This is a genomic window from Streptomyces sp. NPDC001070 (assembly GCF_053598835.1).
Genome location: NZ_JBSFLB010000045.1, coordinates 1 through 50,571 on the forward strand (window position 1 = coordinate 1; position 50,571 = coordinate 50,571).

At 73.0% G+C, this 50,571-nt stretch carries 49 protein-coding genes and 3 pseudogenes; 24 read left to right on the forward strand and 28 right to left on the reverse strand.

Going from position 1 to position 50,571, the window contains the following annotated elements; genetic code table 11:
- From ACWDAS_RS36810 to ACWDAS_RS36855, 10 genes and pseudogenes are all read right to left on the reverse strand, one after another.
- Positions 1 to 164, reverse strand: a pseudogene (locus ACWDAS_RS36810) (hypothetical protein); the annotation flags it as partial.
- Positions 165 to 352: 188 nt separating this feature from the next.
- Complete coding sequence (locus tag ACWDAS_RS36815) at positions 353 to 1,288, reverse strand: M56 family metallopeptidase (protein ID WP_450399643.1); 936 nt, start codon at positions 1,286 to 1,288, stop codon at positions 353 to 355.
- A complete protein-coding gene (locus ACWDAS_RS36820) occupies positions 1,285 to 1,659 on the reverse strand; it encodes a BlaI/MecI/CopY family transcriptional regulator (RefSeq protein ID WP_450399645.1) in 375 nt (124 codons plus the stop codon). The genes ACWDAS_RS36815 and ACWDAS_RS36820 overlap by 4 nt, the downstream gene beginning before the upstream one ends.
- A 212-nt stretch (positions 1,660 to 1,871) precedes the next feature.
- Positions 1,872 to 3,506, reverse strand: coding sequence for a glycoside hydrolase family 13 protein (locus ACWDAS_RS36825; RefSeq protein WP_450399648.1), 1,635 nt, complete (start codon positions 3,504 to 3,506; stop codon positions 1,872 to 1,874).
- Positions 3,503 to 4,708, reverse strand: coding sequence for a Gfo/Idh/MocA family protein (locus tag ACWDAS_RS36830; RefSeq protein ID WP_450399651.1), 1,206 nt, complete (start codon positions 4,706 to 4,708; stop codon positions 3,503 to 3,505). The genes ACWDAS_RS36825 and ACWDAS_RS36830 overlap by 4 nt, the downstream gene beginning before the upstream one ends.
- Positions 4,705 to 5,721 carry a glycoside hydrolase family 130 protein gene (locus ACWDAS_RS36835; protein ID WP_450399745.1) on the reverse strand — a complete coding sequence of 339 codons (1,017 nt, stop codon included), beginning with the start codon at positions 5,719 to 5,721 and terminating at the stop codon, positions 4,705 to 4,707. The genes ACWDAS_RS36830 and ACWDAS_RS36835 overlap by 4 nt, the downstream gene beginning before the upstream one ends.
- A gap of 91 nt (positions 5,722 to 5,812) precedes the next feature.
- Positions 5,813 to 6,706, reverse strand: a complete 894-nt coding sequence (locus ACWDAS_RS36840; protein ID WP_450399653.1) for a carbohydrate ABC transporter permease — start codon at positions 6,704 to 6,706, stop codon at positions 5,813 to 5,815.
- A gap of 1 nt (position 6,707) precedes the next feature.
- Entirely contained in the window at positions 6,708 to 7,670 is a 963-nt protein-coding gene (locus tag ACWDAS_RS36845) for a carbohydrate ABC transporter permease (protein WP_450399656.1), read from the reverse strand.
- Between the two features lie 9 nt (positions 7,671 to 7,679).
- Complete coding sequence (locus ACWDAS_RS36850; protein ID WP_450399658.1) at positions 7,680 to 8,954, reverse strand: extracellular solute-binding protein; 1,275 nt, start codon at positions 8,952 to 8,954, stop codon at positions 7,680 to 7,682.
- Between the two features lie 115 nt (positions 8,955 to 9,069).
- Positions 9,070 to 10,146 carry a LacI family DNA-binding transcriptional regulator gene (locus ACWDAS_RS36855; RefSeq protein ID WP_450399660.1) on the reverse strand — a complete coding sequence of 359 codons (1,077 nt, stop codon included), beginning with the start codon at positions 10,144 to 10,146 and terminating at the stop codon, positions 9,070 to 9,072.
- 628 nt (positions 10,147 to 10,774) lie between these two features.
- On the opposite strand from ACWDAS_RS36855, the gene ACWDAS_RS36860 reads away from it, so the two are divergent.
- Positions 10,775 to 11,302, forward strand: coding sequence for a GNAT family N-acetyltransferase (locus tag ACWDAS_RS36860; protein WP_450399662.1), 528 nt, complete (start codon positions 10,775 to 10,777; stop codon positions 11,300 to 11,302).
- 439 nt (positions 11,303 to 11,741) lie between these two features.
- Here ACWDAS_RS36860 and ACWDAS_RS36865 read toward each other — a convergent pair whose 3' ends face one another.
- The 3 genes from ACWDAS_RS36865 to ACWDAS_RS36875 are packed head-to-tail and all read right to left on the reverse strand — an operon-like array spanning position 11,742 to position 14,148.
- On the reverse strand, positions 11,742 to 12,503 hold the full coding sequence (locus ACWDAS_RS36865; protein WP_450399664.1) for an NUDIX domain-containing protein: 762 nt from the start codon (positions 12,501 to 12,503) through the stop codon (positions 11,742 to 11,744).
- 40 nt (positions 12,504 to 12,543) lie between these two features.
- Positions 12,544 to 13,335 (reverse strand): class I SAM-dependent methyltransferase, encoded by a 792-nt coding sequence (locus tag ACWDAS_RS36870; RefSeq protein WP_450399666.1) that lies wholly within the window; start codon positions 13,333 to 13,335, stop codon positions 12,544 to 12,546.
- Positions 13,336 to 13,392: 57 nt separating this feature from the next.
- Positions 13,393 to 14,148, reverse strand: coding sequence for an SDR family NAD(P)-dependent oxidoreductase (locus ACWDAS_RS36875; RefSeq protein ID WP_450399667.1), 756 nt, complete (start codon positions 14,146 to 14,148; stop codon positions 13,393 to 13,395).
- A 93-nt stretch (positions 14,149 to 14,241) separates the two neighbouring features.
- Between ACWDAS_RS36875 and ACWDAS_RS36880 the strand changes: the two genes are divergently transcribed.
- Entirely contained in the window at positions 14,242 to 14,895 is a 654-nt protein-coding gene (locus ACWDAS_RS36880) for a TetR/AcrR family transcriptional regulator (RefSeq protein ID WP_450399669.1), read from the forward strand.
- Positions 14,896 to 15,100: 205 nt separating this feature from the next.
- Positions 15,101 to 16,180 (forward strand): LLM class oxidoreductase, encoded by a 1,080-nt coding sequence (locus ACWDAS_RS36885; RefSeq protein WP_450399671.1) that lies wholly within the window; start codon positions 15,101 to 15,103, stop codon positions 16,178 to 16,180.
- Between the two features lie 411 nt (positions 16,181 to 16,591).
- On the opposite strand, the gene ACWDAS_RS36890 is transcribed toward ACWDAS_RS36885, so the two are convergent.
- Positions 16,592 to 17,434 carry an aldo/keto reductase gene (locus ACWDAS_RS36890; protein WP_450399674.1) on the reverse strand — a complete coding sequence of 281 codons (843 nt, stop codon included), beginning with the start codon at positions 17,432 to 17,434 and terminating at the stop codon, positions 16,592 to 16,594.
- 529 nt (positions 17,435 to 17,963) lie between these two features.
- Between ACWDAS_RS36890 and ACWDAS_RS36895 the strand changes: the two genes are divergently transcribed.
- Together ACWDAS_RS36895 and ACWDAS_RS36900 are read left to right on the forward strand one after the other, a co-directional pair.
- Positions 17,964 to 18,788: an LLM class F420-dependent oxidoreductase gene (locus tag ACWDAS_RS36895; RefSeq protein WP_450399676.1), complete on the forward strand. Its 825-nt coding sequence runs from the start codon at positions 17,964 to 17,966 to the stop codon at positions 18,786 to 18,788.
- A gap of 30 nt (positions 18,789 to 18,818) precedes the next feature.
- Positions 18,819 to 19,247 (forward strand): TIGR03668 family PPOX class F420-dependent oxidoreductase, encoded by a 429-nt coding sequence (locus ACWDAS_RS36900; RefSeq protein WP_450399677.1) that lies wholly within the window; start codon positions 18,819 to 18,821, stop codon positions 19,245 to 19,247.
- 18 nt (positions 19,248 to 19,265) lie between these two features.
- Here ACWDAS_RS36900 and ACWDAS_RS36905 read toward each other — a convergent pair whose 3' ends face one another.
- On the reverse strand, positions 19,266 to 21,761 hold the full coding sequence (locus ACWDAS_RS36905) for an ABC transporter (RefSeq protein WP_450399678.1): 2,496 nt from the start codon (positions 21,759 to 21,761) through the stop codon (positions 19,266 to 19,268).
- Between the two features lie 127 nt (positions 21,762 to 21,888).
- On the reverse strand, positions 21,889 to 22,764 hold the full coding sequence (locus ACWDAS_RS36910; protein WP_450399679.1) for a LysR family transcriptional regulator: 876 nt from the start codon (positions 22,762 to 22,764) through the stop codon (positions 21,889 to 21,891).
- A 170-nt stretch (positions 22,765 to 22,934) separates the two neighbouring features.
- Between ACWDAS_RS36910 and ACWDAS_RS36915 the strand changes: the two genes are divergently transcribed.
- Positions 22,935 to 23,792, forward strand: a complete 858-nt coding sequence (locus ACWDAS_RS36915) for an aldo/keto reductase (protein ID WP_450399682.1) — start codon at positions 22,935 to 22,937, stop codon at positions 23,790 to 23,792.
- An 85-nt stretch (positions 23,793 to 23,877) separates the two neighbouring features.
- On the opposite strand, the gene ACWDAS_RS36920 is transcribed toward ACWDAS_RS36915, so the two are convergent.
- Positions 23,878 to 24,645: an NPP1 family protein gene (locus ACWDAS_RS36920; RefSeq protein WP_450399684.1), complete on the reverse strand. Its 768-nt coding sequence runs from the start codon at positions 24,643 to 24,645 to the stop codon at positions 23,878 to 23,880.
- Between the two features lie 271 nt (positions 24,646 to 24,916).
- Between ACWDAS_RS36920 and ACWDAS_RS36925 the strand changes: the two genes are divergently transcribed.
- Positions 24,917 to 25,324, forward strand: a complete 408-nt coding sequence (locus ACWDAS_RS36925) for a hypothetical protein (RefSeq protein ID WP_450399686.1) — start codon at positions 24,917 to 24,919, stop codon at positions 25,322 to 25,324.
- A gap of 127 nt (positions 25,325 to 25,451) precedes the next feature.
- The gene (locus ACWDAS_RS36930) at positions 25,452 to 26,369 is read left to right on the forward strand and encodes a VIT1/CCC1 transporter family protein (protein WP_450399689.1); all 918 of its coding nucleotides are present in this window, start codon (positions 25,452 to 25,454) and stop codon (positions 26,367 to 26,369) included.
- Here the strand turns inward: ACWDAS_RS36930 and ACWDAS_RS36935 are convergent.
- Positions 26,299 to 27,231 (reverse strand): COG4705 family protein, encoded by a 933-nt coding sequence (locus ACWDAS_RS36935; protein WP_450399690.1) that lies wholly within the window; start codon positions 27,229 to 27,231, stop codon positions 26,299 to 26,301. The genes ACWDAS_RS36930 and ACWDAS_RS36935 overlap by 71 nt on opposite strands.
- A 419-nt stretch (positions 27,232 to 27,650) precedes the next feature.
- On the opposite strand from ACWDAS_RS36935, the gene ACWDAS_RS36940 reads away from it, so the two are divergent.
- Complete coding sequence (locus ACWDAS_RS36940; RefSeq protein ID WP_450399746.1) at positions 27,651 to 28,514, forward strand: aldo/keto reductase; 864 nt, start codon at positions 27,651 to 27,653, stop codon at positions 28,512 to 28,514.
- 249 nt (positions 28,515 to 28,763) lie between these two features.
- On the opposite strand, the gene ACWDAS_RS36945 is transcribed toward ACWDAS_RS36940, so the two are convergent.
- Positions 28,764 to 29,177: a DUF6087 family protein gene (locus tag ACWDAS_RS36945; RefSeq protein ID WP_450399693.1), complete on the reverse strand. Its 414-nt coding sequence runs from the start codon at positions 29,175 to 29,177 to the stop codon at positions 28,764 to 28,766.
- 150 nt (positions 29,178 to 29,327) lie between these two features.
- On the opposite strand from ACWDAS_RS36945, the gene ACWDAS_RS36950 reads away from it, so the two are divergent.
- Positions 29,328 to 30,059 (forward strand): HAD-IA family hydrolase, encoded by a 732-nt coding sequence (locus ACWDAS_RS36950; RefSeq protein WP_450399695.1) that lies wholly within the window; start codon positions 29,328 to 29,330, stop codon positions 30,057 to 30,059.
- A gap of 180 nt (positions 30,060 to 30,239) precedes the next feature.
- Here ACWDAS_RS36950 and ACWDAS_RS36955 read toward each other — a convergent pair whose 3' ends face one another.
- Positions 30,240 to 31,085: a patatin-like phospholipase family protein gene (locus ACWDAS_RS36955; protein ID WP_450399697.1), complete on the reverse strand. Its 846-nt coding sequence runs from the start codon at positions 31,083 to 31,085 to the stop codon at positions 30,240 to 30,242.
- Positions 31,086 to 31,563: 478 nt separating this feature from the next.
- Here ACWDAS_RS36955 and ACWDAS_RS36960 point away from each other — a divergent pair, with 478 nt between their 5' ends.
- Entirely contained in the window at positions 31,564 to 31,815 is a 252-nt protein-coding gene (locus ACWDAS_RS36960) for a DUF6480 family protein (protein WP_450399699.1), read from the forward strand.
- A 25-nt stretch (positions 31,816 to 31,840) separates the two neighbouring features.
- Here the strand turns inward: ACWDAS_RS36960 and ACWDAS_RS36965 are convergent, their stop codons facing one another.
- Positions 31,841 to 32,293 (reverse strand): hypothetical protein, encoded by a 453-nt coding sequence (locus tag ACWDAS_RS36965; RefSeq protein WP_450399701.1) that lies wholly within the window; start codon positions 32,291 to 32,293, stop codon positions 31,841 to 31,843.
- A gap of 340 nt (positions 32,294 to 32,633) precedes the next feature.
- On the opposite strand from ACWDAS_RS36965, the pseudogene ACWDAS_RS36970 reads away from it, so the two are divergent.
- The 4 genes and pseudogenes from ACWDAS_RS36970 to ACWDAS_RS36985 form a co-directional block, all read left to right on the forward strand.
- A pseudogene (locus ACWDAS_RS36970) lies at positions 32,634 to 32,849 on the forward strand (acyl carrier protein); the annotation flags it as partial.
- A gap of 111 nt (positions 32,850 to 32,960) precedes the next feature.
- A pseudogene (locus tag ACWDAS_RS36975) lies at positions 32,961 to 33,512 on the forward strand (DapH/DapD/GlmU-related protein); the annotation flags it as partial.
- Between the two features lie 88 nt (positions 33,513 to 33,600).
- Complete coding sequence (locus ACWDAS_RS36980) at positions 33,601 to 36,207, forward strand: non-ribosomal peptide synthetase (protein WP_450399705.1); 2,607 nt, start codon at positions 33,601 to 33,603, stop codon at positions 36,205 to 36,207.
- 479 nt (positions 36,208 to 36,686) lie between these two features.
- Positions 36,687 to 36,953: a hypothetical protein gene (locus ACWDAS_RS36985; RefSeq protein WP_450399708.1), complete on the forward strand. Its 267-nt coding sequence runs from the start codon at positions 36,687 to 36,689 to the stop codon at positions 36,951 to 36,953.
- A 282-nt stretch (positions 36,954 to 37,235) separates the two neighbouring features.
- Here ACWDAS_RS36985 and ACWDAS_RS36990 read toward each other — a convergent pair whose 3' ends face one another.
- Together ACWDAS_RS36990 and ACWDAS_RS36995 are read right to left on the reverse strand one after the other, a co-directional pair.
- Positions 37,236 to 38,066 (reverse strand): SAM-dependent methyltransferase, encoded by an 831-nt coding sequence (locus ACWDAS_RS36990; RefSeq protein ID WP_450399709.1) that lies wholly within the window; start codon positions 38,064 to 38,066, stop codon positions 37,236 to 37,238.
- Between the two features lie 73 nt (positions 38,067 to 38,139).
- Complete coding sequence (locus ACWDAS_RS36995) at positions 38,140 to 39,048, reverse strand: helix-turn-helix domain-containing protein (protein ID WP_450399712.1); 909 nt, start codon at positions 39,046 to 39,048, stop codon at positions 38,140 to 38,142.
- A gap of 215 nt (positions 39,049 to 39,263) precedes the next feature.
- Here ACWDAS_RS36995 and ACWDAS_RS37000 point away from each other — a divergent pair, with 215 nt between their 5' ends.
- Positions 39,264 to 40,328: a lipoate--protein ligase family protein gene (locus ACWDAS_RS37000; protein WP_450399715.1), complete on the forward strand. Its 1,065-nt coding sequence runs from the start codon at positions 39,264 to 39,266 to the stop codon at positions 40,326 to 40,328.
- 28 nt (positions 40,329 to 40,356) lie between these two features.
- On the opposite strand, the gene ACWDAS_RS37005 is transcribed toward ACWDAS_RS37000, so the two are convergent.
- Complete coding sequence (locus ACWDAS_RS37005; RefSeq protein WP_450399717.1) at positions 40,357 to 40,743, reverse strand: hypothetical protein; 387 nt, start codon at positions 40,741 to 40,743, stop codon at positions 40,357 to 40,359.
- Positions 40,744 to 40,804: 61 nt separating this feature from the next.
- On the reverse strand, positions 40,805 to 40,930 hold the full coding sequence (locus ACWDAS_RS37010) for a hypothetical protein (RefSeq protein ID WP_450399719.1): 126 nt from the start codon (positions 40,928 to 40,930) through the stop codon (positions 40,805 to 40,807).
- Positions 40,931 to 41,203: 273 nt separating this feature from the next.
- Between ACWDAS_RS37010 and ACWDAS_RS37015 the strand changes: the two genes are divergently transcribed.
- On the forward strand, positions 41,204 to 42,391 hold the full coding sequence (locus ACWDAS_RS37015) for a CE1758 family FMN-dependent luciferase-like monooxygenase (RefSeq protein WP_450399721.1): 1,188 nt from the start codon (positions 41,204 to 41,206) through the stop codon (positions 42,389 to 42,391).
- Positions 42,392 to 42,394: 3 nt separating this feature from the next.
- Complete coding sequence (locus ACWDAS_RS37020; protein WP_450399723.1) at positions 42,395 to 43,120, forward strand: CE1759 family FMN reductase; 726 nt, start codon at positions 42,395 to 42,397, stop codon at positions 43,118 to 43,120.
- 183 nt (positions 43,121 to 43,303) lie between these two features.
- Here the strand turns inward: ACWDAS_RS37020 and ACWDAS_RS37025 are convergent, their stop codons facing one another.
- Together ACWDAS_RS37025 and ACWDAS_RS37030 are read right to left on the reverse strand one after the other, a co-directional pair.
- Positions 43,304 to 44,071: a DedA family protein gene (locus ACWDAS_RS37025; RefSeq protein WP_450399725.1), complete on the reverse strand. Its 768-nt coding sequence runs from the start codon at positions 44,069 to 44,071 to the stop codon at positions 43,304 to 43,306.
- 5 nt (positions 44,072 to 44,076) lie between these two features.
- Positions 44,077 to 44,934, reverse strand: a complete 858-nt coding sequence (locus tag ACWDAS_RS37030; protein ID WP_450399729.1) for a phosphatase PAP2 family protein — start codon at positions 44,932 to 44,934, stop codon at positions 44,077 to 44,079.
- Between the two features lie 786 nt (positions 44,935 to 45,720).
- On the opposite strand from ACWDAS_RS37030, the gene ACWDAS_RS37035 reads away from it, so the two are divergent.
- The 5 genes from ACWDAS_RS37035 to ACWDAS_RS37055 all read left to right on the forward strand — a co-directional run bounded on the left by ACWDAS_RS37035 (position 45,721) and on the right by ACWDAS_RS37055 (position 49,054).
- A complete protein-coding gene (locus tag ACWDAS_RS37035) occupies positions 45,721 to 46,152 on the forward strand; it encodes a hypothetical protein (protein WP_450399731.1) in 432 nt (143 codons plus the stop codon).
- Positions 46,153 to 46,211: 59 nt separating this feature from the next.
- Positions 46,212 to 46,913, forward strand: a complete 702-nt coding sequence (locus ACWDAS_RS37040; RefSeq protein ID WP_450399733.1) for a TetR/AcrR family transcriptional regulator — start codon at positions 46,212 to 46,214, stop codon at positions 46,911 to 46,913.
- Positions 46,914 to 47,117: 204 nt separating this feature from the next.
- Positions 47,118 to 47,747, forward strand: coding sequence for a hypothetical protein (locus ACWDAS_RS37045; protein ID WP_450399735.1), 630 nt, complete (start codon positions 47,118 to 47,120; stop codon positions 47,745 to 47,747).
- 5 nt (positions 47,748 to 47,752) lie between these two features.
- Positions 47,753 to 48,448: a DedA family protein gene (locus ACWDAS_RS37050; RefSeq protein WP_450399737.1), complete on the forward strand. Its 696-nt coding sequence runs from the start codon at positions 47,753 to 47,755 to the stop codon at positions 48,446 to 48,448.
- A 102-nt stretch (positions 48,449 to 48,550) separates the two neighbouring features.
- Positions 48,551 to 49,054: a DUF6461 domain-containing protein gene (locus tag ACWDAS_RS37055; protein WP_450399738.1), complete on the forward strand. Its 504-nt coding sequence runs from the start codon at positions 48,551 to 48,553 to the stop codon at positions 49,052 to 49,054.
- Between the two features lie 199 nt (positions 49,055 to 49,253).
- On the opposite strand, the gene ACWDAS_RS37060 is transcribed toward ACWDAS_RS37055, so the two are convergent.
- Positions 49,254 to 49,649 carry a DUF2267 domain-containing protein gene (locus tag ACWDAS_RS37060; protein ID WP_450399741.1) on the reverse strand — a complete coding sequence of 132 codons (396 nt, stop codon included), beginning with the start codon at positions 49,647 to 49,649 and terminating at the stop codon, positions 49,254 to 49,256.
- A 279-nt stretch (positions 49,650 to 49,928) separates the two neighbouring features.
- Here ACWDAS_RS37060 and ACWDAS_RS37065 point away from each other — a divergent pair, with 279 nt between their 5' ends.
- Positions 49,929 to 50,285 carry a DUF805 domain-containing protein gene (locus ACWDAS_RS37065; RefSeq protein WP_450399742.1) on the forward strand — a complete coding sequence of 119 codons (357 nt, stop codon included), beginning with the start codon at positions 49,929 to 49,931 and terminating at the stop codon, positions 50,283 to 50,285.
- Positions 50,286 to 50,571 lie beyond the last annotated feature (286 nt).

The window sequence follows — 50,571 nt, forward strand, 5'->3', positions numbered from 1 at the left end:
TCGTTCAGCAGGTCCGCCGCCGTCTCGCCGACGGTCGTGCACAGCACCTTGATCACCCAGAAGTACACGGTGACCTCGGGCACCTTGTTCCAGCGAGGGCGCCGCCCCGGAGCCGCGCCGGCGGGACCGAAGGGGTCCGAGGTCTTGGACGTCTCAGTAGTCATGGGACCCGACGCTGTCATCCGCAACCTGAACGCATCCTGAGCGCGTCACGAGCGCCGGCCGGTCGTACGGCCCCGGACGCGTCCAGTGACGGAGCATGCCAGGCATGCCCTCCGTACCCTGCCGCAGCCGCGCGGCCGACCGGGTCGTGCGGCTGCCTCCCGCACGCGGGGTGTGAGGCCCGTCCCGCTCAGGGGCCGGGGAGTTCGCCCTGTGCCACCTCGACGCCCCGGTGGAGGTCCACCGCGCCGGTCATGGCCGCCGTCGCCGTGCCCGCGCAGAGCAGGAGCACGGCGAGGAGGACGGGGGCGACGCGGCGCCGGGGCGCCTGCGTCAGCAGCGCCCTGACCCGGACGGGTACGGGGCCGGTCGTGGCGCCCGGAGCGAGAGCGGGCCGGGCCGACGTGCTCGCGGTGATCGCCAGGGCGGCATGGCCGATGGCGCGGGCGGTCAGCGCACGGTCGCCGCTCGCGGCGGCGGCGGACTCGTCGGCGGCGCGTTCCGCGGCCAGCGCCACGGAGGAACGGGCGGCGCGAAGTGCGGGGTGACAGCGGGCGGCCAGGTCGGCGGCGGCCAGGAACCAGTGGTGGCGACCGGCCAGGTGGGCCCGCTCGTGGGCGAGAAGTACCTCGCGCTGGGCGGGGGACAGGGCGCGCAGCATGCCGGTGGTGACCACGATCCTCCCGGGGGTCCGGCGGCCCCCGGGCAGGGCGTACGCGTCCGGATGGTCGTCCTCGACGACGCACAGGTCACCCGCCGCGGAGCGCCGGGCGACGTCGGCCCGCGCGGCGCGCAACCGTCCCAGCAACTGGGCCGGAGCCCGGCACAGCGCCGAGAGGCAGACGGTCAGCGCCCCGGCGGACAGCACCGCCACCAGCCGCACCACAGCCGGCGGGCCCGCGTCCAGGGGGTGCACCAGATCCGCGAGGGAGGCCAGCACCGGCACCTCCAGCGCGACGGGCAGCACCAGCGCGCCCAGGCACGCGAGCACGCCGACCGCCAGCGCGGCGGAGGCCGCGGTCACCGCCCACAGGGCGACCTCCGGGCGGATCCGCTCCACCGTCCGGCGCGCCAGCGGCGGCAGCGCGAACGGTGCGACCAGGGGGATCAGGAGGAGCACGATCACTGGCCGTCCCCGCTTCCCAGCAGGTCGCGCAGCAGGCGCTCGTCCTCGGGACCGAGCTGGTCGACGAAGCGCGCGAGCACGGTCCCGCGGTCGGCGTCCTGGTCGAGCACGCGGTGCATGCGGCGGGCGGTGAGGCCGTGCGCGTCCTGGACGGGGAAGTACGCGTATCCCCGGCCGGCGTCCTGGCGGCCGACGGTGCCCTTCTCGGTCAGCCGGGCCAGGATCGTCGCCACGGTCGTACGGGCCAGCGGCTCGCCGAGCGCCCGCCGGATCTCGGCCGCCGTCTGCGGCCGGCCGGCCGCCCACAGCACCGCCAGCACGCTCGCCTCGAGCTCACCGGCCGGTCGCCGCTCGCCGGCGGTGTCCGCCATGGAACCTCCCTCGACCCGTGCCCGCCCGTCGCGCGGGCGGGCGTCCTTTCACTGTAGTGGCCCGGCCGGTTCCTTCCATTTCGTTGTCTCCCGCCGCGCGGGGGCGGCCCCGAGTGGTGAGGTCTGCTGCTGGTCTCCCAGTTCGCGGAGCGGAGGGGCACCCGCTACCGGGAGCGCGGCAAGACCATCTGGACCGAGCAGGCCATCGGCGTCTAGGTCGTGGACGTGCGGAGCCAGACGGTGGTGTCCGCCGGCACCGCACGGCCGTCGAGCGGGGAGCTGGCCAGCACGACCTCGTCCCGGGCCGCGAGGGCGACCGGATCGGGGCCGAAGTTGGTCAGGCACCGCAGCCCGGACCCGCGCTCGAAGGCGAACCACGATCCGTCCGCGGGGCCCGTCAGCGCCGGCACCGCGTCCGCGGCGACGGGCGCGGCGCGCCGCAGGCGCAGCGCGGACCGGTACAGGGCGAGCATCGAACCGGGGTCGTCCTCCTGCACCCCGACCGTCAGGCCCGACCAGTCGCCGGGCTGCGGGAACCAGCAGTCGTCCGCGGCGGCGGTGCTGAATCCGTAGGGCGCGGCCGGGCCCTCCCAGGGCAGCGGTACGCGGCAGCCGTCACGGCCGCGTTCCCGGTGGCCGGAGCGCTCCCAGAGCGGATCGCGCAGCCGGTCGTCCGCCACGTACGCCTGCGGCAGCCCCAGTTCCTCGCCCTGGTAGAGGTAGGCGGCGCCGGGCAGGGCGAGCATGAGCAGCGCTGCGGCGCGGGCGCGGCGCAGACCGCGGGGGCCACCGCCGTAGCGGGTGACGGGGCGGATCGCGTCGTGGCTGGAGGCGACCCAGGTGACCGGGGCCCCGACGGCGCGCATCGACGCGACGGACCGCTCGACGACGGCGCGCATCTCCGCGCCGTCCCAAGGGCACTCAAGGAAGGCGAAGTTGAAGGCCTGCTGCATCTCGCCGGGGCTGACGTAGCGGGCCAGCCGGGCCGGGTCGAAGACGGCGGCCTCGGCCACCATCACGCGCTGCCCCGGAGAGACCGCTCCGGGCGGTGCCGGGTGGGTGTCCAGGAGCCGGCGCCAGGTGCGGAACAGCGGGTGCAGTTCCTCCTGGTCGTAATACGGCATCAGGTGGTTGCGCAGGATGTCCTGGTGCTGGCCGGGCCCGGCGTCGGGGAGCCCGGGCGCCTTGAAGAGGGTGTGGGCCACGTCCACGCGGAAGCCGTCGACGCCGCGGTCGAGCCAGTGCCGGAGGATCCGCTCGAAGTCGGCGACTACCTCGGGGTGCCGCCAGTCGAGGTCGGGCTGCTCGGGCGCGTGCAGGTGCAGGTACCACTCGCCCGGCTGCCCGTCGGGCGAGGGGACACGGGTCCACGCGGGGCCGCCGAACGCCGACTGCCAGTCGTTCGGGGGGAGTTCGCCGTGGGCGCCGCGCCCGGTCCGGAAGAGGTAACGCTCCCTGGCCGCGGAACCGGGACCGGAGGCGAGCGCCTCCCGGAACCAGGGGTGGGCGTCGGAGGTGTGGTTGGGAACGAGGTCGATCAGGACGCGAAGGCCAAGGCCGTGGGCGCGTCCGACGAAGGCGTCGAAGTCGGCGTCGGTCCCGAGATCGGGGGCGACGGCGGTGTGGTCGGCGATGTCGTAACCGCCGTCGGCCAGCGGGGACGGGTAGAAGGGGGTGACCCACACCGCGTCCACGCCGAGCCGGGCCACATGGTCCAGGCGTGCGGTGGCGCCCGGGAGGTCGCCGACGCCGTCGCCGTTGCCGTCGGCGAAGGACCGCGGGTACAGCTCGTAGCAGACCGCGTCCCGCCACCAGGGCGCGGCGGCGCCCGCGTCGGTGGTGCTCACAGTGCCTCCTCGGCCGATGGGGCGGGTACGGGCACGGTCCGGCCGGACTCCGCGGAGCGCGTGGCCGCCTCGGCGACGGCGACCGCGGTCCTTCCCGACCGCGCGTCGGCCACCGGGGTGCCGCCGTCGGCGGCGCAGCGCAGCAGGTCGGCGAAGGCTGCGCGCACGCTCTCGGCGTACACGTGCTGCTTGCGGGCCTCGCCGCCCAGGTCGACCACGCAGGTCACCCGGTGCGGGACGCTCCGCTCCACGCCGCGGCCCCGGGCGGGCGCGGCCGGGCCCGCGTCGCGCTCGACCGTCACCGTGACCCGCTCCTCGCCGTGCGGCCGCAGGCCCGGTACGGCCAGCAGCTCGGCCGCGCGTCCCGGAAGTTCCTCCCAGCCACGCGCGCCCTTCTCGTCGGTCCAGGCCGTGACCGTGGCGTACGTCGGGATCCAGCCGGTGACCCGGGCCTCGGCGAAGCCGTAGTCCAGGCGCATCAACTGGCGCTCCGCGCGGTGGGCGTGGGTGAAGGAGTGGGTGTGGGTGGCGACGGCGCCGCCGGGGTGGGTGGCGGTGGCCACCACGATGTCGACGGGGCCGCCGCCGTCCCTGCGGACGGCCGTGCCCTGGACGGTGACGGGCTCGCTGCCCATGAGGGCGCGGGCGGCGTCGAAGAAGTGCACGCCGTGCTCGATGTGGATGCCGCCGCTGTGGGCGGGGTCCCAGAACCAGTGGCCGGGCCCCAGGTCCTCGTCGGCGGCGTCGTTCTCGAAGGCGAAGCGCACCAGCGGGTCCAGCAGCCCTTCCCCGCGAAGCCGCTGGAGCAGCCGCAGGACGGGGTTGTACCGCAGGACGTGGTCGACGACGAGGACCCCGGCGGAGCGCTCGGCCTCCGCCTCCACCCGCAGGGCGTCGTCGAGGGTGGTGGCCAGCGGCTTCTCGCAGAAGACGTGCCGGCCCGCCCGCAGGGCGCCGACGGCGAGCTCCGCGTGCGTGGCCGGGGGAGTGGCCAGCGCCACCACGTCGACACCGGGGAAATCGGCCAGTGCGGCGGCGTCGGGGCAGACCGCGGCGCCGTGCCGCCGCGCGAGGGCGGCGGCACGGTCACGGTCGGGGTCGGCGCACGCCACGACGCGTATGCCGGGCAGTTCGGCGACCGCGTCCAGCAGATAGGCGCCGAAGGCGCCGCAGCCGGCCAGCCCCAGACCGAGCGGCGTCACTCGGCACGGTCCAGGCGGGCGACGCCGATGTGGGCGTCGGCCATGCCGTAGAAGACGTAGCGGACGCCGTCGATCTCCTCGATGGCGGTCGGGAAGACGACGTTGGGCACGGTGCCGGAGCGCTCCTCCTCGGTCTCCGGCTCCATCAGGGGCTCGTCGGTGCGGGCCAGGATCCGCGCCGGGTCCTGCGGGTCGAGGATCATCGCGCCCGCCGCGTAACTGACCTTCTGCTGCTGGGCGAACGGGTCGTCGATGGTGCCGGACACACCGTGGTGGATGAGCAGCCAGCCCTCCTCGACACGGATCGGGGCCGGGCCGGCGCCGATCTTCAGCTCCTCCCAGGGGTGCTCGGACAGTGCCACGAGGCGGTGGTCGCGGGGGCGGACCAGCGCGCTGAGGTCCTTCTCGACCTCGGCGACGGGGACGTAGGAGATCCAGATGCCGGGACGCTCGTCGGTCACACCGGCGGGCAGGTGGACGCCCTCCCCGGGCCGGAACCAGCCCAGGTCCCACATCGGACGGTGCAGCATCGCGAAGCAGGGCTCGCCGTCCGGGCCCGGCACGGGCTCGGGGAAGTGCACGACGTCCTTGTTCGGGAAGAGGTTGAGGTCGGTGTCGAGGTCGGCCTGGTAGGCGAACTGGATCGGGCCGAGGCGCTCCCAGTTGACCAGGTCCTCCGAGACGGCAAGCGCCGGCTTGGGGCCGAGGGGGCCGTAGGCGACGTACGACATGACGTGCTTGCCGAGCGCCTCGATCCAGGTGGTTCGGGGGTCCTCCACGCCCGCGTTGTTCTTGCCGCGCTCCCACCCGGCGTCGGGGGCGAGGACGACGCCGCGGCGCTCGACGCCCGTCGGCACGCCGTTCTCGATCACGACCTCGGCGAGGCCCACGCGGGAGACGTTGCCCTCCGCGACGAGGCGGGGCAGCAGGTGCAGGGTGCCGTCCGGGGTGCGGCCGGAGGCGGGGTTGAGCACGCCCTCGGCCTCGTTGGCCTCGCCGTCCAGCGGGGACATGACGACGCCGACGCGGGTCAGGCGGTAGGGAACGGAGCTGTTGGAGCCGGTGGTACGGGTGGTGCTGGTGGTGCGGTCGTTCACAGCGAGTTCAGCCCTTCGTGGCGGAATCGAGGTCGGTGGAGGTGAAGCGGCTCTGGAAGACGAGATAGAGAGCCACCGCGGGCGCGGCCAGCACGCAGGCGCCGGCGAGGATGGCGCCGAACGGGTTGGCGGCGGAGGACGAGACGGTGCTGATGTAGTTGGCCAGGGACACCGCAAGGGGCTGCATGTCCTGCTCCTTGGTGACCAGGAACGGCCACAGGAACTCGTTCCACGGCCCGGTGAAGCTCAGCAGCACCACCGAGGCGAGCGCCGGCTTGCACAGCGGGATCGCGATCCGGAACAGGATCTGCAGCTCGTTGGCACCGTCGATGCGCGCGGCCTCGAACATCGCCTGCGGCAGCTGCAGGAAGAACTGCCGGAAGATGAAGACCGCGCTGGTGTTGATCGCGAACGGCAGGATGATCCCGATGTAGGAGTCGGCCAGGCCGTAGTCGCGGACGATCAGCACGTACAGCGGGATCATCAGCAGCTGGAACGGGATGACCTGCACCAGCAGCACCAGGGCGAAGGTGGAGCCCTTGCCCCGGAAGTGCAGCCGGGCCAGGGCGTACCCCGCCAGCAGGCCGAAGACGGTGGTGCAGACGATGACGCCGCCGGTGAAGATCCCGGAGTTGATCAGCGAACGGCCGAGCGAGATGGCCGAGTTGATCTCCGCGTAGTTGTGCAGGGAGAGGTTCCCCGGTCGCGGGAAGGCACCGGCGGGGCTGCTGTCGGGCTCGCGCTGCAGGGAGCCGATGAGCATGTAGTAGAAGGGGAAGAGGAAGGCGAAGGCCCCGGCGAGCAGTGCCAGCCGCGACAGGATCCGGCGGGCGCGCGAGTGCGTGTGCGGCCTGTGGTGCGCCGATCGGCGCACGAGCGAGGTGGTGTGTGCGTGGGCCATGTCAGTCCCTCTCCAGCAGACGGCGGTAGAGGAGGGAGATGCCGGTGATCAGCACGACGAGGATCACACCGATCGCCGCGGCCTCGTCCGGGTGGCCCTGCTGCAGACCGCGCTGGTACATCAGCAGCACCGGTGAAGTGGTGGCGCCGTCAGGTCCGCCGCCGCTGGTCAGCAGGTAGGGCTCGGTGAACAGGTTCGCGCCCGTCACCGTCGCCATGACCAGCACCAGCAGCGTCGCGGTGCGCACCGCCGGGACGGTGATGGACCAGAACATCCGCACCTTGCCCGCGCCGTCGAGCGCGGCGGACTCGTAGAGCTCGCCGGGCACGTTCTGCAACGCCGACAGGTAGAGCACGATGAAGAAGCCGAGCTGCTTCCAGGCGACGAACAGCGCGATGGTCGGCATCGCGAGGTGCGAGTTGACCAGCCACGACGGGTCCGGCGCGAGCGGCCCGAGCGCCTTGTTCACCAGGCCGTTGGAGTTGAACAGGAAGAGCCACACGCCGACGACGGCGACGCTGGCGGTGATGTACGGGACGTAGTAGGCCGTCCGGAAGAACGTGCGCGCCCGCAGTTTGGAGTTGAGGGCGGTGGCGAGCACGAGGGACGCCGCCACCGTCAACGGCACGTTGATGACCAGGAAGACCGCGATGTTGAGGAAGGAGCGCCACACGGCCGGATCGGTCAGGACGGCCGTGTAGTTGGCCAGCCCCACGAAGGGGCGGTCCACCTGGGCGCCCGGCGCGGCGAAGAAGTAGTCGTGGAAGGAGATCCACACCGCGAAGCCGAGCGGGTAGAGGAAGATCGCGGCCAGGTAGATCAGGTACGGGGAGACGAAGGCGAGGCCGATCGGCTGCCGGCCCGCGAACCGCAGCCGGCGCGGCCGCGGCTCGCGGTCGGCCCGGGGGCGGGCCCCGCCCCGGGCGGACCCGGGGCGGAGAACGTCATGGTGCGTGGAGGACATGGCCGAGACTCACTGCTTCGCCAGGCCGTCGACCTTGCCCGCGGCCTCGCGGAAGGCGCTCTCGACGTCGCCCTTCCCGAAGATCACGGACTTGGTGTAGGCGTCGCGGAACGTCTGCCAGATCTCGACGGAGTTCGGCACGTTCGGGGCCTCGACGGTGCGGTCGGCCTGCTCGGCGAAGGTCTTGTAGTCCGGGTGCGAGGCGAAGTAGTCGGGGTACGTGGCCGGGAGGTCCTGGCGCATCGGCATCTGGCCGGTGGCCTCCAGGAGCTTGCCGTCCTGCTCCTTGCTGGTGGCGAACTTCAGCACGTCCCAGGCCGTGCCCTTGTTCTTGCACGCGGTGAACATGCCGATGGACTTCTCGTCGCTGAAGGTGCCCTTGGCCTCGGTGCCGGTCGCGGTGGGCACCGGGACGGCGCCCCACTTGACCTTGTCGCCGTAGACGGAGATGGCCCACGGGCCGACGATCGCCATGGCGGACTTGCCGTCGGCGAAGGCGTCACCGTTGTACTGATCGTTGGGGGCCAGGTGGTCCGCGTACATGGTCTTCCACAACTCGGCGGCCTTGATGCCCTCGGGCGAGGCGAACTGGGCCTTGCCGTCCTCGACGAGCTGCTTGCCGGTCTGGGCCGCGAAGAGCGGGTAGAAGTCGAACCAGGACTGGTAGAACTCCGAGGTGGGCGCGGGCCAGATGGCGGCGTGCACGCCGCCCTTGACCAGGGTGCGCGAGGTGTTGAGGAAGTCCTGGTAGGTCGAGAGCTTGGGGTGCTCGGGGTCGAGCCCGGCCTTCTTGAACAGCTGCTTGTTGTAGAAGATCATCACCGGGTTGCTCTTCCACGGCATCTGGTAGTGCTTGCCGTCGGGCGACGCGTACTGGGAGAGCCGGTCGCCGGTCCGCTCCTGCAGGTACTTCTCGCCGCCGGGGAAGTCGTCCAGGGCCACCAGGCCGCCCTGCTTCTGGAAGCCGGGCACCGCGGCCGGGGCGGTGTTGAGGATGAGGCAGGGGGCGTTGCCGGCGGTGATGGCCGCGCCGATGACCTCCTCGGAGCTCTTGCCCGCAGGTATCTCCTGCGCCTTCACCTTCTCGTCGGGGTGGGCGGAGTTCCAGGCCGCCACCATGCTCTTGCCCCAGGCGACCTCCTGGGCGTTGTTCGAGTACCAGACGGTGATCGGGCCGTGGGCGTCGTTGCCGCCGCCGGCGGAGTCCGAACCGCCGCTGCCGCACGCTGCGAGCGGCACGGTCAGGGCGACGGTGGAAAGGACTGTGAGGAGGGTCTTCTTCATTGGCGTGTGCTCCGTATTCTCAAATAGGTAGGAAACGTCCGTTCCCAGGCGTCGTCCTGCCTCGGTGACGGCTTTCCGGGGGAGCGGAAAAAGTCGTGGTCTGCGCCGGGCGCGGTCAGGGGTGTATGGCTGTGGTGTCTGCCGGGCCGGCGGGTGCGGGGACGGTGGGCGCCGGGCCGGTGGGCGCGGGGCCCGTGGAGTCGCGCAGCATGAGCGCGGCCGGGTCCAGTTCCAGGTGCGGGGTCGTGCCCTGCTCGATCGTCTCGATCAGGGCGAGTGCCGCCGCGCGGCCCCAACTGGCCGCGTCGGCACGGCAGGTGGTGAGCGAGGGGCGGGTCCAGGAGGCCAGCGGCACGTCGTCGAAGCCGACCACCGACAGGTCGTCGGGGAGCCGCAGGCCCGCCTCCTGTGCGACCGCCATGCCCGCGGTCGCCGACAGGTCGTTGGCGTACACGATGGCGGTGGGCCGGTCGCCCCGCGTGATCAGGGCCTGCGTCGCCAGCGCCCCGCCCTCGGCGGTGAACCCGCCCGGCAGCACCGGGCCCTGCGGCAGGCCCGCTTCCGCGAGCGCGTCCCGCCAGGCGGCCAGGCGCCGTTGGGCGTGCAGGTACTCCTCGGGTCCCGCGACGTAGGCGATGTGCCGGTGGCCCAGCTCCACGAGGTGGCGCACGGCGCCGGCGACCACGGGGCGGTCGTCGAGGTTCACGGTGGCCAGCCCCTCGACACCGTTGTCGGCGCCGACGGCGACAGCGGGGAGCCCCAGCTCCCGCAGGAGCGCGGGTCTCGGGTCGTCCACGCGAAGGTCGGTGAGGAACACCCCGTCCACGCGCTGGTCGTCCACCAGGCGGCGGTAGGTGTCCATCTCGTTGCGGGGGCGGCTCACATGGAGCACCAGGCCGTCGCCCGTCTCGGAGATCACCGACTCGATCCCGGCCATGAACGCCGGGAAGAAGGGGTCGGTGCCGATCAGGTCCGGCTCGCGGGTCAGGACCAGCCCCACCGCCCGCGTTCGCCCCGTCGACAGCGCGCGGGCGCTGCGGCTCGGCGTCCAGCCCAGTTCCTCCGCCGCCGCCCGCACCCGTTGCTGGGTCGCGGCGGCCACGCCGGGGCGGTCGTTGAGGACGAACGAGACCGTCGCCCGGGACACACCCGCCAGCTGTGCGACATCGGCGATCGTGGGGCGTCGGGCCATGGCGAACTCTCCGGGGTACGGCTGCGGACGGGCGCCACCACCGCGTCGCGGGTCCCGTCGACCGACGCGCATCGGGGCGCGTCGTCCGGCGGCACCGTTGGCGCCGGAGGCAGCACGTTCTGGCACTCGCATACCGGTGCAATCAACGCGAAGCCTTGGCTTCATCGTGCGTTTGAACCGGTTTAAACGAGCGATGTGAGGAACCTTGACCCTCAAGTCGCGGCAAGTCAAGGGGCAACTTTCGACAGGCGTCCGATATTTACCGGTTTGCCCATTAAAAAGTTGATGCATCGAAGGGACTTCGCTCGGTCGCGCACCCGCCCGCCGGGCCGGGTGCCGGGTACGCGCGAGTGCCCCGCGGCCGGGGCGGGCCGGGGCCGTCCGGGGCGAATGAGACGGCGCTCACAACCGTGGGATCATCTCCCTGGCGTCCCCGTACGAGTCGCACGGAGGAGAATCAGGTGACCGAGCGCCACGGAGCACGACTGCGCGAGCCCGAAGCCGCCATGTCCCCGGCCCTGGTGCTGCTGCGGCTCGGGCTGTGCGGATGACGGAGAGCGCGGTCATCGCGGATGGCGGGTCCGGCTCTGGCGAAGGGGCGGGGTCCGGTCCGGCGTTCCCCGAGACGGTGCTCCGCACCGAACGGCTGCTCCTGCGCCCGTTCGCCGACGGTGACATCGACGACACCCAGGCCAGTTGCGCCGATCCGCTCACGCAGCGCTGGCTGCCCCTGCCTCGTCCGTACACGCTGCGGGACGCCACCGCCTGGTGCACGACGATCGCCCACGCCCTGCGCGCGTCCGGCGACGGCATCCACTTCGCGGTCGTCGACGCGCGCACCGAGCGGCTGCTGGGTCAGGTCGGCTTGAAGAAGACCGACTGGCGGGCACTGACGGGCGAGGTCGGTTACTGGGTGTCCCCCTGGGCGCGGGGCCGCGGCGTCGCCGCCGAAGCCACCCGGGCGCTGGCACAGTGGCTGCTGGCCGTCCAGGGGTTCCAGCGCCTGGAACTCCGCGCCGCCACGGAGAACACCGCATCCCAGAAGGTCGCCGTCAAGGCCGGCCTGCGCCGCGAGGGCATCCTGCGCAACGCCGGCTTCGTGCACTCCGGCCGCGTCGACCTCGTCCTGTTCTCCCTCGTCCCCGACGACCTCTGAGGCGCGCAGCGAGGGGACGTCCCACGTACGGTGTGCGCCGAACTGCGCTCTGGCGAGCGGGCCTTGACGGTCCGGATCGCGGATCGGCCGGTCACCGCTCCCAACGCGGCGCCGGGGACTCCGACGCGGCTGCTCCCGTATCCCGTCGTTCCCCTCGGGGAGAACGGCGTTCCCCCGACCGGCGTCGCCGGTACACGCCGCAGGCCCCCGCCGCTGCGACGCGGAGGGGGCCCGACTCATGGCGACGAGGGCTCCAACGGGGAGAGCGGAGCCCTCCGAATGCACCACTGCCCAGCCTGGCCGTGTCCCGGCGCTCCCGCACGCCGAATGGGCCGGACAGGTGAGACGGCCCGCGGGCCGACCGCCCGAGGGGGCCGGACATCCGACGACACGCCCGCACGCAGGCCGAGTTGGACCCGGACCCGCCGGGCAGGGCAGGTCAGCCCTCCCGCCGCGGGATTGCGTCGAGGTAGGCCCGGACGATCGGTTCCAGGTAGTCCGCATGCGGCCCGGGAAGATCCGCGAGCTCGGCGACGGAGCCCACCAGGGCCATCCTGTCCAGCTCGGGCTCACGCCCCCGGACCGATTCCGCGGCCACCGCGGTGGCGAAGCGCTCCCGCAGAACCGCCGGCAGCCGGGGCGGGGCGAGATGGACCACGCCGATGCCGCCGTTCTCACCCCGCGTGACGGCCCACAGCGCCAAGTCCACGGAGGCGGTGTCGAGTCCGGTCTCCTCGGCCGGCTCGCGCGCCGCGTTCCGGCGCGACGCGGCCTCGTCGAGCACCCCCTCGTGCGCCGCGGGCGGGTCCACCGATCCGCCGGGAAGCTGCCAGCGGCCCGGGGCGGCCGTGGACGCCGACATACGCGCCACCAGCACATGGCCGTCGTGGGTCGGCTGCAGCACATTCACGAACAGTGGTGGGAGCGCCGCTGCGCCCGGAACCCGGCGCAGGGCGTAGTGCCGGTAGGTCACCCGGGCCCACGACAGCACCAGGGCCCCGGGGCAGTCCCACTCCACGCCCGCGCACGCCACCACCGGACCGTCGAAGGGGTTCGGATTGCCCGCGACCGCCGCATCCCATACGCGGTCCCGGGCCGACCTGTGCTCAGGTGACAGCGCCGGCGGGGCGGCTTCGGACAGGCCCAGACGTTGGACGTCCAGGAAGTCCACGCCGGCGGACGGCAGCCGAGGCTCGGTCACCCGGCTGAGCATAGGGGGCTTGGAACCGTCCGGGCCGCCGTTACCCCTGCCGCCACCCCCAGGCGGTGAGCATGCCGGGGGAGAGGTCGGCGCACTCCGGGGAGTCGAGGTAGCGCACCGCGGCGTCGATCCCGGCTCCGTCGACGAGGCCGGTGGCGATCATGGCGGTCCGTGCCCGCCCCCACGTGTCGGCCCAGAACCTGCTGACCGGGCTGCCCGGCAGGAGCGGCGGCACGTGGATCTCGGCGCCCACGGATCCGAGACCGGCGGCCTTGAGCAGTGCGGGGTAGCGGGGCACCCGGGACACGTCGGTGCCGATGGTCTCGCGCAGCCCCTGCCACATGGCGCCCATGGCCCGCGTGTACGGCGTCCCGGGTGCGGAGGCGGTCGTGAGGTCCACCGCGTCGCTGATCACCAGCACGCCGCCGGGGGCGAGCAGGCCGCCGAGCGTGGCGATCGTCTTCTGCGGGGACGGCAGGTGCATCAGCACGAACCGCGCGTGGACCAGGTCGAACCGCCCCGGCGCGAAGCCCTCCGCGGTGACGTCGGCCTGCCGCACGGTGAGTCCCGGCGTCGGACGCGCCCGCAGGAACCGTACGTCCCGGTCGACCGCGACCACCTCGCGGACCCCTGCCTCGCCCAGCAGCCTGCGCGCCACGGTGCCCGTGCCGGCACCCACGTCCAGGCAGTGCCAGCCAGGGCCCGCCCCGAGCCGCCGCAGCCGGGTGAGGGTGTTGTCGTCGTGGGTGAGGGCCCCGAGGTCGACGCGGTCGGCCTCGCCCGCGTCCTCCGGGCGGAAGACCTGCTCACCGTAGCGACCGGCGCCAGTCATGCCCCCAGTGTGGCGACCACGGGGCGCCCCCACACCTCGGCGGGTCCCGTCGCGCCGCTAGACGGCCGTGTATCCGCCGTCGACGGTGAGGGTGGCACCGTGGACCTGGGAAGCTTCGTCGCTCGCGAGGAAGACCACGGCGGAGGCCACCTCCTCCGGGGTCCCGGCGCGGCGGGAGGGCATGCGCGCGATGAGCGGGGTCAGGTGCTCCTCCATCGCCGCGACCTTCTCCGTCAGGGTGGGGCCGGGAGCGACGGTGTTGACCCGGACGCCGTGCGGGCCGTACTCCGCGGCCCAGGACGAGGTGAGCGAATGCACGGCCGCCTTGGTCATGCTGTAGAGCGCCGAGTGCGCCATGCCCCGCATGCCGTTGATGGACCCCAGGTTGACCACGGCGCCGTGGCCGCGCTCGGCCATGGGCGGCGCCAGCAGGCCGGTGAGGAGGAACATCGACCGCACGCTGACCGCCAGTGCCTGGTCGACGGTCTCCTGGGGGACCTCGGCGGTGGGTGTGGGCGCGAGCAGGAGCGCCGCGTTGTTGACGAGGATGTCGATGCGCCCGCCGGCCGCGGCGAGCGCGTCGGTGGCGAGGCGGCCGATCACGTCGGCGCCGCCGGACAGGTCCGCCGCGACGAAGGCGGCGGAGCCGCCGTCCTTCCCGATGCGCGCCACCACGTCGGCGCCGCGACGCTCGTCGCGCCCGCTGACGACGACGAACGCGCCCTCGGCGGCGAGGGCCGCCGCGATGGCTGCGCCGAGGCCCGTGGTGGAACCGGTGACCAGGGCCGTCCGCCCGGTGAGTCGCTGGGTCATGATGTCGTGCCTTTCCGTGCTGAACCGTCTGGAACGGCAAAGCTGCCACCCGAAAAATGGACCCGCAAGTCCAGAAAGTGGCAGGATGACGACATGGCATCACGACTGACGGCCAAGGGCGCCGCCACCCGGCAGCGCATCGTCGAGGGAGCCGCGGAGGAGATCCGCGAGCGTGGTGTGACCGAGACGACCCTGGACGACATCCGCGCCCGCACCGCCACCAGCAAGAGCCAGGTCTTCCACTACTTCCCCGGTGGCAAGGAGGATCTGCTGCTCGCCGTGGCCCGCCACGAGGCCGGCCGGGTCCTCGCCGACCAGCAGCCCCACCTCGGGGAACTCACCTCGTGGCGGGCCTGGCGCGACTGGCGGGACGCGGTCGTCGACCGCTACCGGCGGCAGGGGCAGCGGTGCCCGCTCGGCACGCTCACGTCCCAGCTCACCCGCGCCACTCCCGGCGCGCAGGCCGTCACCAGGGAACTGCTCGCCTCGTGGCAGGCCCAGATCACCGCCGGCATCCGGGCCATGCAGGACCAGGGGGAGATCGCACCGGACCTGGACGCCGACCGCGCCGCGGCCGCTCTGCTCGCCGGCATCCAGGGCGGCGTGTCGATCCTGATGTCCACCGGCTCGCTCACCCACCTGGAGGCGGCCCTCGACCTGGGCATCGACCGGCTTCTGGCCGCGCCCGCGCTCGTCCCCGCGTCCGTGCCCGCGCCTGCGCCTGCGTCCGCGCCCCCGGGCGGCTGACCGGCCGGCCGCGAGACCCCGGGCTCGCCGCCCCGGCCCGCCGGCCCCAGGGCCTTTTTGAGATCTTCGCCGGAAGTGGCACGGTTGAAAGAGGGGGTGCGTCGGGCGCCGTGCGCCGGGAGACGGCTCCCGGGCCCGGGCCCACGGCGAAGCACACGGCACGTCGAGTCCGGACTCAGCCGTCGGGCCAGGGACGGAGGCTCTCATGGGCGAACCGACACCGACACCGGCGCGCGACGAGGAGCCCGTGGACGTCGACGAGCCCGTGGACGTCGAGGGCCTGGCGCAGCGGCCCGTCTCCGAACACGCGGCCATGGCGAGGGCGTTTCCCGGCGGGAGGATGACGCTGGGGGTCATCACACCGCTGGAGGGCTTCGGCGGTCCGGTGCCGTCCCTGGCCGGGCACGTCGCGTTGATCCGGCAGGCCGAGCAGGCCGGCTTCGCCTCCGTGTGGGTGCGTGACGTGCCGCTGCTCGATCCCCGCTTCGGCGACACCGGTCAGGTCTTCGACCCCTGGGTCTACCTCGGCCACCTCGCCGCCCACACCACGTCGATCACCCTCGGCACGTCGAGCATCGTGCTGCCGTTGCGCCACCCGCTGCACACCGCCAAGGCGGCCGCCTCGGTCGACCAGCTTTCCGGGGGGCGGTTCCTGCTCGGCATCGCCACCGGTGACCGGCTCGTCGAGTTCCCCGCGTTCGGGCAGGACGCCGGCACCCGTGCCGAGAGGTTCCGGCAGTCGCTGACGTACTTCCACGCCGTCCTGGAGCACCGTTTCCCCGAAGTCGCCTCACCCCTGGGCCGGATGCACGGGACCGACGTCGTGCCCAAGCCGGTGCACGAGCGCATCCCGGTCCTGATGACGGGGCACGGCAGGCAGGACGTCGAGTGGATCGCCGCCAATACCGACGGCTGGCTGTACTACACGCCGCCCTTCCAGCAGCAGGCGGAGAACATCCGGCTGTGGCGCAGGCTGACCGACGGTCAGAGCCCACGCGGATTCAAGCCCTATGCCCAGGCCACTTATCTGGATCTGAGCAGCAATCCGCTGGCGCCGCCCCGCCGCATCCACCAGGGCTTCACGGTCGGCCGCCAGAGCTTCCTGGAGATGCTGCGGGCCTGGGAGGGCATCGGCATCGACCAGCTGATGATCAACTTCAAGCACAGCCGCCGCCCCGTCGCGGAGGTGATCGAGGAACTGGCCGAGCATGTGCTGCCGCACTTCCCGCCCGGGAGCCTTCACGAGCGGGGGAGGCCGCGCTCCGCGGTGGGATCCGGGGACTGAGAGCCGCGCGCGCCGTGGTGCCCGGGTCAGACCCCCCGGACGGCGGTGCCCCCGGCGCCTGCAACAGTGCCTCCCGGGTGGCCGGCAACCGGCTCCAACCGGCCGCTGCGGTTCTATCCGGCCCGGGGCGAGGCCGAGGGCGTCGTTGAATCGCTGCCGCGAGGGACGGTCGTGTCCTGCCAGGTCGCGGTCCAGCCGGCCATCAGCCGGAGAGCCTCCTGGGAGGGGGAGCCCGGTTCCGCCGTGCACCCCATCAGGGTGAGGCCCGGCGGCACCGGCGATCTCCAGAGCCCCGAAGCGCAGCGTCAGGTCGCCGACCCGCGCCACGTGGGCGTCCGTGACCTGGACGTCACCCACATCGACACCGCTCCGAACCGGGCGCGCAGGCCTGCGCACCTCGTTCCGCGGGACTCACAGCACCTCCAGCGGCACGGGCCGGCTCGGCGGCGGGAACGCGGCGTCGAGCGCGGCCAGGGACTCCGGAGGGAGCCTGAGGTCCGCGGCCGCGCGGTTCTCGCGGACGTGCTCCGGCCGCCCGGAGCGGGGGATCGCCGCCGCGCCCTGCTCCAGCACCCATGCCAGGGCCACCTGGGCCGGGGTGGCACCCAGGCTTTCGGCCACGGCCCGCAGCGGTGCGGCACGCAGCAGCCGGCCCTGTTCGACGGGGGAGTACGCCATCACGCCCACACGATTGCGCCGGCACCAGGGGAGCAGGTCCCACTCGATGCCGCGCCGGGTGAGGTTGTAGAGCACCTGGTCCACCGCCACCGCCGACCCGCCGGGCAGGGAGGTCAGTTCGGCCATGTCCCCGGCGTCCAGGTTGCTCACCCCCCAGGTGCGGATCTTGCCTGCGGCCATCAGCTCGGTGAACCCGGTGGCGGTCTCCTCCAGCGGGTGCCGCCCCCGCCAGTGCAGCAGGTACAGGTCCAGGATGTCCGTACCGAGCCGCCGCAGGCTCGCCTCGCAGGCGGCGACGGTGCCGTGGCGGTCGGCGTGGTCCGGCAGCACCTTGCTGATCAGGAACACCTCGGCACGGTGCCCCGCGATGGCTTCCCCGACCAGTTCCTCCGCGGCGCCGTCGCCGTACATCTCGGCGGTGTCGACGACCGTCATGCCCAGGTCCAGACCCAGCCGCAGCGCAGCGATCTCCTCGCGCCGCCGGCCCGGGTCCTCACCGAGGTACCAGGTGCCCTGCCCGAGGGCCGGGATGTCCCTGGAGGAGAGCCGGATCGTCCGCATCGACGCTGTCGCCATCCCTGCCTCCCCGGCAGACCGTCACCCTTTCAGGCCATCACCGCGGATCCGGTCGTGCAACTCGATGGGCGCTACTGGTACCCGTACCCGTGCCCGCGCGTCGGTGCGCGGACGTGCCCGGTGAACGAGGGATGGAGGCGGGCGGCTCCGAGGAGGCCGGCGGCGCCGCGCACCGCCACCGTGTGCGGTGCCGGTACGACCTTGACGGGTGCGTCGAGCCGCCGCGCGGGGCGGGGGAGGACTCCCTCGCCGACTTCGCCCCCGCCCTGCTCATCGGGCTCGTGGTGGGCACCCGGTCCTCCGTGTTGACCGCGGCGCCTCCGGCCGTCGGGCTCCACCGCCGTACGCGGGCGTCCGCGGCCGCGCGGCCCGCGTCCGCGCGGCCTGTGGCGGCCGGCGGCGGGGGCACCTCCTCGGCGGCCGGCCGTGCTGCTCCTCCCGGGTGGTCGTGGGCACACGACCACCCGGGACGGGTAGGCAGCACATCGGTGCCATCCGTTCCCTGCCGCAACCGCCCCACGGAGCCGTCGTGAAAATCGGGATCTCGACCTTCATCACCGACCAGGGCATCCGCCCCGCCCCGCTCGGAACCGCCCTGGAGGAACGCGCGTTCGAGTCGCTGTTCATCGCCGAGCACAGCCACATCCCCGTGAAGCGGGAGTCCCCCTATCCGGGTGGCGGCGAGCTCCCGGAGATGTACTACCGCACGCTCGACCCCTTCGTCGCCCTGTCCGTGATCGCCGCCGTCACCCGGCGCCTGCTCCTGGGCACCGGGATCGCGCTGATCCCGCACCGCGACCCCATCCTCACGGCCAAGGAGGTGGCCTCCCTCGACCTGGTCTCCGACGGACGCGCCGTCTTCGGCGTCGGCATCGGCTGGAACCGCGAGGAGATGCGGAACCACGGCGCCGACCCCGCCACGCGCGGCCTGCTCACCGACGAACGGCTGCGCGCGATGCGTGAGTTGTGGACCTCGGACCAGGCCGAGTTCCACGGCCGGTTCGTCGACTTCGACCCCGTCTTCGCCTGGCCCAAGCCGGTGCAGCGGCCCCATCCGCCGATCTACGTCGGCGGCGGCGAGGGCGCGTTCCCGCGGGTCGCCCGGCTCGGCGACGGCTGGCTGGCCCTCGGCGCCTCGCCGGACGCCCTCCGCCCGCAGATCGAGCGGCTGCGCGAGGTCGCCGGACGCGACGTGCCGGTGACGGTGTACGGGGTCCGCGGCGGCCCCGAACAGCTCGAGGGCTACCAGCGCCTCGGGGTCGAGCGCGTGCTGTTCCAACTGCCGACGGTGCCGGAGAAGGAGACGCTGGAGCACCTGGACCGGCTCGCCGGACTAACCGACCGGTTCCGCTGACCCCCGCCGCCCGCGGACGACAGGGGCGCGATGCCCTCTTTGACGAGCACCGAGGCGAGGGAGCGTTTCGCCGCCGCGCGCGTCGCCCGCCTCGCCACGGCCGACGCGACCGGCCACCCGCACCTGGTGCCGGTGGTGTTCGCCGTGGACGGCGACACGATCGCGCTGGCCGTCGACCACAAGCCCAAACGGACGACACGGCTCAAACGCCTCGCCAACATCGCCGCCAACCCGTCCCTGTGCCTGCTCGTCGACCACTACGACGAGGACTGGGACCTCCTGTGGTGGGCCAGGGCCGACGGCGAGGCCCGCGTGCTCCCGCCCGCGGACCGCTCCGCCGCGGCGGCGCGCCACGTCGCCCTGCTCACGGCCAAGTACGGGCAGTACGCCCACCGCCGGCCCGACGGGCCCGTGGTGGAGGTCTCGGTGCTGCGATGGAGCGGCTGGCGCGCCGCGTGAGGCCGCGACCGGCCGGGTTCAGCCGGTGAGGCGGCGCGCCAGGTAGCCGGCCGTACGGCTGCCCGGCGCCCGGGCGATCTGCGCGGGACGCCCGGCGGCGACGACCTCGCCTCCCGCGTCACCACCGCCCGGGCCCAGGTCGATCACCCAGTCGGCACCGGCCACCACGCCCATCTCGTGCTCGACCACGAGCACCGAGTGACCCGCGTCGACCAGCCCGTGCAACTGCCGCATCAGCAGCTCCACATCGGCCGGGTGCAGCCCCGTCGTGGGCTCGTCCAGCAGATACACGGTGTGCCCGCGGCGCCCCCGCTGCAGCTCCGACGCGAGCTTGATGCGCTGCGCCTCACCGCCCGACAGCTCGGTGGCGGGCTGCCCCAGCCGCAGGTAACCCAGCCCCACCTCCTGAAGCGTGCGCAGGCTCCGCGCCACCGACGGGACGTCGGCGAAGAAGTCCGCCGCCGCGTCCACGGTCATGCCCAGCACCTCGGCGACGTTCCGGCCGCGGTAACGGACGCTCAGCGTCTCCTCGTCGTAGCGGTCCCCGTGGCAGGTCGGGCAGGGCGCGTACGTACCCGGCAGGAAGAGCAGTTCGACGGCGACGAAACCCTCGCCCTGGCAGGTCTCGCAGCGGCCGCCCGCGACGTTGAAGGAGAACCGCCCCGCCTTGTAGCCGTGCCGCCGCGCGTCGTCGGTGGCCGCGAAGAGCTTGCGTACGGAGTCGAACAGCCCGGTGTACGTGGCGAGATTGGACCGCGGGGTACGGCCGATGGGCTTCTGGTCCACCTGCACCAGGCGATCCACGGTCTCCAGCCCGTGCGCCACGACACCGGACGCCGCCCCGGCCCCGGCGCCGTCCCACTCGTCGCCGTCGCCGTCCTCCCTCGTGCCGCCCGCGGTGTCCGCCGGGCCCAGATGCCCCGTCAGCACCCCCGCGAGCACGCCGACCAGCGTCGACTTCCCCGAACCCGACACCCCGGTGATCGCCGTGAACACCCCGAGCGGCAGCTCGACGTCAAGACCCCGCAGATTGTGCCGCGTGATGCCGCGCAGACCCAGCCACGCGGACGGCTCGCGCGCACTGCGCCCGGCCGCCGCGTCGGGCCCGGCGGCGAACAGGAATCGGCGGGTGGCGGACTCGGCGACCGACTCCAGCCCCTCCACCGGGCCGCTGTACAGCACCCGGCCGCCGAGCTCGCCCGCGAGGGGCCCGACGTCGACGACCCAGTCGGCCCTGCGCACCACGTCCATGTCGTGCTCGACGACGAACACCGAGTTCCCCGCCTCGCGCAGCCGCACCAGCACGGTCAGCAGCGCCTCGCTGTCGGCCGGGTGCAGCCCGGCCGACGGCTCGTCCAGCACGTACACCACCCCGAACAGACCCGACCGCAACTGCGTGGCCAGGCGCAGGCGCTGGAGCTCGCCGGGGGAGAGGGTCGGCGTCGTGCGGTCCAGGCTCAGATAGCCCAGCCCGAGTTCGGCGATCACCTCGATCCGGGCGACGAGGTCCGCGCACAGCGTCGTGGCGATCCGCCGTTCCGGGCCCTCGGGCAGATCGTCCACCGCCCCCCGTGCGGCGGGCCGCAGCACCTCGGCGAGCCGTGCGAGCTGCATCGCGTTGAGCTCGGCGATGTTCCGGCCGGCGAAGGTGACGGCCAGCGATTCGGGGCGGAGCCGGCTGCCGCCGCAGGCCGGGCAGACCGAGCTCTCCAGGAACCGCTCCGCGCGGGCCCGCAGCGCGGGGCTCTTGGAGTCGGCGAACGTGTGCATCACATGGCGCCGGGCACTTTGGAAGGTGCCCTGGTACGGACGCTGGATGCGGCCGGCCTCCCGCACCGGGTGCACGGTCACCACGGGCTGCTCGTCGGTGAACAGGATCCACTCCCGGTCCTTCCGCGGCAGTTCGCGCCAGGGCCGGTCGATGTCGTACCCGAGGGTCCGCGTGACGTCCCGCAGGTTCTTGCCGTGCCATGCCCCCGGCCAGGCGGCGATCGCGCCGTCCCGGATGCTGAGCGACGGATCGGGGACCATCAGCTCCTCGGTGGCCCGGTGCACCCGGCCCAGGCCGTGGCAGACCGGGCACGCGCCCGCGGCCGTGTTGGGGGAGAAGGCGTCGGAGTCCACACGTTCCGCGTCCTCGGGGTAGCGGCCCGCGCGGGAGAAGAGCATCCGCAGCGTGTTGGACAAGGTGGTCACGGTGCCGACGTAGGAGCGCGAGGTGCCCGCACCGCGGCGTTGCTCCAGGGCGACCGCGGGGGGCAGCCCCAGGACGTCGTCGACCGCCGGCGCGCCCACCTGGTGGATGAGCCGGCGGGCGTACGGGGCGACGGACTCGAAGTAGCGCCGCTGGGCCTCCGCGTAGATCGTGCCGAAGGCCAGCGAGGACTTGCCCGAGCCGGACACCCCCGTGAACACCGCCAGCGCGTCCCGCGGGATGTCCACGTCGATGTTCCGCAGATTGTGCTCGCGGGCGCCGCGCACGCGGACGTAGGGGTCGTGGGCCGAGCTGTTCATGCCCCTCCGGACGGCACAGCGGTACGGAACGGGCGCGCGGCGCCGCGCCCCGCGCAACAGTCTGCGCTCGCCACCGCACGTCCGCAGGTCCACGGCACCGCCCCGGGCGCGGGCCGATCGGCCGGCGTCACGGCAGGTAGGACAGCAGCTTGCGGGCGGCGGGACTGACCCGGTCCTCCTGGGGCAGGGCGGCCGACACCTCCCACAGATGGTCCTCGGCGCCCACCAGGCCGACCGTGCGGAGCCCCGCGGCGTGCTCCTTGCGGGCGATCGGCTGCGGCACGACGGCGATGCCGAGCCCGTGGTGGACCAGGTCGATCAGGCTGTGCACGTCGTTGACCTCCAGGGCGACGCGGCGCTGCACGCGGTTCGCCGCGAAGGCCCGGTCGGTCAGCCCGCGCGCCCCCCAGTCGGGATGGAAGTCCACGAACACCTCGCCGCCGAGGTCCGCCCAGTCCGCCGTGCCCGCACCGGCCAGCCGGTGCTCCGGGTGGCACAGCAGGACCATCGGGGCCCGGGTGATCGGCTTCAGCCGCACCCCCTCCGGCGCCTCGCCGCTCAGGGCGGTGAACGCCACGTCGAGCCGGCCGCCGGTGATGTCCTGCACCAGCGCCGCCGATCCGGCCTGCCGCAGCCGGACCTCGACGCCCGGGTGCTGGGCGCGGAAGCGGGCCAGCAGCGCCGGCACGTCCACCCCGGCCAGGCACTGCTCGGTGCCGATCGTGAGCACTCCGCGCATCAGGCCCTGCACCGCCGCCACCGCCTCCTTGGCGGCCCGTACGCTGGCCAGGGCGCGGGAGGCCTCGCACAGCAGGGCCCGGCCGGCCGCGGTCAGCTCCACGCTTCGGGTGCTGCGCACGAAGAGCGGGGTCCCCAGTTCCTGCTCCAGGGCGCGGACGGAGGCGGACAGGCCGGACTGGGAGATCATCAGCCGCTCGGCGGCGCGTGTGAAGTGGTGCTCCTCCGCGACCGCGACGAAGTACTCCAGATGCCGTAGCTCCATGATTCAGAAGCCTAGCTCCTGAATGCGTTCGTTTTCTTCTATTGGACGTGTGGGTGCAGGTCCGGCGAGGCTTGACCCTGTGCCCGCGCGGCTGCGGCATCTTCCGGCCGCGCCGGCACGCCCATCAGTGCGCAAGAGCTGAGACGCAAGTCGAGAAAGGCCACGGACACATGCACACTCGCCGCATCGGGGACACCGAGGTCAGCGCGATCGGCCTGGGCGGCATGCCCATGTCGATCGAGGGCCGGCCGGACGAGGCACGGTCCATCGACACCATCCACGCCGCGCTCGACGCCGGCGTGACGCTGATCGACACCGCGGACGCGTACCACCTGAACGCCGACGACGTCGGCCACAACGAGATCCTCATCGCCAAGGCCCTCGCCTCGCACGAGCGCGGCTCCGAGGTCCTGGTCGCCACGAAGGGCGGACATCTGCGCCCCGGCGACGGCCTCTGGACGCTGGACGGTTCGCCCGAGCACATCAGGCAGGCCTGCGAGGACTCCCTGCGCCGCCTGGGCGTGGAGGCGATCGGCCTCTACCAGTTCCACCGCCCCGACCCCAAGGTGCCGTACGCCGAGTCGGTCGGCGCGGTGCGCGATCTGCTCGACGAGGGCAAGATCCGCATGGCGGGCATCTCCAACGCGAACCCGGACCAGATCCGGCAGGCCGGCGAGATCCTCGGCGGCCGCCTGGTCTCCGTGCAGAACCAGTTCTCCCCGGCCTTCCGCTCCAGCGAGCCGGAGCTGCAGCTGTGTGACGAGCTCGGCATCGCCTTCCTCCCCTGGAGCCCGCTCGGCGGCATCTCCCAGGCCCGCGAACTCGGCTCGGCCTATGCGCCGTTCGCCCGGGTGGCCGAGGCCCACGGCGTCAGCGCGCAGCGCGTGTGCCTGGCGTGGATGCTCGCCAAGTCGCCGGTCGTGATCCCGATCCCGGGCTCCAGCCGTCCGGAGACGATCCGCGACTCGGCGGCCGCCGCGGAGCTCGTGCTCACGGCCGAGGAGCTCGCTGAACTGGACGCCGTCTGACGCGTTGAGCGTCGCGGTCGCGGTCGCAAACGCGTGCCGTACGGAACGGGGCGGGGCGGCGCGCCGCCCCGTTCCGCCGCGCGGGTCAGGCGTTCGGGTCGAACGGGATGCCCGCGGGCTCGGCTTTCGCCAGGTGGGAGTTGAAGTTGCCGTCCTTCAGGCCGAAGACCGCGCTGCCGAAGTCGGCCTGGCTGAGCTTGTCGCGCAGGCCCGCGGGGTAGCCGTTCCAGCCGATCAGGTCGGGGAACTGCCAGCCGTGGTAGTGGTTCTCCGGCGGCTCGTCGTTGGCGTTGGCCGGGCGGAAGCAGTGCGTGCTCGCGCCGTCCTTGTGGTAGACGACCTTCGGGTGGGTGCCGTCCCAGCGGATCTGGTCGCGGCTGTAGATGTTGAAGTTGCCGTGGGCCGAAGTGGAGACGTACTGGGGCTGGTCGTTCTGCACCCAGACGACGACGTGCTCCCAGTCGTGCCGGTGCCCGCCGAGGCTGATGCCCGGGATGGCCTGGTCCTTCTCGAAGTAGAGGCCGTAAATGATGGCGCACCAGCCGTTGTTGCACTTGTAGCGCGCGTACCCGTTGGTGTTGTCCAGGTCCGACTGGTCGCGGCAGTTGCCGTTGAGGGCGCCGGTCGGGTTCAGGCCCGGGTTGACGGAGCCGTCGGGGCCGATGGCGGGAGTGGGGTAGCAGCCGTCCGTGTCGTAGTCGAACGCCGGCTGGAACGTCTGCTCCATGCCGTCCGCGTTGGCGGGCAGGGCGGGGGGCGGGGCGGCGAACGCCGTACCCGGAAGGGCGATCACCAGCGCGACCGCACTGCCGAAGACTGCCGATACCCTGCCGGTACGCGAGCTTCTCTTCACTGCTTCCTCCTGGTCGACCGCGGTGGGGGAGACACGGCCTGATTGACATGCTCGGCTCATCCTGGCCGAACCTCGGCGACACGTCGAGCGCCTCTAGGCGGCTCGTTGATGAAGCGTCAACCAATTGTGGGAGCAGGCCACTTCGGCGCCGTCTTCCGGGGTCTGCCGCCACGGCGTACCGATCTCCTCCGTACCGGGGAAACGGGTGACCGGATCTTGTCGGATTGCGCCCGCGGACGTCGTGGGGGCGTCCCGGCGAGGGGGGAACGACATGAAGTACGCAGTACCCGTGGCCCTGTTGCCGCTGCTGACCGCGTGCGCCGGCGGTCGGGGCCACGACTCGCCCGGCGGATCGCCGTCCGGTGCGTCGAGGCCGGGCGCGAGCGCGTCACGGAGCGCGGCGGCCAAGGCGCCGGCTCAGGACGGGAACCCGGTCGACGGCGCGGCGTTCTGCGCGTTCCTGACCGAGGAGGAGCCGAAGGTGAAGAGCGCCGGCTCCGAGGCCGGGGCGCGGGCCGCGCCGACGATCGACCTGGCCGCCTGGATCGAGAAGCACCCGGACCAGCAGCCGCGCACGGCGGCGGACTTCGACGACGCGTCACAGCGGACCTGCCCGAAGGTGCGCGCGTCGATCGCGGCCGCCACGGGCCACGGCAGCCTCAGGGAGGCGGTCGGCTGACGGCCCCGGGCCGCGGCTCCCCGGAGACGCGTCCCGACACAACGCCCCGCCGATGGATCGCCGCCCGCACCGGGGGCGACCGCAGCCTGGTGCGACGAGCGGCGAGGAGGCTGCGAGGAGGCTGTGCATGGCGTCGGCGGGCCCGGACTGGTCGGTGCTCGCGCCGCGCTGGGACCCGGCCCGGCGCAGCGCGGAGAGGGACGCCGCCGCGGAGGCGGAACTCGCGGCGCTCGCCCGCACGGCGCACCGCGTGGCCGGCGGCGGCATCCGGGCCGCCGTGCTGGGCGTCAACGACGGCCTGGTCACCAACCTCTGCCTGATCCTCGGCATCGCGGGGGCGAGCGCCGGTCCCGGGACCGCGCGGCTGACCGGCCTCGCTAGCCTGCTCGCCGGAGCGCTGTCCATGGCCGCGGGGGAGTGGGTCTCCGTACGCGGCCAGCGGGAGATCGCCGACGGCATGGAGGACGCGCTGCACCGGGCGTGGACGCGTTCGCCGCCGGTGGTGCCGGCGCACATGACACGGCGCATGCGCGACCGCGGTCTGGACACCGAGACGGCGGTCCGGGCCAGCCGGGGTATCGTCGCGGCCAAGCGCACGACCCGGCAGACCACGCTGCGCATCCTCTTCGGCGTCAGCGCCCAGGAGGCCGGTTCGCCCATGGTGGCGGCCGTCAGCTCGCTGCTGCTGTTCGCGGTCGGCGCCTTCGTACCGCTGGTGCCGTGGTTCTTCACCCCCGGCACCGCCGCGGTGGCGGTGTCCGCGGCCGTGACGGCCCTCGCCTCGCTTCTCGTCGGCGCCGTGCTCGGCTCCGGCTCGGGACCGCGCAAGGCCGCCTGGACCGCGGCGCGACAACTGCTCGTCGTCGCCGCCGCGTCGGCGGTGACCTACGCCCTGGGAGCCCTGGGCGGGCAGGCGGTGAGCCGACCCGCGGGCGCCCGGCGCGACCGCCCGCGCCGGGCCGCCCGGCGCGCCCCTACGACGCCTGGGCGGGCCGCCCGCCCCGCGGCCCGCTCCTGCGCTCCCGGAGGTGGGCGTGGGCCATGAACCCGATCAGGATCGCGAGCAGCACCGCCGACGAGCCCGCCGTTCCGAGGTCGAGGCCGCCCTTGGCGGTGGGTTTGGTGAGGAAGTCGCCCGCGGTGGCGCCGAGGGGGCGGGTGAGCACGAAGGCGATCCAGAACAGCAGCACGTTCGGCACGGCCGGGACATACCTGAGGGCGAGCAGCGCCGCGAGCAGTCCGCTGATGAGGAGGGCGCCCCCGGCGTAGCCGAGTCCGGAGCTGTCGGAGAGGAAGTCGCCCATGGACGTGCCGAGGGTGTTCGAGACCAGGATCGCCGACCAGAACAGGGCCTCGGCGCGGAGCGTGCCGATGTCGCGGAGGGCGAAGGGCAGCCCGGTGAGGCTCCAGGCGATGAAGATCGCGATCAGCAGGGAGACCAGGATCGCGGCACCGGCCGGATAGCCCAGCCCCAGTCCCTGTGGCCCCCATCCGAGTGATGTCGCCCCGTGGGCGAGGTACTTGGCGCTGGCATCACGGTTCATGAAGTCCGACATCGTGGTGCCGGCCATGCTGGTGGACAGGATGACGGTCCAGTAGAAGAAGGGGTTGTAGCGCCTGGACCTGAGCTGGACGGCCAGGGTGACCAGGAAGATCAGGAACAGCGCGACGGTGGTGAGGAAGTATCCGATCCCGAGGGTCTGGGCGAACAGGTCACCGGCCGTCTCGCCGAGGGTCGTCGCCGCGATCTTCATGATCCAGAAGGCCAGGGCGACCTCCGGCAACTTGCTCGGCGCGAAGCGTCCCGTGCTCTCGGTGGGTTCTTGGTCTTCTTGGTCCAGGGTCTGCGGCATCTCCGTCTCCATCTCCGTGCCTCCGGCGCGGAGCACGCCGCGACGGGCTGTCATCAAGGAATGTCCCGGTGCGCGGCACAAGCCGCGCGCGGCCGGCCGTCACAAGGCGCGGGCACCTGATCCGGGCCCGGCCCGCGCGCCTCAGCCCGCTATGAGCCGCGGACGGACCGCGACGGGGCTCGCTGCCGCGGGCGTGGACAGAGGCATCAAGGTGACCCTCACCGGGGGAGCGGGCGGCACGTGACGGCCGCCCCGCAGGCGTACGTCTACTCGCATGTAGACGGTCGGCTGGAGTCTAGGCGAGGAGTGCGGCGGGCGCGCGGTGGCGCGACGTAGCGCGTCCCTGATCCGCAGCCGAGGAGCCGCGGGCGGGGCCGGTCGGCGTAGTCCGCCGCGCGGGGGAGCGGCGGATGCGCCGAAGCTGGTGAGCAGTCGTCCGTCGGCACGCCACAGGGAGGCATTCCGTGACATCCATGAGCGAGGACGTCACCGCTCACGACTCCGGCACTTTCGCCCTCGGCGGCGACCTGCCCGTCCACCGGCTGGGATACGGGACGATGCAGCTCACCGGCGAGGGCGTGTGGGGCGACCCGCAGGACCCGGACGAGGCCGTACGGGTCCTGCGGCGCGCCGTGGCACTGGGCGTCACCTTCATGGACACCGCGGACTCCTACGGACCCTTCGTCGCGGAGCAGCTCATGCGCAAGGCCCTCCACCCGTATCCGCCGGACCTGGTGATCGCCACGAAGGCCGGCTTCGCGCGGCCCGGCCCGGGCGAGTGGGTCCCGGTCGGGCGGCCCGCGTACCTGCGGCAGCAGGTCGAGCTGAGCCTGCGCCATCTGGGGGTGGAGAGGATCGATCTGCTCCAGCTGCACCGCGTCGATCCGGAGGTCCCCATCGCGGACCAGGTCGGTGAACTCGCGGCCATGCAGGCGGAGGGCAAGATCCGGCACATCGGGCTGAGCGAGGTGAGCGCGGCCCAGATCGAGGAGGCCTCCCGGACGGCCGCCATCGTCTCCGTCCAGAACCGCTACAACCTCGCCGACCGCAGCTCCGAGGACGTGCTCGCCTATGCCGAGCAGCACGGCATGGGCTTCATCCCCTGGTTCCCCCTCGCCACCGGCGAACTGGCAAGGAATGGCGGCCCCTTGGACCGTGTCGCCGCCGAGCACGGCGCCTACCCGTCCCAGCTCGCCCTCGCGTGGCTGCTGCGCCGGTCGCCGGTCATGCTGCCGATCCCGGGCACGTCCAAGGTCGCCCACCTGGAGAACAACATCGCCGCCGCGGGCATCAGGCTCACCGACGAGCAGTACGACGCGCTGACGGCGGCGGTCTGACGCGCGAGGCGGCCGGGACAGGCCGGGGCTCGTTGACGGCGGAGATCCGGAAGCCGGCTGCGGCGAAGGCGTCCGTCATCGCGTGCAGCGGCCTGTTCCAGAAGCTCATGGGAACGGCCCGGCCGCCCACGGTCGTCCGCTGCCCCGTCCCACGGGTGCGGGCATGGCGGCCCTGAGGTCGGTAGGTTCCCCGCGCCGCGGCGGTGCAGGAGGGCGGGGCGCCCGGAACTACCTGCAAGGGCCCGCCGCTCAGGGGCCGTCCGTCGGACCCTCCGACTCCTCGCGACTCGCGTGTCCGAAGCCGTCCTGGCCATCGAGCAGTTCCCGCAGCCGCGCCTTGCGCCTGTCGCCTCCTGGCGTGGTGGGGCGCTGCCCGGCGGACCTCTCCCTGATGAGCCGTCCCGAGGCCTTCCATCGCGGAGGGCCTTGGTCGGCGTGCCGGGCCCCGTACAGGAGAGCCCGGGTCTCGGCCAGGTCGGGGACCACCGAGACGGGCTGCCACGCGTATCCGTCCCATCGCGAGACGAGACGCGGTGCGTCCGGATCCACGTGGGAACCCCGGGGGGTCCCCGAGGCGAGCGTGCTGACGCGGAGGCGGCCGACCTTGCGTTCCTGCTCCTCCTCGCGGCGTCGCACCCACCGCTCCAAGGGTTCGTCGTCCATCCCGTCAGGATGGACCACCGCCGCCCGGCATGCCACCACCAGGGCCGGGTTCCGGGCGGCTCCAACGCCGCGTTGCCGATGACGCGTTCCGGCGCACACCAGCCGCGGCGGGTCTGGCGGCCCCTGCAGGACGCACGATAGGAAGATCGGATGACTCGTCTTCCCGTCTGCGGCCCCGAAGGGCCCTTGCGTGCCACAACTGCCGCCCGGGAGCCCGCGCCGGTGCGCGCCGTGCTCTTCGACTTCTCCGGGACGCTGTTCCAGATCGCCTCGTACGCGGACCGCATCCGGGCGGCCCTCGAACGTCCCGTGGACGAGGCGGAGATGGACCGGCTGCTGGACGGGCTGGAGGCGGGGCTCGCCGACCCCGGGGTGATCCAGGCGCAGCTGGGCCGGGACGTGTCCTCCAAGGCGCATCGCCACGCCTTCACGACCTGGTACGCCTCGGTACCCGAGCTGGCGCCGTACGCCGGGGCGCTCTACGAGCAACTGCAGGCGCCCGAGCACTGGGTGCCGTACGCGGACACCGAGGCCACCCTGCGGGCATTGCGGGGTGCGGGTGTCGCGATGGGCGTCGTGAGCGACGTCGGCTGGGATCTGCGGACGACCTTCGCCCATCACCGGCTCGACCACTACTTCTCGGCATGGGTGCACTCCTACGCGTACGACACCGAGAAACCCGACCCGGTCCTGTTCGGGCACGCCTGCCGCGAGCTGGACGTCGACCCGGTCCGGACCCTGATGGTCGGCGATCATCCGGCCAAGGACGGCGGCGCGGCCGGCGCGGGCCTGCGCTCCTACGTGCTGCCGGCCGGCGCCGCCCCCGGCGCGCGGCGAGGGCTGGACGCGGTGCTCCGGCTCGTCGGCATCACCTCACCATGAGGCCGTCCGCGGGCGGGAACGGGCGCCGGTGATGGTGGACTTCCCATCAGGTGCCGTCGCATCGCCTGCGTTCGGTGCGGTCGCGGCCGGATCCTCGGACCTACGGGCCGTGGACCCTCACGGAACACCCGTGCCGACCAGGTAGGGCCGCCCGGCGCGCGGGACGTCGGCCCCCGGCCGTCAGTCCCGGTTCCACGCGATCTTCAGCCCGCGCCCCTGCGCGCGCCCGGCCTCGGCGGCGGGACGGCGCGTGGACGGGTCGAGCGGGTTCGTGCCGATCGCCGCCAGCGACGCCTCGTCGGGGTCGATGACCGCCACCTCGGCGCCCGCCGCCCGCAGCTCCTGCACGGCCCGCTCCAGCGGCTTCTCGCTGGGGAAGAGCTCCGCGGCCCCCATCGGAACGATCACCAGCACCCGCGACGCACCGGCGGCGTAGTCGGCGTTCGCGGTCGACCGCACCCCGCCGTCGACGTAGCGGCGCCCGTCGATCGTGGCGGGGGGCCACACACCCGGTACGGCGCAGCTCGCCGCGACCGCGTCGACCAGGTTCACCCCCGAGGCGCTGTCGAGGAGCCGTGGCTGCCCCGTCTCCGCGTCCACGACGACGATCCGAAGCGCACGCGACGTGGGCCAGTCAAGCGACGGCAAGCGGGACTCGATCACCCTGCGCCGTTCCGCCTCCGACACGGTCTCGGCGTCGAGTGCGTACCGGCCGACCGCGCGCCGCATGTCGGGGACGGTGGCCGCGTCCCGCAGCACGTCGGCGATCCGCGCGCCGAAGTTCGCCAGGTCCACGTCGGCCATGATCTCGGCCGACTGCAGCTCCGGCTCGGTCTGCCGGGCGTAGAGCTCCTCCAGCGACAGCCCGCTGCCCAGCTGTGCCGCGACCGTCGATCCCGCGGACGTCCCGACGAGTACCTCGGCGCCTGTGACGTCCCGACCCGCGTCCGCGAGGCCCGCCAGCAGTCCGGTGATCCAGGCGATCCCGGCGACGCCCCCGCCGCCGAGCACCAGCGCCTCGGTCATCTTCCGTCCTCTCCCGTGCCGATGTCCCCGTCAATCCTCGCCTCATCCTCTCCCAAGCCGTCCACAGGCACGACTCGGGGACATGTCCTGCCAACGGGGGTGCGCGGAGGGCCGGTTGACCGCCCGGCCGGCCGGTGACCCGCTCCACGGAACAACGCCCCGCCCCGGCTCGCACCCGCCGGGAACGGCGGCGGGCCGGTGGACTCGCCGAGTCCGCCCCCGGCCGTGACGTCGTCCACGGCGATCACGATCCGTGCCGCCTCGCTCACGCCTGGCGTCATGCGGTTGCCGTGAGGGCGATTCCTCTGGTAGTGGATGGATTCATGCCGATATAGGATGAATCACCCGGGTAGTGGACAGCGGGGTCGTCCGTGGTTCGAGATACGGAACCGGAGCGCGCCGGCTGCCGCCGCCCGACGCGACAGCGTGCGGACCGGGTTCCGTGTCCGCGGCCACGGCAACGTCCGGAGTGGTGAGCATGTTTGACACACTGATCCGTCCCGGGCCCACCACCGGCCCCGCGCCCCGGCCCGCACCGGCACTGCGCCCGCACCGCGACAGGGTGCCGCCCACCCCGACGCCGCCCTGCGAGGAGAGCACCACCGCGGGTATCTCCTACCCCGAGCCGCCGGACGTCCCGAGGGCCTGGGAAGTGGTCGCGCTGGTGGCGATCTTCGCTGTGACGCTCCTGATCGCCATCGGGATGTTCGGCAGGATTCTGACGCTCTGACCCGACACGGCCGGCCGTGCACCGCTCAGTGGCAGTCGTAGCGGTGCGCGTACGGCAGGTCGGGGCACTGGCGGCACAGGAAGACGTATATGCCTCCCGCGTCGCCCATGACCATGTCCGGACCGATGGCGTCCACGACGGCGTCGTCCGCCGGGGACTCCCACAGCGCCGCGCCGGTGACGCCCGCGCGATGCTCGTCGACCGGGAGCCAGCGGCCGTAGGCGGGCTCCCCGGTGACGCTCAGCAGGTGCTCCATGCTGTGGCCCGCGGCGCACCGCGGCCAGTTCGGCGGCTGCGTCCAGGCCGGGTAGCCGCCGACCTTGTTCTGCAGGGCGCTGGCGAACTCGGTGTACCAGTCGCCGAAGCGCTCCTCGATCTCCTCCAGCCGGGGCCGGAGGGAGCGCGCGAGCTCCTCCGGCAGGTCCTGAGCGGGGTACTCCACCGCCGGGGTGGGCGAGACCGTGCAGGGCCGGGGCACGGTGTCTCCCTTCGCGGTGCCCGGACGGCGGCCCTGGCGTACCGGCCGCGGGCCCCGGGGCGCGTCCCCGAGGGGTGGCCGGTGTCGTGTCTCCAGTGACTCCCGTCGGCGCGATGCTGTCATGTCACAGGAATTCATGACTTGACGGTTTTCGGAGTCGACGGTAGGGGCCGGGAGGGCGCAGGGGCCGGGCGGGCGGATTATCGGGACGCGCGCGCGGGCGTCAAGTACCGAATTGCCGGGGCAGGACAAGCCGGTGGCACCGGTGCCTACTGGAGGGCAGCGCCGCCAGGTCCACGGTCAGGCGCCCTGACGACACCGTCCGCGAGGGAGCGCCACCATGCCCGGAAAGAGGTCCGATGTCCTGACCGCCGTGCCGGCCGGCCCGATCGGCGAGCCGGCCGCCGGCTCCGCCGCCGTCCCGGCCGATGCCGACTTCTTCTACGATCTGGGGGCCGATTCGCTGCTCATGGCGCAGTTCTGCGCCCGGGTGCGCAAGCGGCCGGAGCTGCCCGCGGTCTCCATGAAGGACGTCTACCGGTATCCCACGGCGGCGGCCCTGGCCGCCGGGCTGGCCGGCCGCACCATGCCCGCTCCATCGGCCGTGTCCCAGGCCCCACCTGACGACGGTCCTCCCGCCGGGGCGGCGCGGGGGGCCGGTTGGTTCGTGCTCTGCGGGGTCCTGCAAGTGGCGATCTTCCTGGCCGGCTGGTTCGCGCTGGCCGAGCGCGCCGCGACCGGCTTCCGTCCGCTCCGGCCGCTGTACTGCTCGATCCACCAGCCCGAGTTCCGGCGGCACGAGCGCTACTGGAAGCTGGCCTCGCCCGACTACCTCAAGTGGTTCGGCGGAACCCCCTTCAAGCCCCTGCTGCTGCGGCTGCTGGGCGCACGCGTCGGGCGCCGGGTCTTCGACGACGGCTGCTTCCCGCCCGAGCGGTCGCTGGTGGCCATCGGCGACGAGTGCACCCTGAACGCGGGCACGGTGATCCAGTGCCACTCCCAGGAGGACGGTGCCTTCAAGTCCGACCGCACCACGCTGGGGGCCGGCTGCACCCTCGGGGCCGGCGCCTTCGTCCACTACGGCGTGACCCTCGGCGACCACGCGGTACTGGCGCCGGACTCCTTCCTGACGAAGGGGGAGGACGTGCCCGCCCACGCCGCCTGGGGCGGCAATCCGGACCGGGACATGCCCCACGCCACCCCGCCGCCGAGCCCCTGAGCCACGCCGCTTCACGAACTGACGCCACCTCACGAAGACGTCCGGCGGGACCGGTTCCGGCCCGCGCCGCACAAGAAGGGAAGATCCGATGGACATGCACGCGCACACCGGCCGCAGGTTCTGGCACTCCATGGTGACCACCGGCGGGATCACCTCGATCCCGCGCTGGACGTGCCGGTCGTCACCACCGGGTTCCGCCGTGCACCGGGTGCCGTTGCCGGACGATCTGACGGCGGCGGTGCGGCGGCTGGCGTACCGGCTGGGCGTACCGATGGCGTCGGTACTGCTGACCGCGCACGCCAAGGTGCTGGCCGCGCTGTCCGGCGAGGCGGAGGTGGTGACCGGGTACGCCACGGAGGGCGGGACGGTGCTGCCGTGCCGTCTGTCGGCGGCCGCCACCACCTGGCGCGGGCTGCTGCTGGCCACGCACCGGGTGGAGGCGCAGGTGCTGGCCTTCCAGGACTACCCGGTCGACGACCTGAGCCGGGAGCTGGGCGTGTCCGGGCCGCTGTTCGAGACGGTCTACGACCCCACCGGCGCGGGCGGCGAACCGGTCGGGGCCACGGTGCTGCGGGTGAGCCTGTGCCCCCGCGACGGCCGGCTGGCCCTCGAGGTCGGCTACCGCACCGAGGTGCTGGACGAGCAGGCGGCCGCGAGGATCGCCGGGTACCACCTGACCGCCCTCACCTTGATCACCTCCGACGTGGACGCGGAGCACGCCCGGCAGAGCCTGCTGGCGGCGGAGGAGACCAGGCTGCAGCTGGACGGGATGGCCGGGCCCCGGCGCAGGCTGCCCGACCGGCGATTCCACGAGCTCTTCCAGGAGCAGGCGGCACGGCACCCGCACGCGGTCGCGGCGGTGCACGCCGGCCGGGAGTGGACGTACCGGGAGCTCAACGCCCGCGCCAACCGCTTGGCCCACACGTTGCTGGCCCGGGGGCTGCAGGCCGAGGACGTGGTCGCGGTGGTCACCGAACGGAACCTGGACTGGCTGGCCGCCGTGCTGGCCGTCCTCAAGGCCGGCGGCGCGTACCTGCCCGTCGACCCGCACCTGCCGACCGCCCGGATCACCGCCGTCCTCACCCGTTCCGCCTGCACCACCGTGCTCACCGAACGCGGCAGTACCGCCGCCCTGGACCGGGCCCTCGCCGCGCTGCCCGGTATCACGGCCGTGTTCGTCGAGGAGGCCTGCGCGGAGGAGCGCCCGCACTCCGATCCCGGCGTCCCCGTCGCCGGCGACCAGCTGGCGTATCTGTACTTCACCTCCGGCTCCACCGGGGAGCCCAAGGGCGCGATGTGTGAGCACGCCGGTTTCCTCAATCACCTCTACGCCAAGGTCGACGACCTCGGGATCGAGCGGGGGCACGTCGTCGCCCAGACCGCCCCGCAGTGCTTCGACATCTCCCTGTGGCAGCTGACCGCCCCGCTGCTGGTGGGCGGGCGTGTCCTGATCGTCGAGCAGGACGCGATGCCGGACGCCGACCACCTGCTTGAGGCGATCGGCGCCGGCGGCGTCAACGTTCTGCAGGTCGTGCCGTCCCACCTGGACGTCGTGCTGGCCGCGCTGGAGCGCCGTCCGCGCCGCCTGCCGGGACTGCGATGCGTCTCCGTGACCGGTGAGGCGGTGAAGAAGGACCTGATCGAGCGCTGGTTCGCCGCCGTCCCGGGGACGCGGCTGGTCAACGCCTACGGGCTGACCGAGACCTGCGACGACACCAATCACGCCGTCATGGACCGGGCCCCGGGATCCGACTGGGTTCCCGTCGGCCGGCCCGTCAACAATGTCCGCGTCTACGTCGTCGACGAGCATCTGGCCCCCGTCCCGCTGGGTGCCCCAGGCCTGATCGCGTTCTCCGGGATCTGCGTCGGCCGGGGGTACGTCAACGACCCCGAACGCACCCGCCGGGCCTATCTGCCCGACCCCCACCACCCCGGGGCGTGGCTCTACCGCAGCGGAGACGTGGGCCGCTGGCACCCCGGTGGGCAGCTGGAATTCCTCGGCCGCACCGACCACCAGATCAAGATCCGCGGCTTCCGCATCGAGACGGGCGAGATCGAGAACACCCTGACCGGCGCCGAAGGAGTCCGTGACGCCGCGGTGGTGGTCACCGACCACGGCAGTCAGCTGGCGGCCTTCTGCACCGGGGACCGCGCAGTGTCCGGCACCGCTCTGCGCGAGCACCTGGCCGCGACCCTGCCCGCCTACATGATCCCCGCGGCCTTCCACTGGCTGGACCACCTGCCGTTGACCGCCAACGGCAAGACCGACCGCGAGGCCCTGGCCGCGCTCGCCGCCCGGCTGGGCACCGCGGGCGCCCACCAGCCCCCGGAATCGGCGGCGGAACGCCGTCTGGCCACCGCCTGGGCGCGGGTACTGGGCATCGCCGAGCACCGCATCGGCCGCGGCGACCACTTCTTCGACCGCGGCGGCACCTCCCTGAGCGCCGTACGTCTGGCGATCCTGCTGGACCGTGAGGTCACCCCGGCCGACGTCAACGCACACCCGGTGCTGGCGGACCTCGCCGCGATGCTGGAGACCCCGCCGGAGACGAGCGGGGCCGCCGGGAACGGGTCGCTCAGGTCGCCGGAGGCGACCACCGGACGGCAGGATCCGGCGCCGGTGCGCCCGCGATCGCAACCGGCGGCGACGCCGGGCGCTGGCAGGCCGGGCACAGCTGGTGCCCCCGCGCCGTGATCCTGGTGCCCCAGCCGAGGCACGCCGGGCAGTTGCGCGCCGCGGCCAGATCGGGGTGCGGGGCATCGGGAGCGGTGGCTGCTCCGTAAGTCATGCGGGGCTCCCTTGGGGTCCGCGGAGGGCGGCACGACGGTGGGCCTTATGGGCTCTTTATCAAGGTATAAGTGGAATGCCCCATTTAGACAAACGCCCTGTGTCACCGTGCGGGCACGATCGGCGACGGCGGTCGCCGCAGGAATTGCGGTCACGGCGGGAATGACCGCGTCCGGTTGTCGGTTGCAGCAAGCGCGGGTGACCGGTGGCGGGAGTGCACCGCCAGGCTCCGTGGGGACCGCATTGAGCGGTCCGGGCCCCACGCAGCAGCCGGCGGGCAGCGACCGGCACCCGCTTCCGATCTGGCGCCGGCCCGGGCCCCCATCCCGGCCGGCGCCGGCTGCGTCCCCGCGGGATTGTCGGTGCCGGGTGACACCGTGGAGGCCATGGACGAGGTGATACGCCCCCGGGTCTACGGTGCGGACGTCGACGACCCCGATCCGGGCCCGAAGCCCGGGCACGTGTACCGGGAACTGGTCGGCGGCCCCCTGGACGGGCTGCTGCTGGACGTGACCGGCTGGACCGAGACGCAACGCGCCACGGGCGCCGAGTTGCGCACCGACATAGGCCGCTTCGGCCCCGGCGGCCGCTCCGAGTACGCCCCCCGCACAGGCGACCCCGCCCACTGGGACTGGCACGGTGACAGCCGCTGATCTCACGGTCCGCCGTGCCCCGGACGACCCGTCACACCCTCGACCGGCGCGCCCGGTTGCCCCGGTGAAGCCCGGGTGGGTCAGTCCGGCTCGCCGGAACGCGCCAGGGGGTGTCTCATGAGGACAGCGGCCCCGGGGCCCCGGAGTGGCCCCCGGCAAACGGCCCCGAGGCCGCTCCCGTCGTCGTGCCCGCGCCCACCGGCCACGCTCCTGCGTGGCTCCGGCGTTCGGGCCGGGCCGGTGGAGCCTGCCCGGGCGACGGGGATGGCGAGCGCCGCAGGGCTACGGCTTGCGGGCCATCCCGGCGGCGATGAGGCGCTCCCAGACGGTGAGTTCGCGTTCGGCGTTGCCGATCCGGGAGACCTCGTCGGTCGGGTCGGGGCGCCACAGGGACGCGGGGACGATGCCCGGATCCAGGATCTCCAGGCCGTCCAGCAGGTCCTCGATCTCCTTGTCGGTGCGCCACCGGCCGCGGCCGAAGGTCTGCTGCAGGATCCGCTCGGACTCCGCGGTCTCCGGGTTGTTGCCGGAGCGGAAGTGGCTGACGAAGAAGTAGCTCCCGGACGGTACTTGGTCGCGCCAGTAGCCCACGATCGACGCCGGGTCCTCGTCGTCGTTGACGTGGTGGAGGATGGCGCTGAGGATGACGGCGACGGGCTTGTCGAAGTCGATCACCTCGAGGGTGTCCTGGTGGTTCCGGATGACCTCGGGCTCGCGAATGTCGGCCTGGATGACCCGCGTGTCGTCGTTCTGCTCCAGCAGCGCCCGGCCGTGGGCGAGCACGATGGGGTCGCTGTCCACGTACACCACCGTGGACCCGGGCGCGTGCCGCTGGGCGACCTGGTGCACGTTGTCCGCGGTCGGCAGACCGCTGCCCAGGTCGACGAACTGGCGTACACCGGTCGTGGTGGCGATCTCCCGGATCGCACGGATCAGTGCCGCGCGGTTGGCGAAGGCGATCGCCACCGAGCCGGGAAGGTCCTTCTTGAACACGTCGCCGATCTCCCGGTCGACGGCGTAGTTGTCCTTGCCGCCGAGCAGGTAGTCGTAGACGCGTGCGATGCTTGGTCTGGTCTGGTCGACCCAGGAGACGTCGTCCGTCATGACAGCCATCCTTCTCCGCGATGAGGCCGGGCAAGCGTCATCCTAGGGAAGATCGTGGGCAGTTCACCCCGATCGGGGGCGGTCAGCCCATCCGGTCGATGAGGCGGGTCAGGATCCGGGCCGTGTTGCGGGGCGGCTGCGACTCGGCCGCGAGCCGGTCCATGACGGTCAGGTAGTGCTCCACGTCGTCCTGCTTGTCCAGGTAGAGCGCGCTGGTCAGTTGCTCCAGGTAGACGATGTCGGGCAGGTCGGGCTCGGAGAAGCGCAGGATGGTGACGGGCCCGCCGGCCGCGGCCAGACCGCCGATGTCGAACGGGGCGATCTGCAGCGTCACGTTGGGAAGCGCGGCGGCCTTCATCAGATGCTCCAGCTGAGCCCGCATCACCTCGGCGCCGCCGAGCGGCCGGTGCAGACACGCCTCGTCCAGTACGACCCACAGCTGCGGTGCGCCCGGCTTGGCGAGCAGGTCCTGACGGGTCATCCGCAGGTCGACGCGGCGGCTGATCTCCCGCTCGGTGGCCCGGGGATGGCCGAGCCGGGTGACCGCCCGGGCGTACGCCTCGGTCTGGAGCAGCCCGGGGACGAACTGCACCTCGTAGGTGCGGATGGTGTGGGCGGCCTCCTCCAGGCCGATGTGCGTCTCGAACCAGCTCGGCAGGACGTCGGCGTACTGATGCCACCAGCCCGGTGTGTTGGCCCGCCGGGCCAGCCCGAGCAGGTCGGCGCGCTCCTGCACGTCGGTCACGCCGTAGAGGGTGAGCAGATCCGCGACGTCGCGCTCCTTGAAGCCCACCCGGCCCAGCTCCAGGCGGCTGATCTTCGCGTGGGAGGCGCGGATCGCCTCGCCCGCGGCCTCCCGGCTGATCCTCCGCGACTCCCGCAGCCGGCGCAGCTGGGTGCCGAGGACGATGCGCAGCACCGTCGGCCCACCACGCTGCGCGGCGATCGGAAAGCCGGTGTCGGGCCCGTGGCCCGGCCGAGCGGCGGTCATGTCGGATCCCCCTGAACGACTGGTTGCGGATTCAGTGTTCCATCGCCGGGCGTGCCAGTACAGGCACATTCGTTCCACGGCGTTGCCGTGCCCGCGAGGCTCCCCGGGGCCCGCCCCTCGCGGTCGCGGTCGCGGACCGGCCGGGCGTCGGCGCATGGCGACGGTCGCCACCGGCCGGGGGAGTAAAGCGGGGGCCGCGAGGCGTTGACGTCGTCATGCATGGTGAGTACAAGGTGCCCGGTGGGAAGCTCGTGGTCGTGGACCTCGACGACCGCGACGGGGTGCTCAGGGACGTTCGCGTCGCAGGCGACTTCTTCCTCGAACCGGACGAGGCGATCACCGCCATCGACCGGGCCCTGGAGGGCGCACCCGCCGACACCGACGCCGCCGGCCTCGCGGCCCGGATCGAGGCGGCCCTGCCCGAGGGGACGGTCATGTACGGCCTGACGGCGGAGGGGATCGCCGTCGCCGTGCGCCGGGCGCTGGCCCAGGCCACGGACTGGACCGACTACGACTGGCAGCTGATCCACGAGGCACCGCAGTCCCCGGCGCTGCACATGGCCCTCGACGAGGTCCTCACCGCCGAGGTCGCGGCCGGGCGTCGCCCGCCGACCCTGCGGGTGTGGGAATGGGGCCGGCCGGCGGTCGTGATCGGCAGCTTCCAGTCCCTGAGCAACGAGGTCGACGCCGAGAACGCCGCACACCACGGTCTGACCGTCGTACGGCGGATCTCCGGCGGCGGGGCGATGTTCGTGGAACCGGGGAACACCATCACGTACTCCCTCTCGGTGCCGGCCTCCCTGGTGTCCGGCCTGTCGTTCGCCGACTCCTACGCCTACCTCGACGACTGGGTCCTCGACGCCCTCGGGGACATGGGCATCAAGGCCTGGTACCAGCCCCTGAACGACATCGCCACCGACGCCGGCAAGATCGCCGGTGCCGCTCAGAAGCGCATGGTCGCCCCCGACGGCGGCGCGGGCGCGGTCCTCCACCACGTGACGATGTCCTACGACATCGACGCCGACAAGATGCTCCAGGTGCTGCGGATCGGCCGGGAGAAGATGTCCGACAAGGGGACCCGCAGCGCCCAGAAGCGCGTCGACCCGCTGCGCCGCCAGACCGGGCTCCCGCGCGAGGCCGTGATCGACCGCATGATCGACTCCTTCCGCGCCCGCTACGGACTCGCCGCCGGCCGCATCACGGGCGAGGAGCTCGCGCGCGCCGAGGAACTCGCCGCCACGAAGTTCGGCGCCCCGGAGTGGACCGCCCGCGTGCCCTGACCGGGGGCGTCGCCTCCCCCCGGCGACGTCAGCGCGCGGGCCGGAACTCCACCAGATGTCGCTCCACGCCCTTTGGCACCCCGAGCTGCGCCAGCCTGGCCACCGGGCCCGTCCGGCGCAGTACACGCGCACCCGCCATGTCCGCCGCGCCGAGCACGAGACGGTCCTCGACCGGGCCGCCCGCCACGGCCCGGATCCTGAGCTCCCGGGACTGCGAGAACAGCGAGGCGTCGTCGGCCGCCTCCTGCGTGTGGCCGCCGCTTTCGATGTCCAGGCGTCCCGGGAGTGCGGTCACGAGGGGTTCCCCGATGCCCGCACGGCCGTCGGGGTAGGCCACGGGGGCGTACTCGTCCTGGGCCTCCTGCAGGCAGAAGCCGTAGAAGTCCACCTCGACCGCGACTTCCTGACGCCGCAACAGCACATCCACCGTCCCCCGCTCACCGACCGCGGCGTACGCCAGTGTGCCCGCGCACGCGTCAAGCCGCGGCCCGTTCGCGCACCGCGCCGGGCGTGACGACGCCGGGGACCGGGTCCAGCCGTGCGGGACCCCCTGGCGCGGTGCGCAGTGCGTCCCGGCCGCCACCCGTGGCTTCGGTTTCCATGTCCACTTCATTTAATTGACGCGTCAATCATAACCCTTATGATTGACGCGTCAATCACTAGGAGGTGTGGCATGGCAACGCACGGGCACGAGCGGTTCCCCGTCGTCATCGATGTCGCCGCACTCGCACCTCATGGAGAACATCCGCCTCCTCGGCACCGAAGCCGCCCCCACGTGCGAGCGGAGCTCGCCTCCGGCCCGCCGCGGCATCCGGGCGCGCTGGCCGGCGCGGACTCCTGAACCCCCGACCCATCCTTCGGAAAGGCAGATCACCATGGAATTCGGCATCTTCGGAGTCGGGGACGTCACCCGTGACCCGATCAGCGGCCGTACTCCCAGCGAAGCGGAGCGCATCGACGGCATCGTACGCACCGCCAAGCGCGCGGAGGAGGTGGGTCTGGACGTCTTCGCCATCGGCGAGCACCACAACCCCCCGTTCGTCCCCTCCTCGCCGACCGCGATCCTCGGGCACATCGCGGCGATGACCGAGCGGATCACGCTCAGCACCTCCGTCACCCTCATCACGACCAACGACCCGGTGCGCATCGCCGAGGAGTACGCGATGCTTCAGCACCTCGCCAAGGGCCGGGTCGATCTGGTGCTCGGACGCGGCAACACCGTCCCGGTCTACCCGTGGTTCGGCCAGGACATCCGCAAGGGCCTGGAGCTCGCGCTGGAGAACTACAACCTGCTGCACCGGCTCTGGCGGGAGGACGTCGTCGACTGGCAGGGGAACTTCCGTTCCGCGCTGCAGGGGTTCACCTCGACCCCGCGTCTGCTCGACGACGTCCCGCCGTTCGTCTGGCACGGCTCCATCCGCACTCCCGAGATCGCCGAGCAGGCCGCCTACTACGGCAACGGCTTCTTCGCCAACAACGTCCTCGCCCCCTACGGGCACTTCGAGCGACTCGTGGACCTCTACCGCCAGCGCTACGCCCACCACGGGCACGGAACCCCGGAGCAGGCGATCGTCGGGCTCGGCGGGCAGGTTCACATCGCCAAGCGGTCGCAGGACGCGGTCAAGGCGTTCCGCCCCTACTTCGAGGGCTTCCCCCTGTTCGCCGGCAACTCGCTCGAGGACTACATGGCCACCACGCCGCTGTCGGTCGGCAGCCCGCAGGAGGTCATCGACAAGACCATGACCTTCCGGGAGCGCTTCGGCGACTACCAGCGCCAGCTGTGGAACGTCGACGGCATCGGCCTCCCCGTCGAAGCCGCGCTGGAGCAGATCGAGCTCCTCGGCACCGAGGTCGTCCCCGTGCTCCGCAAGGAGATGGCCGCACTGCGCCGGCCCGGCGTCCCGGAGACCCCCACCCACGCGAGCCTGGTCAAGGCGAAGTACGGCGACGCGCAGCCCCGCCAGCCGCGCCCGAACCCCAACCGCGGCGACAACGTCACCGGCACCTCGCCCTACCAGGACAGCGACACCGCCGTCGCGGCCCGCCGCCCGCTGATCGGCTGAACCATGACCGACACCACACGCCCCGCGGACCGCCCGCTCAAACTCGTCGTCGTCAACGCGGGGGTGAGCGACCCCTCCTCGTCCCGGCTGCTGGCCGACCGCATCGCCCACAAGGCCGTCACCGCGCTTCGCGAACAGGGCCGGACCGTGACCACGCACGCCGTCGAACTCGGCCCGCTCGCCGTCGACATCGCGCGTGCGATCGTCTCCGGGTACCCCGGCGAGCGCCTTGAGGCGGCCATCCGCGAACTCGCCGCCGCGGACGGCATGATCACCAGCACCCCGGTCTACACCGCCGGTGTGAGCGGCCTGTTCAAGTCCTTCTTCGACGTCCTCGACAGCGACCTCGTCGTCGCGAAACCGGTCCTGCCGGCCGCGACGGCCGGCAGCCCCCGCCACGCGCTGGTCGTCGAGGACCAGATCCGCCCGATGTTCGCCTACCTGCGCGCCTTGACCGTTCCGACGTCGATCTTCGCCGCACCCGACGACTGGGGCACGCCGGCGCTGGGCGAGCGCATCGACCGCGCGACGACCGAGCTCGCGGCCCTGATGGCCAGCGGGGTCGGCGACGCGATCGCCGAGCGCGCCTGGTCCGGGTACCAGCACCGCTTCGGCGGCCACGCGACGCGAGCCGAACAGACCGTCGACGACGTCGACTTCGACACGCCGCTGATGCGTCTCGCCGCCGGTGGCGCACCCGTGAGGGAGAGCGACGCGTCCGGTTCCTGACCCGGTGGTCGCGGGGCGGCCGCCGCTCCCCGGACAACCCGCCGCCCGCCCAAGCACCGTGGGCGGGCGGCTCGCCGCACCGAGCCCACGGAGCCGGCGTCACCGGGTGCGCGCGGCCGGATCCGGGCCGCCGGCGCGGGGTCGAACGCCCTGGACAGGGGGCGGGTTGCTGCGGGCGACGACTTAACGCCGCACTTCCGGCCCCCGGGGGTTGCGGCTCCTTGCGGGCCGCCTTCTGCTCCCGGAGTGCCGCCGCCCCGACGCGTCCGGAACCCGCGGTGAGGGCCGCCGGACGGGGCGGCGCGACACGACCCGCGCGCCGCCCGTACGGGGTGCGGCAGCGCGGGCCGGGCGCCGGAGCCGGGCGCGGCGGTGGCCCATCCACACCACGACGAAAGCTGCCACGGCCGCGGCGGCCGCACCGGCGACCCCGGCCGTACGCAGAATCCGCTCCGCGGACGAGCCGAGGACGTACCCGGCGACGACGTTGCCCGTGCCCCACACGACGGAGGCCGCGGCGCTGTTGAGGAGGAAGCGGCGGTACGGCATGCCCGCGGCCCCGGCGGCGAACGGCAACAGCGACCGTACGAAACCGACGAAGCGGCCCGTGAACACCGCCGTCCCGCCCCGGCGCCGCAGGAAGTCGCGAGCGCGGTCGACCCGGCCCCCCGCGCGGAAGCGGCGGCGCAGCCGTCCCGCGTCCGGACGGTGCCCGTACCAGTGCCCCAGGGCGTAGCCGAGGCTGTCGCCGACGACGCCGCCGCCGATCACGGCGAGGGACAGCGGGACGGGGTCGAGATCGCCGCGCGCGGCCAGGGCCGCGGCGAGCAGGACGAGCGTCTCGCCGGGCAGGAGCAGGCCCACGAGGGCGCCGGTCTCCCCGGCGACGACGGCGAAGACCACGACGTACGCCCACGCGCCCGCGGTCTCGATGAGGTGGTGCGGATCCACCGCGGTCAGCCCGTGTGCCCGGGCAGTGCGACGAGCGGGGGCGATGCCGACTGACCCGGGCCCGTCGGTGTGCTCCGGTGCCCGCGCCGGGTCCTGCTGTGCAGGCGCCCGGCCGCGTACCAGCCGAGGTGCGCCAGGATCGCGCCCGCGAAGGCGTCCAGCACATAGTGGTTGGCGGTCAGGACGACGGTGGCGTCCATGGACACGGTGAGGACGACGGCGAGGACGCGGAGCCAGACCTTCCGGGTGGCGGCGAGGGCCGCCAGCGTCATGAGCAGGTTCCAGCCGACGTGAAGACTCGGCATCGCCGCGTACTGGTTGGTGAAGGCGGGGGGCTGGAGCACCCGGTAGGCGTGGGACTGCTGGGTGACCGTGTCCGTCATGCCCGCCGCCGCCAGCCGGGGCGGTGCCACAGGGAACGCGGCGAACACGAGGAGACCGGCCGCCCCCGAGATGAGCATCGCGCCGGCCGCCCTCGCGTACACCTGCGGGTGCCGGGACAGCAGCCAGATCAGGGTGAGCGCGATGACCGGCCAGTGGCCGAAGATGTAGATCCAGTTGAGCAGCCGCGTGACGGCGTGGTCGTCGACCACCAGGCTCTGCAACGGGGATTCCCAGTCCAGGTGCAGGCCCCGCTCGACCGCCTGGACCAGTGCCGCGTTGTGCAGTGCCGTGGCCTCGGAACTGTCGGTCAGTCCGCGGACGCCGAAGTAGCCGGTGACGGCCGCCACGACGACGGCACTCCGCGGGACGATGCGCGACGCCGCGACGGGGGCCGGCCGCGCGACATGCCCTGCGCGGCAGGACACGGCGTCGTGCGCGAGGTGGCGGGCGCGGTGGGCGTACGGCGTGATGACGCTCATCGCGGGGCCAGGAAGCCCCGCCGGTCACTCTTGGTGTCCGGGCGCGCCTCGGCGCGGGCGCCGCGCCCCGCCAGTGGTGCCTGCCACAGCGGTACGACAGCAGGGGCGCCGTCCGCGTCCCTGCCACTGCCGTCCGATGAGGGAAGTGGGCCATTCATTCCTGCCTCCGGTTGCGTTGTGATCGAACGAATCGCAACAACTGGAGGCCTGGTTTCACGTATTCCGAAGGGGTGGGGTGTGGAAGGTCACAGGGAGCCGGGCCGCTTTCCGGCAGCCGCACTCGGTGAAGTGCGCCACCGCGGGAGGGCGAGTTCTCTGCTTGCGGGCTCGGCGAGTTGAAAGGGCGTCCGATGCGGTGAGCCGCCGCTGCGCTGGTGGCGCGGACCAGGGAGCCGGGTTGACAGGGGTGGGGTTCGACTGTGTAGTTGACGACGCAAGCATCCCGTTCCGGGGGTCCGCCGCGCTCCGTTCGTGATGCGGCAGCGGTCGCTCCGGCGTGCCATTGCCGCGAATTCCCTTACGGGAAGGCGGATATGGGTGAGGGTCTTTCCCGGCGGTGGGGAATTCGGGAAGTCGCAGCCCGCTCGGCGAGGATCCGGTTTCCGTCGCGAGCGGGCCGGAGGGTTTCGGTGATATCGGCCGGGGCAGCGTGGACGGGAGTCCGTCGGTCTCGACCCCGCGCCCGAAATCCTGCTGTTGTGTCGATCTGCCGTTTCTGTGTGGCGATTCTGTGCGGCGACTCTGCGGTCGTGGCACAGGCTGCGTCACCTTGCGTAAGGGGCCAGCGTGGTCACCGTCAGTGATGCCTTCTACCGGGTTCTGCGCCATCACGGGGTGAAGGCGGTGTTCGGCAGCTCCGGGTCCAACGGGCTCGGGGGTGGCGTCCTGGCCCGCCTCCGGCGCGTCCAGTCGCCGGAGGCGGACCTCTTCCTCGGCGCCATGACCACCGGGCGCGCGACGGCCGACGTGCTGCCCCGCGTTCTGCCGGTCACGGACGGCCCCTGCCTGCCCAGCCGCCATCTGCTCGTGGACGCCACGACGACGCTCCTGACCGCCGGCGCGGAGGACGCCGTCATCCGTGCGGACGCCGATCCGGTCGACGTCCTCATGGGCCTCGGCGGCATCGGTCTCGTCTCCGCGAGAACCGGCCGGCGCGACCTCGGCCGGCGCCCGGCCGCCCTCCTGCTCGACGGCCTGCGGACCGGTCAGGGCAGATGACGGACCGGCAGCGCCCTCTCGTCAAGCGGAGAAGACTCTCCGGTTGGTAGGCTGGGCGCATGGCAGCGACCGAGAGCCCCCGGACCGCCGAGCGGGGACTGCGCGCGGATGCGCTGCGCAACCGGCAGCGGATCGTCGAGGCCGCGCGTCAGATCTTCGAGGAACGGGGTCTGGACGCGCCCCTGGACGAGGTCGCGGAACGTGCCGGTGTGGGGGCCGGCACGCTGTACCGGCGGTTCCCCTCGCGCGAGGAACTGGTCGAGGCCGCCTTCGCCCAGGAGCTGACGCAGGTGGGAGCCATCGCCGAGGAGGCCCTGGTCTGCGAGGACCCGTGGCTGGGGTTCACCACGTTCGTCGAGCGGCTGTGCGCCGCCATGGCGGCCGACCGGGGCCTCGGCGACCTCCTCGTCCTGAGGCTGCCCACCTCGCAGACGGCGGCGAGGTCGTGCGAGCGCCAGAGCCGCGCCGTGTCCGAGCTCGTACGCCGGGCGCAGGAGGCCGGAGCCCTGCGCGAGGACTTCGTTCCGGAGGACGTTCTCCTGTTCCTGATGGCCAACGCGGGGGTCATCGAGGTGACCCGCGACGCCGCCCCGCACGCGTGGCGGCGCCTGCTCGCGTTCCTGCTGGAGGCCTGCCGGCCGGCTCACTCAGGCCCGTTGCCCGCCGCGCCGACGCCGCTGCAGACCCAACGGGCCCTGCTCGGGCGCGCGGAGGCGAAGGGCCTGAGGGTCCCCGCGCGCGACGGCCGGGGCACCTGCTGACGGTCGCGCCGGGCCGCCGCCCCCGCTCGGTGCGGGGCCCGCGGTCGTCGTGCGATCCTGCCGGTCCGCCGCCGCGACCTGGTCTTTCCCTGTTACCTGCGTCACGACGGAAATAAGTGGAGAGTAAAGTCCGTTTTCTTGATCGGAACAGGATGTCGACGCGTCCGCCGCAGCGACGCGTATCCGGCTGATCAGGAGGCCGCCGTGAACCCACCCGTATTCGTGAGGGACGGCGCACATCCGTCGCAGAGCGCGGCGGCGGCCGTGACCGACGGCTGGACGGCCCTGGGGCACGGGACGGCGCACGTACTGGACCGGATTCACACCGTGGCCCCCTGGCCCTTGATGGCGGTGACCTTGCTCTGGCTGGCCCACCGCCACCCGGCGGTCTATGTACGGGTCGCCATCGCGCTGCTGCTGTCCAGTGCGGCCGGTCTTGCCGTCTCCGCCTCGATGCGGAGCGTGCCGGTGCGCGAGGTGTCCCTCGCCCGCGACTACCTGGCGGACTACTTCGCGCTGCCCGGTGTCCGCGCGAGCTGGTACCTGCTGATGACCTTGGCCGTCATCGCCGCGGCCCCGGCCGTCCGGACCCGGATCGCCGTGGCGGCGATCGCCGCGGCCTCCGTCGCGGCGGCTGTGGCCGGCGCGGACCACCACGTGGCCGGCGCCGTGCTGGGTGCCGGGGTGCCGCTCCTGGCCTGGTTCACCGCCGGGCACTTCCCGTCCTGGGCACGGGCACGCCGCCGCGCGGCCGCCCTCTCCTCCCGGTCCCGCGCCGAGACGCCGGAGCCATGGGCCGCGCCCGATGCCGCACCGCTGCGGCAGGCGGGCTGACGGCCATGCATTTCGACGGCCTGATAGAGGCGGCCGGATGGTGGTCGTACGTCGTCGTGTTCGCCGTGACGGCAGGCGAGACCAGCGCGTTCGTCGGCCTGCTGCTGCCCGGCGAGACGATCATCCTCCTGGCGGCCGCGATCGCGGGCCGAGGGGATCTGCATCCCCTGATCCTCGCCGCCTCCGTCGTCACCGGCGGCATGGTCGGCGACAGCCTCGGCTACGCGCTCGGCCGGCACTGCGAGCGGCACCCGGGCACCTGGCTGCACCGGATCCGGCCCGACAGCCGGATCGGACGGGCCCAGGGCTTCCTGGTGCACCATGGCGGGGCGGCGGTGTTCACCGGCCGGTTCATCGGATTCGTGCGCACCTTCCTGCCGTTCGTCGCGGGGGCGTCCGCCATGCCGTACCGCCGCTTCCTCCTCTACAGCAGCGCCGCGTCGCTGGTCTGGGGCGTCGGCAACGTGCTCCTCGGCTACTTCGCCGGCGCCGCCGCCACCGAGCTGCTGCACAAGGCCGGCCTGATCGCGGTTCCGGCGCTCGTCGCCGCTGTCGTGGCGGCACTCGCCGTCACCCGGCTCCTCGCCCACCGCCGCCGCGGGACCACGCGCGCCGCGTCCCGGGTTGTGGCCTCGGGCGGGGCCCGGCCGATCCCCGGCCAGGACCCGACGGGCGCGTACACCTCCGCACGGGAGAAGTGAGGGCCTGTGCGGGTTCGAGGACTTCGGCGAGGACCATCGAGGTGACGTAGCGGTGCAAGCTGGTCCGGTTGAGGCCGATCCCGGGCGGCGCCCCCGGCGACGGTGCCCTTCGGCTTGTTGAGGGCTCTGCCGGCAAGCGCTCTTCACGACCTGCGAAGCCGGCGCAATCGGTCGGACTCGGCAGCGGCGGGGCTCCGGTGCCGTGGACTGCCGCCCTGGCACCGGAGCCCCGACGGCTCCTGGACGTGGGCGTGGGGGCACGGCGGCATGCACGGACTGGACGAGCGGATCCTGGCGGCCGTCTCCGCGGGTACCGAGGCCCTCGTGCTGCACTGCAACGAGAAGCCGATGCACTGGTTCAAGTACGCCGTCCGCGGTGAGGTCGTCGTCGACTTCGACACGCTCCAGGCGATCGAGCCGACCGGGCAGGGCCCGGCGAGGCTCGACGAGTTCGTGAGACCACTGGGTCTCGCCCCCGGCCAGGTCGCTCCGCTGTACGGTGTCCTGGCGCGGGCGGAGGAGGCCTTCGGCGTCCGCCTGGCGGAGTCGCCCGGGGACGCGGACGACGAGCGGTGGAGCGGTGCGCTGCGTCCCCTGGCAGGCTGATCCGGTCCCGCTTCACGGACCCGCCGGGCATCCTTCCGGCGGAGCGGCGGTTACGTGGTTCCGGGAGCACTCGGCCTCGTGGACATCGACCGCGAGCGGGACGAGGGCGTCTGTGCCGAGACCAGCGTGTGGATGCGGGATCTGCAGCCGCACCGCGGACGGGTACGGCCCGCGGTGCGTGACCGGCCGGCCCCGGCCGTCAGGCGGCCGTGACGAGTTCGGCGCGGCCGAACAACGGCGCGTAGCCGCCCGGCAGTTGACAGAGGATGCGCGTGACCAGGTCGGCGCCGGCCAGCCGGGCGACCACGGCGAGGACGGTGCAGGCGTCCCAGCGCGCCGTGGCGGAGGTGCCGCCGGTGCGGGCGGCCAGGTCCTCGATGAAGGCGCAGCCGGTGAGCGGCCGGATGTCCGGGATCTCGGCGGTGAAGACGAGGGCCGCCTCGACGGGCAGGCACGCGGCCAGAGCGACGCGTTCGTCGCCGATCAGCCGGCGCCCGAGGGCGGCGAGCACCGCGCGCACGGCTTCCTCGGCCCGCTCCCGGGTGGGGTGGACGCCGTCGTACCGCACCCGCTCCAGCATGTGGTCGAACGTCATGGACGCCGTGGGCCGACCTGGTTGGGGCTGGGGGGACATCGGGGGACCTCCGCGGTGGTCTGTGTGCCGGCCGGATGGTCCGGCCGATCGGCCCCCGTCTACCCCGAATGTCGCGGTGTATGGCGGCGGCACGGCCATCGGGGCGGTGCGTCGTCGCTCATGTGCCGCGAATCAAGGCCTTTACTGCGACTTGTCTTGACCTGTTCACTACAAAATCGTACATTCCGCCTGTCCGGCCGTTTCGGACGGGCTTCCGGCCATGGCCTTGGGGGGTACCTCATGCACTGGTATGTGGACGTGCTCAAGAAGTACGCCGTGTTCGGGGGGCGTGCGCGCCGCACCGAATACTGGATGTTCACACTCTTCAACGTGGTGATCAGCGCCGTCCTGCTCCTCGTCGGACGCGCGATCGACTTCAACCTCCTCCAGTCGCTCTACGCGCTCGCGGTGCTCCTGCCCGCGCTCGGTGTGGCGGTACGCCGCCTGCATGACACCGGGCGCTCCGGCTGGTGGCTGCTGATCGGACTCGTCCCCCTCATCGGCGCGATCGTCCTGCTGGTCTTCTTCTGCACCGAGGGCCAGGCCGTCGACAACGAGTACGGGGCGAACCCGAAGCTCACCGGCGCGCCCGCCTGACCTCGGGGGAGTGGTACCGGGCCCGCCCCCGCGGATCGCCGGGGGCGGGCCCCGTCATCGGCCGTGCGGCCGCTCGCGGTCGGGAACGCCGCACCTGCCCCGGGCGGGCGGCCGGGGCGGGGCGGGGTCGGGTGTTTGATTCGCCGCTTGGTGGGTGTGGGGGGATGCTGGTGTATATGAGTACGCGCTTTTCGGCGGATTCTGTGCCTCGGACCGACCTGCCCGGGTGGTCGCCGATGCTGGCGGTGGCCGGCCCGTTGCCGGGGCCGGGGGTGGAGGCGGAGTA

Bases quoted from the DNA above. Each gene is read 5' to 3' on its own strand.
- ACWDAS_RS37010 (WP_450399719.1), bottom strand. From the start codon at position 40,930: ATGGAAACCGAAGCCACGGGTGGCGGCCGGGACGCACTGCGCACCGCG.
- ACWDAS_RS36875 (WP_450399667.1), bottom strand. From the start codon at position 14,148: ATGACCCAGCGACTCACCGGGCGGACGGCCCTGGTCACCGGTTCCACC.
- ACWDAS_RS36960 (WP_450399699.1), top strand. From the start codon at position 31,564: ATGTTTGACACACTGATCCGTCCCGGGCCCACCACCGGCCCCGCGCCC.
- ACWDAS_RS36985 (WP_450399708.1), top strand. From the start codon at position 36,687: ATGGACGAGGTGATACGCCCCCGGGTCTACGGTGCGGACGTCGACGAC.
- ACWDAS_RS36995 (WP_450399712.1), bottom strand. From the start codon at position 39,048: ATGACCGCCGCTCGGCCGGGCCACGGGCCCGACACCGGCTTTCCGATC.
- ACWDAS_RS36950 (WP_450399695.1), top strand. From the start codon at position 29,328: ATGACTCGTCTTCCCGTCTGCGGCCCCGAAGGGCCCTTGCGTGCCACA.
- ACWDAS_RS36840 (WP_450399653.1), bottom strand. From the start codon at position 6,706: ATGGCCCACGCACACACCACCTCGCTCGTGCGCCGATCGGCGCACCAC.
- ACWDAS_RS36850 (WP_450399658.1), bottom strand. From the start codon at position 8,954: ATGAAGAAGACCCTCCTCACAGTCCTTTCCACCGTCGCCCTGACCGTG.
- ACWDAS_RS37015 (WP_450399721.1), top strand. From the start codon at position 41,204: ATGGAATTCGGCATCTTCGGAGTCGGGGACGTCACCCGTGACCCGATC.
- ACWDAS_RS36945 (WP_450399693.1), bottom strand. From the start codon at position 29,177: ATGGACGACGAACCCTTGGAGCGGTGGGTGCGACGCCGCGAGGAGGAG.
- ACWDAS_RS37060 (WP_450399741.1), bottom strand. From the start codon at position 49,649: ATGACGTTCGACCACATGCTGGAGCGGGTGCGGTACGACGGCGTCCAC.
- ACWDAS_RS36820 (WP_450399645.1), bottom strand. From the start codon at position 1,659: ATGGCGGACACCGCCGGCGAGCGGCGACCGGCCGGTGAGCTCGAGGCG.
- ACWDAS_RS36980 (WP_450399705.1), top strand. From the start codon at position 33,601: ATGGACATGCACGCGCACACCGGCCGCAGGTTCTGGCACTCCATGGTG.
- ACWDAS_RS36890 (WP_450399674.1), bottom strand. From the start codon at position 17,434: ATGGCGACAGCGTCGATGCGGACGATCCGGCTCTCCTCCAGGGACATC.
- ACWDAS_RS36930 (WP_450399689.1), top strand. From the start codon at position 25,452: ATGGCGTCGGCGGGCCCGGACTGGTCGGTGCTCGCGCCGCGCTGGGAC.
- ACWDAS_RS36880 (WP_450399669.1), top strand. From the start codon at position 14,242: ATGGCATCACGACTGACGGCCAAGGGCGCCGCCACCCGGCAGCGCATC.
- ACWDAS_RS36855 (WP_450399660.1), bottom strand. From the start codon at position 10,146: ATGGCCCGACGCCCCACGATCGCCGATGTCGCACAGCTGGCGGGTGTG.
- ACWDAS_RS36885 (WP_450399671.1), top strand. From the start codon at position 15,101: ATGGGCGAACCGACACCGACACCGGCGCGCGACGAGGAGCCCGTGGAC.
- ACWDAS_RS36955 (WP_450399697.1), bottom strand. From the start codon at position 31,085: ATGACCGAGGCGCTGGTGCTCGGCGGCGGGGGCGTCGCCGGGATCGCC.
- ACWDAS_RS36835 (WP_450399745.1), bottom strand. From the start codon at position 5,721: ATGTCCCCGCTGGACGGCGAGGCCAACGAGGCCGAGGGCGTGCTCAAC.
- ACWDAS_RS36870 (WP_450399666.1), bottom strand. From the start codon at position 13,335: ATGACTGGCGCCGGTCGCTACGGTGAGCAGGTCTTCCGCCCGGAGGAC.
- ACWDAS_RS37050 (WP_450399737.1), top strand. From the start codon at position 47,753: ATGCATTTCGACGGCCTGATAGAGGCGGCCGGATGGTGGTCGTACGTC.
- ACWDAS_RS36915 (WP_450399682.1), top strand. From the start codon at position 22,935: ATGCACACTCGCCGCATCGGGGACACCGAGGTCAGCGCGATCGGCCTG.
- ACWDAS_RS37040 (WP_450399733.1), top strand. From the start codon at position 46,212: ATGGCAGCGACCGAGAGCCCCCGGACCGCCGAGCGGGGACTGCGCGCG.
- ACWDAS_RS36905 (WP_450399678.1), bottom strand. From the start codon at position 21,761: ATGAACAGCTCGGCCCACGACCCCTACGTCCGCGTGCGCGGCGCCCGC.
- ACWDAS_RS36845 (WP_450399656.1), bottom strand. From the start codon at position 7,670: ATGTCCTCCACGCACCATGACGTTCTCCGCCCCGGGTCCGCCCGGGGC.
- ACWDAS_RS36940 (WP_450399746.1), top strand. From the start codon at position 27,651: ATGAGCGAGGACGTCACCGCTCACGACTCCGGCACTTTCGCCCTCGGC.
- ACWDAS_RS37065 (WP_450399742.1), top strand. From the start codon at position 49,929: ATGCACTGGTATGTGGACGTGCTCAAGAAGTACGCCGTGTTCGGGGGG.
- ACWDAS_RS36900 (WP_450399677.1), top strand. From the start codon at position 18,819: ATGCCCTCTTTGACGAGCACCGAGGCGAGGGAGCGTTTCGCCGCCGCG.
- ACWDAS_RS36990 (WP_450399709.1), bottom strand. From the start codon at position 38,066: ATGGCTGTCATGACGGACGACGTCTCCTGGGTCGACCAGACCAGACCA.
- ACWDAS_RS36910 (WP_450399679.1), bottom strand. From the start codon at position 22,764: ATGGAGCTACGGCATCTGGAGTACTTCGTCGCGGTCGCGGAGGAGCAC.
- ACWDAS_RS36935 (WP_450399690.1), bottom strand. From the start codon at position 27,231: ATGACAGCCCGTCGCGGCGTGCTCCGCGCCGGAGGCACGGAGATGGAG.
- ACWDAS_RS37030 (WP_450399729.1), bottom strand. From the start codon at position 44,934: ATGAGCGTCATCACGCCGTACGCCCACCGCGCCCGCCACCTCGCGCAC.
- ACWDAS_RS36925 (WP_450399686.1), top strand. From the start codon at position 24,917: ATGAAGTACGCAGTACCCGTGGCCCTGTTGCCGCTGCTGACCGCGTGC.
- ACWDAS_RS37020 (WP_450399723.1), top strand. From the start codon at position 42,395: ATGACCGACACCACACGCCCCGCGGACCGCCCGCTCAAACTCGTCGTC.
- ACWDAS_RS37000 (WP_450399715.1), top strand. From the start codon at position 39,264: ATGCATGGTGAGTACAAGGTGCCCGGTGGGAAGCTCGTGGTCGTGGAC.